The sequence below is a fragment of the Geodermatophilus siccatus genome, assembly GCF_900103785.1.
Classification (GTDB): domain Bacteria; phylum Actinomycetota; class Actinomycetes; order Mycobacteriales; family Geodermatophilaceae; genus Geodermatophilus; species Geodermatophilus siccatus.
In genome coordinates, this window is the sequence record NZ_FNHE01000008.1 from 233,159 (window position 1) to 276,663 (window position 43,505).

The 43,505-nt window shown below is 74.4% G+C and carries 47 protein-coding genes (1 of these 47 cut by a window edge); 24 read left to right on the top strand and 23 right to left on the bottom strand.

The genetic code is table 11. From position 1 onward, the window contains the following. Positions 1 to 150: the 5' portion of a DUF1540 domain-containing protein gene (locus BLS21_RS16195; RefSeq protein WP_091220829.1), read on the bottom strand. Its footprint begins 141 nt before the window's first position; only the first 150 of its 291 coding nucleotides appear in the window; the start codon lies at positions 148 to 150; the stop codon falls past the left edge of the window. Between the two features lie 159 nt (positions 151 to 309). Here BLS21_RS16195 and BLS21_RS16200 point away from each other — a divergent pair, with 159 nt between their 5' ends. From BLS21_RS16200 to BLS21_RS16215, 4 genes are all read left to right on the top strand, one after another. Beyond that, positions 310 to 903, top strand: a complete 594-nt coding sequence (locus BLS21_RS16200) for an AAA family ATPase (protein ID WP_175479591.1) — start codon at positions 310 to 312, stop codon at positions 901 to 903. A gap of 70 nt (positions 904 to 973) precedes the next feature. Further along, positions 974 to 1,360 carry a DUF1622 domain-containing protein gene (locus BLS21_RS16205; RefSeq protein WP_091220654.1) on the top strand — a complete coding sequence of 129 codons (387 nt, stop codon included), beginning with the start codon at positions 974 to 976 and terminating at the stop codon, positions 1,358 to 1,360. Continuing rightward, on the top strand, positions 1,357 to 1,689 hold the full coding sequence (locus tag BLS21_RS16210) for a DUF1622 domain-containing protein (RefSeq protein ID WP_175479592.1): 333 nt from the start codon (positions 1,357 to 1,359) through the stop codon (positions 1,687 to 1,689). The genes BLS21_RS16205 and BLS21_RS16210 overlap by 4 nt, the downstream gene beginning before the upstream one ends. Positions 1,690 to 1,823: 134 nt before the next feature. Continuing rightward, on the top strand, positions 1,824 to 2,051 hold the full coding sequence (locus tag BLS21_RS16215) for a hypothetical protein (RefSeq protein WP_091220658.1): 228 nt from the start codon (positions 1,824 to 1,826) through the stop codon (positions 2,049 to 2,051). Between the two features lie 9 nt (positions 2,052 to 2,060). Here BLS21_RS16215 and BLS21_RS16220 read toward each other — a convergent pair whose 3' ends face one another. From BLS21_RS16220 to BLS21_RS16230, 3 genes are read right to left on the bottom strand one after another with little or no spacing between them, the layout of a single operon-like run. Beyond that, on the bottom strand, positions 2,061 to 2,717 hold the full coding sequence (locus tag BLS21_RS16220) for a VTT domain-containing protein (protein ID WP_091220661.1): 657 nt from the start codon (positions 2,715 to 2,717) through the stop codon (positions 2,061 to 2,063). Next, entirely contained in the window at positions 2,714 to 3,271 is a 558-nt protein-coding gene (locus BLS21_RS16225; protein WP_091220663.1) for a hypothetical protein, read from the bottom strand. The genes BLS21_RS16220 and BLS21_RS16225 overlap by 4 nt, the downstream gene beginning before the upstream one ends. Further along, the gene (locus BLS21_RS16230) at positions 3,268 to 4,719 is read right to left on the bottom strand and encodes a PQQ-dependent sugar dehydrogenase (RefSeq protein WP_091220666.1); all 1,452 of its coding nucleotides are present in this window, start codon (positions 4,717 to 4,719) and stop codon (positions 3,268 to 3,270) included. The genes BLS21_RS16225 and BLS21_RS16230 overlap by 4 nt, the downstream gene beginning before the upstream one ends. A gap of 190 nt (positions 4,720 to 4,909) precedes the next feature. Between BLS21_RS16230 and BLS21_RS16235 the strand changes: the two genes are divergently transcribed. After that, complete coding sequence (locus BLS21_RS16235) at positions 4,910 to 5,731, top strand: sulfurtransferase (protein WP_175479593.1); 822 nt, start codon at positions 4,910 to 4,912, stop codon at positions 5,729 to 5,731. A gap of 10 nt (positions 5,732 to 5,741) precedes the next feature. On the opposite strand, the gene BLS21_RS16240 is transcribed toward BLS21_RS16235, so the two are convergent. Beyond that, the gene (locus BLS21_RS16240) at positions 5,742 to 6,164 is read right to left on the bottom strand and encodes a hypothetical protein (protein ID WP_091220669.1); all 423 of its coding nucleotides are present in this window, start codon (positions 6,162 to 6,164) and stop codon (positions 5,742 to 5,744) included. Between the two features lie 277 nt (positions 6,165 to 6,441). Between BLS21_RS16240 and BLS21_RS16245 the strand changes: the two genes are divergently transcribed. The 8 genes from BLS21_RS16245 to BLS21_RS16275 all read left to right on the top strand — a co-directional run bounded on the left by BLS21_RS16245 (position 6,442) and on the right by BLS21_RS16275 (position 14,071). Next, positions 6,442 to 7,590 (top strand): zinc-dependent alcohol dehydrogenase, encoded by a 1,149-nt coding sequence (locus tag BLS21_RS16245; protein WP_091220671.1) that lies wholly within the window; start codon positions 6,442 to 6,444, stop codon positions 7,588 to 7,590. A 13-nt stretch (positions 7,591 to 7,603) separates the two neighbouring features. Continuing rightward, positions 7,604 to 8,194 carry a hypothetical protein gene (locus BLS21_RS16250; protein ID WP_091220674.1) on the top strand — a complete coding sequence of 197 codons (591 nt, stop codon included), beginning with the start codon at positions 7,604 to 7,606 and terminating at the stop codon, positions 8,192 to 8,194. 167 nt (positions 8,195 to 8,361) lie between these two features. Then, complete coding sequence (locus BLS21_RS16255) at positions 8,362 to 9,195, top strand: glycerophosphodiester phosphodiesterase (protein ID WP_175479594.1); 834 nt, start codon at positions 8,362 to 8,364, stop codon at positions 9,193 to 9,195. Positions 9,196 to 9,274: 79 nt separating this feature from the next. Continuing rightward, complete coding sequence (locus BLS21_RS25605; RefSeq protein WP_217636163.1) at positions 9,275 to 9,709, top strand: dioxygenase family protein; 435 nt, start codon at positions 9,275 to 9,277, stop codon at positions 9,707 to 9,709. Next, positions 9,706 to 10,002: a hypothetical protein gene (locus BLS21_RS25610; RefSeq protein WP_217636164.1), complete on the top strand. Its 297-nt coding sequence runs from the start codon at positions 9,706 to 9,708 to the stop codon at positions 10,000 to 10,002. Before BLS21_RS25605 ends, BLS21_RS25610 begins: the two co-directional genes overlap by 4 nt. A gap of 329 nt (positions 10,003 to 10,331) precedes the next feature. After that, positions 10,332 to 10,760: a hypothetical protein gene (locus BLS21_RS16265; protein ID WP_245700480.1), complete on the top strand. Its 429-nt coding sequence runs from the start codon at positions 10,332 to 10,334 to the stop codon at positions 10,758 to 10,760. A 103-nt stretch (positions 10,761 to 10,863) separates the two neighbouring features. Continuing rightward, complete coding sequence (locus BLS21_RS16270) at positions 10,864 to 11,799, top strand: patatin-like phospholipase family protein (RefSeq protein ID WP_091220679.1); 936 nt, start codon at positions 10,864 to 10,866, stop codon at positions 11,797 to 11,799. A 442-nt stretch (positions 11,800 to 12,241) separates the two neighbouring features. Then, complete coding sequence (locus BLS21_RS16275) at positions 12,242 to 14,071, top strand: serine hydrolase domain-containing protein (RefSeq protein WP_175479595.1); 1,830 nt, start codon at positions 12,242 to 12,244, stop codon at positions 14,069 to 14,071. A 276-nt stretch (positions 14,072 to 14,347) separates the two neighbouring features. Here BLS21_RS16275 and BLS21_RS16280 read toward each other — a convergent pair whose 3' ends face one another. The 4 genes from BLS21_RS16280 to BLS21_RS16295 all read right to left on the bottom strand — a co-directional run bounded on the left by BLS21_RS16280 (position 14,348) and on the right by BLS21_RS16295 (position 19,833). Further along, the gene (locus BLS21_RS16280; protein WP_091220684.1) at positions 14,348 to 15,169 is read right to left on the bottom strand and encodes a class I SAM-dependent methyltransferase; all 822 of its coding nucleotides are present in this window, start codon (positions 15,167 to 15,169) and stop codon (positions 14,348 to 14,350) included. 224 nt (positions 15,170 to 15,393) lie between these two features. Then, positions 15,394 to 15,651 (bottom strand): hypothetical protein, encoded by a 258-nt coding sequence (locus BLS21_RS16285; RefSeq protein ID WP_091220686.1) that lies wholly within the window; start codon positions 15,649 to 15,651, stop codon positions 15,394 to 15,396. 185 nt (positions 15,652 to 15,836) lie between these two features. Continuing rightward, positions 15,837 to 16,997, bottom strand: a complete 1,161-nt coding sequence (locus BLS21_RS16290; RefSeq protein ID WP_091220688.1) for a MalY/PatB family protein — start codon at positions 16,995 to 16,997, stop codon at positions 15,837 to 15,839. After that, positions 16,990 to 19,833 carry an FAD-binding and (Fe-S)-binding domain-containing protein gene (locus tag BLS21_RS16295; protein WP_091220837.1) on the bottom strand — a complete coding sequence of 948 codons (2,844 nt, stop codon included), beginning with the start codon at positions 19,831 to 19,833 and terminating at the stop codon, positions 16,990 to 16,992. The genes BLS21_RS16290 and BLS21_RS16295 overlap by 8 nt, the downstream gene beginning before the upstream one ends. 108 nt (positions 19,834 to 19,941) lie before the next feature. Here BLS21_RS16295 and BLS21_RS16300 point away from each other — a divergent pair, with 108 nt between their 5' ends. After that, on the top strand, positions 19,942 to 20,391 hold the full coding sequence (locus tag BLS21_RS16300; protein WP_091220691.1) for a nuclear transport factor 2 family protein: 450 nt from the start codon (positions 19,942 to 19,944) through the stop codon (positions 20,389 to 20,391). A 148-nt stretch (positions 20,392 to 20,539) separates the two neighbouring features. Beyond that, positions 20,540 to 21,049 carry an inorganic diphosphatase gene (locus tag BLS21_RS16305; protein ID WP_091220694.1) on the top strand — a complete coding sequence of 170 codons (510 nt, stop codon included), beginning with the start codon at positions 20,540 to 20,542 and terminating at the stop codon, positions 21,047 to 21,049. 6 nt (positions 21,050 to 21,055) lie between these two features. On the opposite strand, the gene BLS21_RS16310 is transcribed toward BLS21_RS16305, so the two are convergent. Further along, entirely contained in the window at positions 21,056 to 21,964 is a 909-nt protein-coding gene (locus BLS21_RS16310) for an SDR family oxidoreductase (protein ID WP_175479596.1), read from the bottom strand. A 250-nt stretch (positions 21,965 to 22,214) separates the two neighbouring features. Between BLS21_RS16310 and BLS21_RS16315 the strand changes: the two genes are divergently transcribed. Then, positions 22,215 to 22,694, top strand: coding sequence for a hypothetical protein (locus tag BLS21_RS16315; RefSeq protein WP_091220699.1), 480 nt, complete (start codon positions 22,215 to 22,217; stop codon positions 22,692 to 22,694). 58 nt (positions 22,695 to 22,752) lie between these two features. On the opposite strand, the gene BLS21_RS16320 is transcribed toward BLS21_RS16315, so the two are convergent. Beyond that, positions 22,753 to 24,384, bottom strand: a complete 1,632-nt coding sequence (locus tag BLS21_RS16320; protein WP_091220702.1) for a glycoside hydrolase family 13 protein — start codon at positions 24,382 to 24,384, stop codon at positions 22,753 to 22,755. Positions 24,385 to 24,589: 205 nt separating this feature from the next. On the opposite strand from BLS21_RS16320, the gene BLS21_RS24705 reads away from it, so the two are divergent. Next, on the top strand, positions 24,590 to 25,111 hold the full coding sequence (locus BLS21_RS24705) for an anthrone oxygenase family protein (RefSeq protein WP_217636165.1): 522 nt from the start codon (positions 24,590 to 24,592) through the stop codon (positions 25,109 to 25,111). Between the two features lie 63 nt (positions 25,112 to 25,174). After that, a complete protein-coding gene (locus tag BLS21_RS24710; RefSeq protein WP_217636166.1) occupies positions 25,175 to 25,396 on the top strand; it encodes a hypothetical protein in 222 nt (73 codons plus the stop codon). Between the two features lie 13 nt (positions 25,397 to 25,409). Here the strand turns inward: BLS21_RS24710 and BLS21_RS16330 are convergent, their stop codons facing one another. The 4 genes from BLS21_RS16330 to BLS21_RS16345 all read right to left on the bottom strand — a co-directional run bounded on the left by BLS21_RS16330 (position 25,410) and on the right by BLS21_RS16345 (position 29,250). After that, positions 25,410 to 26,222: a succinate dehydrogenase/fumarate reductase iron-sulfur subunit gene (locus BLS21_RS16330; protein ID WP_245700481.1), complete on the bottom strand. Its 813-nt coding sequence runs from the start codon at positions 26,220 to 26,222 to the stop codon at positions 25,410 to 25,412. A gap of 150 nt (positions 26,223 to 26,372) precedes the next feature. Next, entirely contained in the window at positions 26,373 to 28,169 is a 1,797-nt protein-coding gene (locus tag BLS21_RS16335; protein WP_175479597.1) for a fumarate reductase/succinate dehydrogenase flavoprotein subunit, read from the bottom strand. Next, the gene (locus BLS21_RS16340) at positions 28,169 to 28,996 is read right to left on the bottom strand and encodes a hypothetical protein (RefSeq protein WP_091220705.1); all 828 of its coding nucleotides are present in this window, start codon (positions 28,994 to 28,996) and stop codon (positions 28,169 to 28,171) included. Before BLS21_RS16340 ends, BLS21_RS16335 begins: the two co-directional genes overlap by 1 nt. Further along, positions 28,993 to 29,250, bottom strand: a complete 258-nt coding sequence (locus tag BLS21_RS16345; RefSeq protein WP_091220708.1) for a hypothetical protein — start codon at positions 29,248 to 29,250, stop codon at positions 28,993 to 28,995. Before BLS21_RS16345 ends, BLS21_RS16340 begins: the two co-directional genes overlap by 4 nt. A 189-nt stretch (positions 29,251 to 29,439) precedes the next feature. On the opposite strand from BLS21_RS16345, the gene BLS21_RS16350 reads away from it, so the two are divergent. The 4 genes from BLS21_RS16350 (at position 29,440) to BLS21_RS16365 (ending at position 35,384) form a co-directional block, all read left to right on the top strand. Then, positions 29,440 to 30,168, top strand: coding sequence for a glutamine amidotransferase (locus tag BLS21_RS16350; protein ID WP_091220710.1), 729 nt, complete (start codon positions 29,440 to 29,442; stop codon positions 30,166 to 30,168). A 101-nt stretch (positions 30,169 to 30,269) separates the two neighbouring features. Then, positions 30,270 to 31,793, top strand: a complete 1,524-nt coding sequence (locus tag BLS21_RS16355; RefSeq protein WP_091220712.1) for an MFS transporter — start codon at positions 30,270 to 30,272, stop codon at positions 31,791 to 31,793. Continuing rightward, complete coding sequence (gene nhaA / locus BLS21_RS16360) at positions 31,790 to 34,420, top strand: Na+/H+ antiporter NhaA (protein ID WP_139177164.1); 2,631 nt, start codon at positions 31,790 to 31,792, stop codon at positions 34,418 to 34,420. Before BLS21_RS16355 ends, nhaA begins: the two co-directional genes overlap by 4 nt. Positions 34,421 to 34,466: 46 nt before the next feature. Beyond that, complete coding sequence (locus BLS21_RS16365; RefSeq protein WP_091220714.1) at positions 34,467 to 35,384, top strand: glycerophosphodiester phosphodiesterase; 918 nt, start codon at positions 34,467 to 34,469, stop codon at positions 35,382 to 35,384. Here the strand turns inward: BLS21_RS16365 and BLS21_RS25210 are convergent. The 4 genes from BLS21_RS25210 to BLS21_RS16385 all read right to left on the bottom strand — a co-directional run bounded on the left by BLS21_RS25210 (position 35,351) and on the right by BLS21_RS16385 (position 39,473). Continuing rightward, positions 35,351 to 35,695, bottom strand: coding sequence for an STAS domain-containing protein (locus BLS21_RS25210; RefSeq protein ID WP_175479598.1), 345 nt, complete (start codon positions 35,693 to 35,695; stop codon positions 35,351 to 35,353). The genes BLS21_RS16365 and BLS21_RS25210 overlap by 34 nt on opposite strands. 176 nt (positions 35,696 to 35,871) lie before the next feature. Continuing rightward, positions 35,872 to 36,909: an acetamidase/formamidase family protein gene (locus BLS21_RS16375; RefSeq protein WP_091220717.1), complete on the bottom strand. Its 1,038-nt coding sequence runs from the start codon at positions 36,907 to 36,909 to the stop codon at positions 35,872 to 35,874. Beyond that, the gene (locus BLS21_RS16380) at positions 36,906 to 38,345 is read right to left on the bottom strand and encodes an APC family permease (protein WP_091220848.1); all 1,440 of its coding nucleotides are present in this window, start codon (positions 38,343 to 38,345) and stop codon (positions 36,906 to 36,908) included. The genes BLS21_RS16375 and BLS21_RS16380 overlap by 4 nt, the downstream gene beginning before the upstream one ends. Before the next feature lie 78 nt (positions 38,346 to 38,423). Next, positions 38,424 to 39,473 (bottom strand): ABC transporter substrate-binding protein, encoded by a 1,050-nt coding sequence (locus tag BLS21_RS16385; RefSeq protein WP_091220719.1) that lies wholly within the window; start codon positions 39,471 to 39,473, stop codon positions 38,424 to 38,426. 21 nt (positions 39,474 to 39,494) lie between these two features. On the opposite strand from BLS21_RS16385, the gene BLS21_RS16390 reads away from it, so the two are divergent. Next, complete coding sequence (locus BLS21_RS16390; RefSeq protein WP_091220851.1) at positions 39,495 to 39,947, top strand: MarR family winged helix-turn-helix transcriptional regulator; 453 nt, start codon at positions 39,495 to 39,497, stop codon at positions 39,945 to 39,947. Position 39,948: 1 nt separating this feature from the next. Here BLS21_RS16390 and BLS21_RS16395 read toward each other — a convergent pair whose 3' ends face one another. Then, positions 39,949 to 40,257, bottom strand: a complete 309-nt coding sequence (locus tag BLS21_RS16395; protein ID WP_091159491.1) for a hypothetical protein — start codon at positions 40,255 to 40,257, stop codon at positions 39,949 to 39,951. A 74-nt stretch (positions 40,258 to 40,331) separates the two neighbouring features. Further along, positions 40,332 to 40,916 (bottom strand): hemerythrin domain-containing protein, encoded by a 585-nt coding sequence (locus BLS21_RS16400; RefSeq protein ID WP_175479599.1) that lies wholly within the window; start codon positions 40,914 to 40,916, stop codon positions 40,332 to 40,334. Positions 40,917 to 40,963: 47 nt separating this feature from the next. Between BLS21_RS16400 and BLS21_RS16405 the strand changes: the two genes are divergently transcribed. Next, complete coding sequence (locus BLS21_RS16405) at positions 40,964 to 41,305, top strand: hypothetical protein (RefSeq protein ID WP_245700482.1); 342 nt, start codon at positions 40,964 to 40,966, stop codon at positions 41,303 to 41,305. A gap of 27 nt (positions 41,306 to 41,332) precedes the next feature. Here BLS21_RS16405 and BLS21_RS16410 read toward each other — a convergent pair whose 3' ends face one another. Together BLS21_RS16410 and BLS21_RS16415 are read right to left on the bottom strand one after the other, a co-directional pair. Further along, the gene (locus BLS21_RS16410; protein ID WP_091220726.1) at positions 41,333 to 42,520 is read right to left on the bottom strand and encodes an acyl-CoA dehydrogenase family protein; all 1,188 of its coding nucleotides are present in this window, start codon (positions 42,518 to 42,520) and stop codon (positions 41,333 to 41,335) included. A 118-nt stretch (positions 42,521 to 42,638) separates the two neighbouring features. Beyond that, a partial coding sequence (locus tag BLS21_RS16415; RefSeq protein WP_091220729.1) for an HNH endonuclease signature motif containing protein occupies positions 42,639 to 43,505 on the bottom strand: 867 nt, incomplete at its 5' end.

Below are 43,505 nucleotides of genomic sequence, written 5' to 3' on the forward strand. Positions count from 1 at the left end.
GCCGCGGAAGCTGATCTCCACGAAGGTGCCGCAGTGTGCGTGGTCACCCCCCACGGTGATCGCGCCCGCGTGGCAGCTGTGCTCGGAGTTGTACGAGCAGCTGTCGACGGTGCAGTTCTGGACCTGGGGCATGTCCTGGAGAGAGGTCATGGGCAAGGTTGGCACGTCCCCCGGGGGCCCGCCAGCAAACTGAGGCTTGCCTACGTGCAGGTCAGAGGCCCCGTCTCACAGCGGTCTCACAGCTGGTCCACCCCCCTCGTCGAGCTCCGGCGGGGACCATGGCGGGAGAACAGGAGGAGGTGGCCGCACGTGGTCGTGCAGACCGGAACGGCCCCCACCGCGGCCCTCGGGCGCGGGGGGCCGCACGGTGTCCTGGTGGTCGTCGGCGGGCTCCCGGGCAGCGGCAAGACGACCCTGCTGCGCCGGCTCCTCGCCGACGGTGCGCCCGGGGTCGTCGGCCTGGACTCCGAGGACGTCGCCGCGCGGGTGCAGGCCGTCGCCGTCCGGGTCCCGTACCGGGTGGTCCGGCCGCTGGTGCACGCCTGGCACCGGGTGCGGGTGCTGCGCGTCGTCGCCGGGCCCGCGCCGGTCGTCGTCCTCACCGACCCCTGGACCCGGCCGTGGTGGCGGGCCGCCGTCCTGCGGACCGCACGGCGGGCCGGACGCTCCGTGCGGCTGGTGCTGCTCGACGCGTCGCGGGAGCAGGCGGAGAGCGGGCAGGCCGCCCGCGGGCGCGGGATCCCAGCGCGGTCGATGCGCCGGCACGCCGCCCGGTGGGGTGCCCTGCTGCGGGACGTCGCCGGCCCGGACCGTGGCGCCGGGCTGGACGCGGTGACCGTCGTCGACCGGGTGCGGGCCGGCCGCCTGACGCTGGCCGACCTGCTGGGCCGGTCGGCGGCCTGAGGCGGCGGGGCCCGGCGGGGGACCGGCCCGGGTCGGGTGGTTCCGGAACCCGGCTGGGTAGGGCGCGGCGGTGGAAGAACTCCTGGTGGACGCGCTCGGCGTCCTGGTCCCCGTGGTGGAGGCGTGCGGCGCCGCTGTCATCGTCGTCGGGGCCCTCTGGGCCTTCGTCCGGTTCGTGGTCGTGGGCGTGCGCGACCGGGACGCCGGCGCCTTCGTGCCCGTCCGGCTGACCCTCGGCCGCTTCCTGGCGCTGGGCCTGGAGTTCCAGCTCGCCAGCGACGTGCTGCGGACGGCGGTCGCGCCCAGCTTCCGCGAGCTCGGCCAGCTGGCCGCGGTCGCCGCCATCCGGACGGCGCTGAACTACTTCCTGGCCAGGGAGATCGACGAGGAGCGCCGCCAGCTCGCCGAGGAGCGGGCGCAGGAGGGCACCACGACGCGGCCGGCGCGGCCGACGTGAGCGCGGCCGTCCAGAGCGCCGGCGCGACGATGGCACTGCTGGTGACCGCGGCGGCCCTGGTCGCCGGTGTCGTCGCACTGGTGGCGACCCGCTCTCCCGCCGCGGCGCTGCCGGTGTTCCTCGACCTGCTCGTCGCAGCCGGGCTGCTGCGGCTGGTCGGGCAGCCGAGCTGGCAGGCGCTGGCCACCGCAGCCACGATCCTCGTGCTGCGCCGGCTGATCGGGTTCGGCCTGCGCACCGGCGGACGCACCTGGGCCGCCACCCGGCCGGACCGCCCGACCCGCCTGCCGGACCTGCGCCGGCTGGTGCGCCCGGCCTGGCGAGCCTGAGCCCATTCCGTCCGGCGCGGTTCCCTCACGCACCGCCAGGACGCGCGCGCGGCCGTTGACGGCCGGGGGCAACCCCGAGTTGATTCCTGACACCGGGTGTCGCACAGACGCCCCCGGGCCAGGGGGAGCACGGTATGCCGGCGTGGACGGTGCAGGTCGCAGAGGACCACGACGAACGGGTGGAAGCCGAGATGCTGGCCACCGAGGCAGGAGCGCTCATCGCGTTCTCGGAGGAGGGGCTGGTGCTGCGCGCCTGGGCCCCCGGGCAGTGGCGGACGGTGCGTCACCTCGAGGCAGCGGAGGCGTTCCGGGGCGGGGCGGGCAGCAGGGGCGACGTGCTGCACTGGGTGCCTCGGGTCTGAGGCAGCCCGTCACGCGTGCGGGGACCGGGCACCGCGCGAGCGCAGGTGTCCCGCGAGCGCGAGCACCGCGGCCAGTGCCATGACCAGGCCGAAGACGAGCACGCCGTCGACCGCCTCCACCGCGGCCGCCCCCGCCGCGGCGTAGAGCACCGCAGGCGCCGCAGTTCCGACCGTGGCGGCGAGCAGAGCGGCCGGCCAGCGCAGCGGCGAGGTGCCGGCCAGGACGGCCACGGTCTCGGCGAGCACCGGGACCGGGCGGGTGACCACGATCGCCAGCGCGCCCCAGCGGGTCAGCAGCCGGTCGGCCCGCCGCCGCTGGGCCGGGGTGGTCACCCGGTCGACCAGCCCGCGTCCGCGCCGTCCCACGGCGAAGCCCACGGCGGTCGCGCCCACGCCGCCGAGCAGGGAGAGCGCGGCCCCGGGCAGCAGGCCGAAGAGCGCGCCGTGGGCCAGCATCACCAGACTCGCCGGGACCGGGACGGCGACGTCGGCCACCAGCAGGGCGACGCCGAGCACCGCGGCCAGCGCACCGGCGGCCCGCAGCGTGGGCAGCGGGTCGGTGAGCAGCGGGACGCCGGCGGCCTCCACCACGGCGAACAGCAGCAGCGAGGTGCCCGCCAGGGCGGCGACCACCAGTCCGTAGCCGCGGGGGAGCACGGGCGTCACACGTCGCGGCGGTGCAGCACGGCGTCCGCGGCGAACTCCAGGAAGACCTCGCGCAGCAGCAGCTGGTGCGCGCTCTTCTCCGACACGACCCGGAAGGCGACGTCCACCGCCCGCGGCCGGCCGAGGGCCAGGCCGAGCTGCTCGGCGACGGCGAAGGCGCTCATCGAGTCGAGGTTGGACAGGGTCAGCTGCCGCAGGTCCCGCCAGGCCGCGCCGCTGCCGCCGGCGAGCAGGCCCTGCACCTGACCGGCCAGCTCCCGGCCCAGGCCGAGCACGGCCCCGGTCAGGGCGGTGAGCCGGTGCGGCGCGGCGGGGCGGACGTCCAGGCCGGCAGCGATCTCGTCGACCGCGGCCTCGTGCCGGCGCGCCGCGTCGTGCAGCTCGGTCAGCCAGGTCCGCACCTGGGGGTCGCCGACCAGCGGCACGGTCCGGCCGAGCAGCTGCCGGTAGCCGGTCTGCAGCGAGGCGAGGGTGGCCAGCCAGGTCGCCGCGCGCTGCCGCTGGGCGGCGAGGGTGGCCTCGTCCAGCTCGACCAGCAGCGGCGTCCTCGTCACGACGCCTCCCCGGAGCCGTCGCGGACGACGCGCCACAGCACACCGGTGTGCCCGTAGGACAGGTGCTTGCTCGGGTCGACTGTGGAGACGCCGAAGTCGAGGACGTACAGGCTGCCGTCGGGCGCGGCCGTGACGTCGACCGGCCGCTCGATGCCGCCGCTGCGGTGCGCCGACGCCGGTCCGGGGTGCCGGTTGGTCATGAACGGCTCGGCCGACCCGGTGGTCGGGTCGACGGCGACCACCCGGAAGCCGTGGTCGAGGTCCTCCGCCCGCGGGGAGTTCATCGGCGCGAGGGTGCCCCACTCGGCGACGAACAGCAGGCCGCGCATGCCGAAGGCGTCCGAGCGGGAGACGTCGAGGCCGCACAGCGCCGAGTGCGGCTCCTCCAGCCACACCGCCGGCCCCGCCCACTCCGGCAGCGGGTCGGCGATCAGCTGCTCGGCCGGACGGCCGCGACTGGGCCGGTGCGACTCGTGCCAGACCGGCAACCCGTCGCCGCACAGGTCCGGGAAGCCGTACCAGGCCGGCGTCCCCACCTGGCCGTGCGGTGTCCGCGCGGCGTCGATGCGCCAGACCCGGTCGGGGTCGTTCGCGATCGCCCGGTCGCCGTTCTCCTCGTAGTCGTTGTCGGTGACGTACAGCTCGCCGTCCTCGGCGAAGACCATGCCGTACGGGTTGCGCACTCCCCAGGCGAGCAGCTCCATCCCGCTGCCGTCGGGGTGGGCGCGCCAGATGCCGCTGCTGCACTTGAGCCGGCCGCGCACGACCTCGCCGGGCTCGGCGGGGACGCCGAAGGGCTTGAAGGCGCCGGTGGTCGCGTAGAAGGGGTAGGGCGCCGTGGGGTCGTGGGTGACGACGTCGTTGCCGGTCAGCGTCACGTCCACGCCGGGGACGTCGTGGACGCGCTGGTGCCGGGCGAGGTCGACGACGTAGCCCTGCGGCAGGACGACGCCGTTCTGCGACACCGACCCCTGGCCGAAGTACATCAGCCCGTCGGGGCCGAAGACCGGGCCGCCGGGCTCGTGCCAGCCGCCGTCGGGCAGCCCGTCGACGATGGTGGTCCCGCGGCCGTCGGCCAGGTCGTACCGCACGATCCGCGACTGGTGGCCGCCCTTCGCGGAGACGTAGGCCGAGCCGTCGCGCAGCGCGATGTGCCGCGGACCGCCCAGCGGCTCCTCCCCGAGGGCGTCCAGGGTCCCGTCGGGGCGCAGCCGCAGGATGCGGCCGGGCAGGTGCGGGCGGGTGGGCCAGGTGCTCCCGCCCTCCAGGACGTAGACGGTGCCCTCGTCGTCCACGCCCATCCCGCAGGGCATCGACAGCCCGGCGAGCACCACCTCGGCGCGGTAGCCGGCGGGCAGCAGGACGTCGGCCGGGTCCAGCCGCGGGCGGGCGGGGGTGGGCAGCTGCTGCAGGGCCTCCGGGGAGGCGGCCACGGTCGGCAGCGTCACGGGCGCTCCTGGGGACGACGGCGCCGCGGCGTGCCTCTACGCGCGGGGTGGGTGCCGTGCCTCGGTCGCGGCCGGTGCAAACCCGCGGCGGGGACGGCGCCGGAGTGGCGCGGCACCGCGGCGGACCGCGGTCACCGATGGTGAGGCCCGCCGGCCGGTGGACGCCGACCCGGGCCGTAGGGTCGCCGCCGTGCTGCCTCCTGTCGTCGACGTCACCTGGGTGCGCGAGCACCGCGACGAGGTCGTCCTCGCCGACGTCCGCTGGTACCTCGACGGCCGGTCCGGCCGGGCCGCCTACGACGCCGGTCACCTGCCGGGCGCGGTCTTCGTCGACCTGGACCGCTGGCTGGCCGCGCACGCCGGGCCCGACGCGGGGCGGCACCCGCTGCCGGAGCCGGAGGTCTTCGCCGAGGGCATGGCCGCGCTCGGCATCGGGGACGACGACCCCGTGGTGGCCTACGACGACGCCGGCGGGGTGGTCGCCGCCCGGCTGGTCTGGATGCTGCGGGTGACCGGGCACGACGCGGCCCTGCTCGACGGGGGCACAGCGGCGTGGGACGGGCCGCTGGAGCAGGCCGTGCCGAATCGGGCCCCGGCGGTGTTCACCGCCCGCCCGTGGCCGGCGGAGCGGCTGGCCGGGGTCGACGACGCCCTCGACCCGGACGCGGTGGTGCTCGACGCACGCGATCCCGAGCGCTACCGCGGGGACCGGGAGCCGGTGGACCCGCGCGCCGGGCACGTGCCCGGCGCGGTCAACGTGCCCTGCCGGGCCAACCTCGACGCCGACGGCCGCTTCCTGCCGGTCGAGCAGCTGCGCGCGACCTTCGCCGCGGCCGGGGTCACCGCCGACAGCGACGTGGTGTCCTACTGCGGCTCCGGGGTGACGGCCTGCCACAACCTGCTGGCGCTGGAGCTGGCCGGCCTCCCGCAGGGGCGGCTCTACCCGGGTTCGTGGTCGCAGTACAGCGCCGACCCCGACCGGCCGGTCGCCGTGGGCGACCGGCCGGCCTGACCGGGGGCGGTCAGGACCGGACCGCGAGCAGCGCCTCCGCGGGGCAGCGGCACCTCCACGGAGGTGTTCGGGTCCTGTCGGCGTTGCGCAGCAGCGTGCCCGCGGAACGGTCCCGGGCCGGGGTGGAGTCGGCGACGCCGAGCCGGGCCACCTGGTCGGTCGAGCGCACGCAGCCCTGGATGCGCCGGCTGACCGTGTCAGCAGCCGGTCGCCGACGGCGTGCCCGCGGGCGTCGTCGACGTCCTCGACGTCGTCGAGGTCGAGGCACCCAGGTCTGGTACAGCGCCGCGAGCCCGACCATGACGACGACGTGGGAGTGCGCCTCGGTGAGGTCCTCCACCAGGTGGACCGGGGCCACCGAGGCGGCGAGCAGGGACGCCGTGGCCGCCGCCGAGCGCAGCCCGCGACCGGCTCCGGGCAGCACGGTGGACACCAGCGGGTAGGCGACCGCGAGACCGAGCAGCAGGGCGACCGGCCGAGCATCGCCATGGCGCCCAGGCCTCCCGCCCGCGCGGCGACCACCCGGAGGACGGCCCGGTGACGCCGGTCCCAGACCTCGGCCGGCCTCACCCGTCCGGGGGACCGGCGCCCGGGGGCTCCGACTGGCCGCCGGCCGGCGGGTCGGTCAGGGTGCGGAGGACGCCGGGGAGCCGTTCCCGGCGGACGGGGAGCGGTCCCTCCGCAACCCGCGAGCGCGAGGAGGTCCTGCGATGCGGGCCATGGTCTACCGGGGTCCCTACAAGGTGCGGGTCGAGGAGAAGGACGTCCCCGCCGTCGAGCACCCGAACGACGCGATCGTGCGGGTCACGCTGGCCGCGATCTGCGGCTCGGACCTGCACCTCTACCACGGCCTCATGCCGGACACGCGGGTCGGGCACACGTTCGGCCACGAGTTCATCGGCGTCGTGGAGCAGGTCGGGTCCTCGGTGCAGAACCTGCAGGTCGGCGACCGGGTGATGGTGCCCTTCAACATCTCCTGCGGGTCGTGCTGGTTCTGCGCCCGCGAGCTGTACTCCAACTGCCACAACGTCAACCCGAACGCCACGGCGGTCGGCGGCATCTACGGCTACTCGCACACCACCGGCGGCTACGACGGCGGCCAGGCGCAGTACGTGCGCGTCCCGTTCGCCGACGTCGGGCCGGTGCGGATCCCCGACTGGATGCACGACGAGGACGCCGTCCTGCTGACCGACGCCGCCGCGACCGGCTACTTCGGCGCGCAGCTCGGTGAGATCGCGGAGGGCGACACGGTCGTCGTCCTGGGTGCCGGGCCGGTCGGCCTGATCGCCGCCCAGTCCTCGTGGTTGATGGGCGCGGGCCGGGTGATCGTCGTCGACCACCTGCAGGAGCGGCTGGAGAAGGCGCGGACCATGGCCCACGCCGAGACCCTGGACTACGACGAGCACGACGACGTGGTGGTCGAGCTGAAGAGGCAGACCGACTTCCTCGGTGCCGACGTGGTGATCGAGGCGGCGGGCGCGGAGGCCGACGGCAACCTCCTGCAGCAGGTGACCGGGACCAAGCTCAAGCTGCAGGGCGGCTCCCCGGTCGCGCTGAACTGGGCGATCGACGGGGCGCGCAAGGGCGGCACCGTCTCCGTCGTCGGGGCCTACGGTCCGATCCCGAACGCGGTGAAGTTCGGCGACGCGCTCAACAAGGGGCTCACCCTGCGGATGAACCAGACACCGGTGAAGCGGCAGTGGCCGCGGATGTTCGAGCACGTGCGCAACGGCCACCTGACGCCGCGGGCGATGGTCACCCACCGGTTCCCGCTGGAGCACATCGCCGAGGCCTACCACGTGTTCTCCGCCAAGCTCGACGGCTGCATCAAGCCGCTGGTCCTGCCCGACGCGGCCTGAGCGAGGAGGAACGATGACCGACCCCGAGATCCCGAGCGCCTACGTCCGGGACAAGCGCCCGCCCCGCGAGACCCGCGAGCAGCTGCGGGCCCGGATCCCCGGCTGGGGGGCCGACCTCGACCCCGCCGACCGGCCGTCGCACCCCAGGCTGCACTACGCGCCGGGCACCACCGGCGCGCACTGGGACTTCCCGGAGCGGCAGCCCGAGCGGCAGCCGCGGGAGCGGTCGATCGAGCACGCCTTCGTCACCCCGGTCTTCGGCACCGCCCAGCCGCTGCGGGGAGTGTCCGGCGCCATCCGCAGGCTGGCCTACCGCCGCTTCAGCGAGGGCCGCCTGGCGCACTGGCTGCTGCTGATCGTCGGTGACCGGGTCGACGCCTGGAGCAGCCACCTGCGCTCGTTCGCCACGCTGCACCCGGACAACCCGGTGACCGAGACCGGCGTGAGGGCCGAGTTCACCCACGGCGGGCTGCGCTCGCGCCGCGGGCGTTCCGACGCCCGGCACCACGTCCTCGATCCGGTGATCGTGGCCGGGCCGTGGGTGGCCGGCGCCGCGGTGACGTACACCGGCGTCCGCCGGTTGGTGCGCGCACTCCGTCACTGACCGGGAGGGCGCGGACGGAGCGGTGCCGTTGCCCATCGACGTGCGTCGTCCGGGGCGGTGGAATGGGCGGGCACGGCCTGCGAGGCCTCGTCCCACACAGGGGGACACCGCTCATGACGCGCACCGGGGTGCCGAGTCCCCGCAGTGGGCACGAGACCGTGCGCACCGTGCCCCCGCGCCCGACGGGCCGCGTGTTCGGCGCCGGCCCGGCGGTCGTCGGGCACCGGGGCCTGGGCTGCGGGGCCGTCCGCGGCCACCGGGAGAACACCCTGGGGTCGTTCACGGCGGCGGCCGCGCTGGGGGCGACCTGGGTGGAGGCCGACGTCCGGCGGACGGCGGACGACGTCCTGGTGGTGGGCCACGACGAGGTGTACCCGGACGGCACCCGCGTGGCCGACGTTGGCGCGGCGGAGGCCGACCGGCGCGGCATGCTCCGGTTGCACACGCTGCTGGAGCAGCTGCCCCTCGAGGTCGGGGTGGACGTGGACCTCAAGCCCGCGATCGACGACAGCCTGCGACCGCCGTCGTGCACCACCGCGGCCCTGCTCGCGCCGGTCGTGGCCGCCGAGGCGCGTCGCCGCCCGCTGCTGGTCACGTCGTTCGACCCGGCGGCGCTGCAGCGGCTGCGCAGCCAGGAGCCCTCGCTGCCGCTGGGCTGGCTCACCTGGCACCGCTTCCCCCTGGACGTCGCGGTGGCCGCCTGCGCGCACATGGACGTCGACGTCCTCGGGCTGCACGTGGGTTCGCTCGCGGACCGGAGCTCGGACCGGGTCGAACCGGCAACCGTCGCCGAGGCGCTGCCGTTCGTCCACGGCGCCGGTCGGCAGCTCGTGGTGTGGTGCCCCGCACCGGCCTCGGCAGGTGCGCTGCTCGAGGCCGGCGCCGACGCCGTGGTGGTGGACGAGGTCCCGACGGTCCTGCGACTCCTCGGACCTCAGCACGCCCGGACGAGCGCCGGGGCGACGGTCGGCGCCGGCAGCCACCGGCTGCGGGTGCGCTGAGTCCGGCGAACTCCCAGGCGACGTCCAGTCCCTGCACGGAGGCGAGTCCTACCGTCGCTGTCCGTAGTACGGACCGGACGTGCTGGAGCAGAGCGGCATCGTGCGCAGCGACATCCGGTCCAGCTTCGGCGAGTACAGCGGCACCGCCCAGGGCGTGCCGATGACCCTGGAGCTGACCGTCTCCGACCTCGCCGACGGCGGGGTGCCGTTCGAGGGCGTCGCGGTCTACGTCTGGCACTGCACCCGCGAGGGCGGCTACTCGCTGTACTCCGCGGGCATCGAGGACCAGAACCACCTGCGCGGCGTGCAGGTCGCCGACGCCGACGGTCTGGTCCGCTTCACCAGCGTCGTCCCGGCCTGCTACGACGGCGCTGGCCGCACATTCACGTCGAGGTCTACCCGGACCAGGGCAGCACCACCGACTCGACCAACGCCATCGCCACCTCGCAGGTCGCGTTGCCGCAGGACGTCTGCGAGGCGGTCTACGCGACCGCCGGCTACGAGGCGTCGGTGAGCAACCTGTCGCGGGTCAGCCTCAGCAGCGACACCGTCTTCGGGGACGACGGCGGCGCGAGCCAGCTGGCCACCGTGACCCGGAACGTCACCGGCGGCTACACCCTGCGCCTCGCGGTCGGCGTCGACACCGCCACGATCCCGACCGGCGGTGGGACGAGCGGCGGTGGCGCACCCTCCGGTGCTCCGGGTGGCCCGCCGCCCGGTGGTGGCCCCGGCGGCACCCCGCCGACCGGCGCCCCGCCGGCCGGTGCCTCGCCGGCCGGTGCCTCGCCGGCCCTGCCGAGCAACTGAGGGCCGGGAACCGGTGCGGGTTCCTCCGGTCGCACGCGAGCCCGCTGGTCCGGTCGGTCCAGGGCGGCCGGCACGGGAGCGGCGCACCCCGGCAGGCCCTTGTCCTCTGGACCCGCGCTCGACGCCCGGCTGAGCATGGTGGCCTGCGATGACCTGGCCGGACGAGGGCGTTCCATGACCACAACGACGCTGCGACCCGAGCTGGACGATCTCCGCACACGCGTGGCGGGTACCGTGACCGGACGCGACGACCCGGGCTGCGACGAGGCCCGGGCCGTGTGGAACGGGATGGTGGACGCCGTCCCCGGGCCGTGGTGCGCGCGGCGGACGTGCGCGACTCCGCACCGATCATCGCGTACGTCCGGGAGCACGAACGGACGGCCCAGCAGGGTGCCCGAGGTCAGCAGCGGGTGACCGGCTGCCGAGTCCTCGTGCTGCGGTCGACCGTCGAGGTTGTAGGGGAGGGCGAGGTGCACGCGGTCATCCGGCACTACAGGGGCGGGTCGCAGCTCTTCGACGAGCTGGAGCGGCGGACCGATGACGTCGAGCGGGTGATCCGGGGTGTGCCCGGGTTCATCAGCTACCACCTGGTGAGGACGGCGGACGGCGGCTTCAGCGTCGGCGTCTTCGAGGACGAGTCCGGGGCGACCGAGTCCACGCGCGTGGCGGCGGACTGGGTCAGGCAGAACCTGCCCCAGTTGACGGTGAGCCCGCCCGAGGTCATCGAGGGTGGGGTGATCCTGCACCTGGGCAGGTGACCCGGCGGACGGGGCGGCGCACCTCCGGCGGTACGTGCCGATGCTGCGGCAACCGCCCGGCTGGGAGAGGGTGGACACCGTGGTCCGAGGGGGAGGGGCACGGATGAGGACGGTCGCGATTGCCTGTCAGGGCGGCGGCAGCCACACGGCGTTCACCGGCGGTGTGCTGCACCGCCTGCTGGCCGACGAGGACCACAGGGTCGTGGGGCTGTCCGGCACCTCGGGTGGCGCGGTCTGCGCCCTGCTGGCCTGGTACGGCCTGCTGACCGGCGGCGCGGCCGAGGCCGGCCGGCTGCTGGAGCGATTCTGGGAGGACAACGCGGCCAGCACGCTGGGCGACAAGGCGGCGAACGCCTGGCTGGTCGGTCTCGCCCGGCTCGAGGGACGGGTGGCGCTCCCGACGGTGAGCCCCTACGCCTACCCGGGGTTCGCCGGCACCGCCTTCACCGACCTGCTGACCCGTCACGTGGACGTGGATCGGCTGGCCCGGCTGCAGGAGTCCCCGCCGGAGGACCAGCCACTGCTCCTCGTCGGCGCCGTCGACGTCCTCAGCGGCGACTCCACGGCCTTCTCCAGCCGGCGCGGGGAGATCACCGTGAACGCCGTGCTGGCCTCGGCCGCCGTCCCGCTGCTCTTCCGCGCCGTCGAGGAGAGGGGCCGGTACTACTGGGACGGGCTGTTCAGCCAGAACCCGCCGGTGCGCCAGCTGCCCGACGCCGGCCCCGAGGAGATCTGGGTGGTCCGGATCAACCCGCGCTCCCGGGCCACCGAGCCGAAGACGGTGGGCGACATCGCGGACCGGCGCAACGAGCTGGCCGGCAACCTGTCGCTGGAGCAGGAACTGTTCTTCATCCGCAAGGTCAACGAGTGGGTGGACCGCCTCGGCGACCCGTACCGGCGCATCGAGATCCGCGAGATCACCCTCGACCTCGACCTCGACCTGCCCAGCAAGCTGGACCGCCGGCCCGCGTTCCTCCGCCGGCTGTTCGACGCCGGTCGGGAGCAGGCGGACGCCTTCCTGGCCGGGCTGCCCGGCTGACGGCGGGCCGGCGCCCGGTCACGGCCGCACGGAGTTCGTGACGATCCCCTCTCGGCGTTGCCGAGCCGTCGGGGAGCCCCTCTGTCGTCGACCATTCGAGAGGAGGGCGCTCCCGTCCCCCGGTACATGAACGGTGACGATGCCGTGACAGGCCGCGGTTAACGTGCAGGTGGCTCTCGCGAACGATTCGTCGTTCGTCCACGACTCCCATGTCGCAGCGACATCCGTATCACACGTCGGGCTGGACCGCGGACAGCCACAGGGCGGATGCCACGACTGCGGACGGCACCACGGTGACGCTCGGCCACGCTGACCGAGAGGAGACCTCGTCAGGGCAGTCCTGCTCCCGTCCTGAGCAGCGCATTGCCGTGAGGATCGAGACGTTGCGCGGGGGGCTCAGTGATCAGCTTCGAAGCGAGCGTCAGATCGGATGGAGCGGGCGATGACCGGATACAACAACCACAACATCCCGGAAGCGGCGCACACCTTCATAGACCGCAACATCAGCGCCGGGATCCTGACGGTCGCCTTCGGCCCCCGCGGCAGTTGGGTCTGCGTTGCTGCGAATGGTGCATGTGACTCTCATGGTATTCCGCGGGGATGCAAGGACGCGTTGAGGGACTTCCTGCGGCGCGGCTTTCGGATTCGCTCGATCGCATTCCCTCCGCAAGGAGGTGATCGGTGGGTCGTCGTGGCGGACCAGGACTACTCTGCTCAGGGCATTCCCGACGAGTGCATCCAGGTCATGGACACGTTCCGACGGAACAAGTGGCCGATGCGCCACATCGCGTTCCCTCCGTCGGGCGGCAACAGTTGGGTGATCGTGGGAACTGATCGCGTCTTCGCTCGGTCGATCGATGACGAGTGCTACCAGATCCTGAACAACCACATGCAGGGCCAACGGCCAGCCAGCGGCGTGTCGTTCACGCCCGATGGTGGATGGACCATCTTCGGCAGCGACGAGCCTTTCGCCCGTCGGATACATGATGATTGTTACCGACACTTGCGGGCCATCGCAGCGCAAGGCGACATGATCGATCACGTCTCGTTCGTTCCGGACGGTGACGGATACTCGATCATCGCCAACCAGGCGTCACCGTTCACCTCCCCCAATCTCATCCGCGTGTTCGAGAACAACTTCTTCCGGGATTCATCGGGCAAGGGCCACTCAGTGTGGGCCCGCATGGCTGCTCACGGCGTCCCCGGCGTCAGCGTCGCAATGGTGCTCGGTGGCGCCTTCGCGTGGCAGACCTCTTACGGAGTACTGGAGGCAGGGGGCCAGCAGTACGTCTACAATGACACGCCGTTTCAAGTAGCGTCGATCAGTAAACCGACTACCGCTGTCGGGGTCCTGCGGTCAGCGCAGGGTGCGGGCGCCAACATCGGACTCGACGACCCGGTGCAACAACACACGACGTGGACGATCCCGGTGCAGGCTGGCGGTTCCGCCAGTTGGGTCAACGAGGCGACGGTCGCGCTGACACTCGCCCACGAGGGCGGATTCAACGTGCCCGGATTCGGCGGATATCCCGACACGGGCACACAATTGCCGACACTCGACCAGATCCTTGCTGGTACACCCCCGGTGAACTCGCCCAAGATCGAGATCATGACGCGGCCCGGTCCTCGGTTGTACTCGGGAGGGGGCTATGTTGCACTGCAGCGCATGATGCAGGACGTCACCGCGACCAACTTCGTCGACTGGATGCAGTCCAACGTCCTCACCCCGCTCGGGATGAGTGGGTCGACCTTCGCGGTGACTCTGCCCCCGCAATTGTCCCGCGCCGCGACCGGGCACGTCGCGGGACCAGTCGCTATCAATGGAAAGCGGAATCGCTACCCCGAGTCGGCCGCCGCGGGTCTGTACTCGAACGTCGGTGACCTCTGCAGGATCATCCTCATGCTGAACTCGGGGGGCAGTCTCGACGGCGTTCCCATCCTCACCAGGGCGATGCGCGATCGCATGTTGCTCGATGAGCTCGGCATCTCCCGTAGCGGTGCACTTGCCGCCCTGGACTGCATGTACGCACACGACGGGGTGAATGCTGGGTTCTACGCGCTCATGCGAGGGTACCCCAACTTGGGTTCAGGATTCGCGATCACGACGAACGCCGATCATTCGGCGGGTGGTAGCGCCTTCGTCGCCGAAGTGGTTGCCGCGCTGGAGTACCTCTATCCGCGCGATCTGCTCCCTTCCGGCCACTCCGTCATCGGCCTCGACTCGGACCAGGTCTCTGCAGCAGCTCTCGACCTTGGCGTCGGAGGACGATGACCCGTACCACGCGGTCGTGCCGGAGAGCCCCGGAGACCTCGCCGCTCCCGCTCCAGCCTCGTGCCTGGGGGGAAGCCCGCTGGAACCGTGTCCCTGAGGCCGCCCTCAGGGACGATGACGAGCTCTGGAGGCCCGAGGGGCGGACACCGCGTGACCCACGGGAGCCCAGGCAGTGTCCGGGCCGTCATCGAGGCCGGTTCACCTGTGCGTCGAGGTGCCCGGCGTGACCTGTCCATGACCGACGTGGCAGCAGACAGGGGGCCGGTGGGGTACCGCTCAGAAGCGGTAGTGCAGCACGACGGTCCCCTTGCGGGACCAGGACGTGCTGTGCGCGGCCAGCCGGTAGTACGTGCGGAGGGCTGCGGGGAACTGGGCGACCTCGGGTTCCCGAGGGATCAAGATCTCCCTGACCAGGGTCAGCGCCGGGTTCCAGCGTTCCGGGTCGTGCGGGTCGTCGGAGCCGGGGAACCTGATCAGGTCGGCGACGGACCGGGTGCCGCGGGTGTGCTTGATGGCCCAGATTGCGAACCGGGGATAGCTGTTGAAGGCGATCTCCCCGCTGGGGAAGTGGCTCGTGAGCCGGTTCAGCAGGGCCACGACCTGGTCCAGGGTGAGGAACCCCAGCAGGCCGTCGGCGACGATCACCGCCGGCCGGTTCGAGGGGACGGCGGTCAGCCAGTCCGGATCCGTCACGTCCGCGCCGATCCCGTGAGCGTGCGCGCGATCCGGTACCAGGCCCGCTCGGGCGGCGATGACCGCGGGAGTGTCGACGTCGTACCAGTCGACGGTGGACGGCGGATCGATGCGCAGGACCCGGGTGTCCAGCCCTGCTCCCAGGTCCAGCCCGACGCCGTCCGGATGGCGAGCCAGGAACCGGGTCGCGATCTCGTCGAGCTTCTTGGCCCGCAGCGCGGCGTTCAGCATGAGGTTCGTGTCGATGTGCAGTCGGCGGTGGTCGTAGTCGAGCGTGCGGACGATCTCGTCGGCCATCGCATCACCGAGGACGGGATGCGGCGACCGGTTGTCCAGCGCCCTGCAGCAGAGCGTCAGGAACAGGCTGTCCTCGGTCGGCGTCAGGGCCGGCAGGGTGGTCGCCATCGGTTCGGCCTCTCGTGCGTGCCGGCGTGCTCGTTGCTCGGCCCGTCTGCGGGTCCCCGTTGACCCCCCACGTACCCAAGCCCTCGGCCGCGGCCTGTCCCAGGGGCCTAGGGCACATCGGCGCCGCGTCCGATCGGGTGGACGTCTCGTCCTCCGCCCTGGTGCCGGAGCGACCGGCACCGGAGCGGACGGGTCCTCCGGCGGGGCCTCCCGCTGCGGAGCCCCTACTGGACCAGGCGCAGTGCGGGCGCTGCGGGAGCGCTGCCGGTGGCCGCGGCCGACCCTCCGGGGAGGACGGCGAGCGCCGGACGGAGGCTCACCAGGTGCCGTCCACCGAGCCTGGCCCGGAGGGATGCGTTCGCGTAGCCGGCGGGCAGCCGGTGGCACTCGTCGTGGGCGTGCGGCGACGTCGCAGCAGCAGCAGCGGGGCGCGGCGCCAGGTGGACGTAGGTGATGCTGTCCGCGGGGTCGTACGTCCTCACCTCGTCCTCGCCTCCTCCCGGACCCGCCGGTGCGGCGGCCGCGGTCTGCGGTGGCGACACCGGCGGTGCGAGCCGGACAGGAACAGCGTGGCAGTGGGGTACGACAGGAACCCGGCCCGATGCGAGCCGCCGGTGGGCCCGATGGGGCCGCGGAGCCGGGTGCCGTCACGACCCGTCGGTCGGGCTCAGCGAGCGGTCAGCGCGGCGCCCATCTGCTCGACGGCCTGCACCAGCACCGGCCGCGGGGTCGCGACGTTGAGCCGGGCGAAGCCCGTGCCCGCCACCCCGCACAGGGCGCCGTCGGTCAAGGCCACCCCGGCCCGCTCGAGGAAGAACGCGCCCGGCTCGGGCAGCTCCAGCTCCCGGCAGTCCAACCAGGCCAGGTAGGTGCCCTCGGGTGGGGTGTACCGGACGCCGGGCAGGTGCTCGGCGACGAGGTCGGCGAGCAGCCGGCGGTTGCCGTCCAGGTACGCCAGGACGTCGTCCAGCCAGCCGGCGCCGCCGGTGTAGGCGGCGGTGTTCGCCAGGACGCCGAGGGTCGAGGCGCCGTGCTCGGCGTGCGGGCCCACCCGCGCCCACAGGTCGGCGTCGGCGTCGTTGGAGAGCACCAGCTGGGCGCACTTCAGACCGGGCAGGTTCCACGCCTTGGACGCCGAGGTCGCGCTGACCGCGTGCCCGGCCGGGACCTCGCCGAGCGAGGCGTAGGGCACGTGCCGGTGTCCCTCGTACACCAGCGGCGCGTGGATCTCGTCGGAGAACACCCTGCCGCCGTGCCGCTCGACCACCTCGGCGACCGCCGTCATCTCCGCGGGCTCCAGCACCCGCCCGATCGGGTTGTGCGGGTTGCAGAGCACCAGCAGGTGGCCGCCGGCCCGGAACGCGGCGTCGAGCGCGTCGAGGTCGTAGACGTACCGGTCGCCGTCCCGCGCCATCGGCACCTGGACGACCTCGCGGCCCAACGCCGGTGGCAGCGTGAGGAAGGGCATGTAGGCCGGCGTCGGCAGGACGACCGGGCTGCCCGGTCGGGAGAAGTGCTCGATCGCCGCGGCCAGCCCGGCGAGGACGTCTGCCACCGGGCGCACCCGCTCCGACGGCACCGTCCAGCCGTACCGGTCGGCCGACCACGCCGCGTACGCCTCCGACATGCCCTGCAGCAGCGCCGGCGACAGGTAGCCGAAGGCCGCGCCGTCCACGGCCGCGTGCAGCGCCTCGGTGACCGCCGGCGCGGTGCCGAAGTCCATCTCCGCCACGAACGCCCCGATCGCCTCGGGGAACAGCGACCACTTGAGGCCGCCGCGGCGCCGCAGCTCCCCGACGGTCAGCTCGTCGAACCCGGCGTCAGCCACGGGGAGCCCGGGCGAGCAGCTGGGCCAGGTGCAGGCCGTCGCGGCCGGCGAGCTGGTCGAGCTGGGTGCGGCAGGAGAACCCGTCGGCGAGGACGACGGCGTCCGGCCCCGCGGCCCGGACGGCGGGCAGCAGCTGGTGCTCGGCGATCGCCACCGACACCTCGTGGTGGCCGCGTTCGACGCCCCAGTTGCCGGCCAGCCCGCAGCACCCGCCGACCCGGGTCACCGTGGCGCCGGCCTCGCGCAGCAGCCGCTCGTCGGTGGCCCACCCGAGGACGGCGTGGTGGTGGCAGTGCGGCTGGGCGACGACCTCCACCCCGGCCAGGGACGGCGGCGTCCAGCCCGGGGTCCCGCGCAGCAGCTCGGCCAGCGTGCGGGTGCCCGCGGCGACCCGCTCCGCAGCCGATCCGCCGACCAGCTCCAGGGCCTCGTGCCGCAGCACCGCGGTGCACGAGGGCTCCACGCCGACCACCGGGATGCCGTCGTCCACCAGCGGGGCGAGCAGCTCGACGGTGCGGCCCAGGGTGCGGCGCGCGGCGTCCAGCTGGCCGGTGGTGATCCAGGTCAGCCCGCAGCACGCCTCGGCCGGCGGCACCTGCACCCGGTAGCCGGCGTCCTCCAGCACGGCTGCCGTGGCGAGGGCGACCTCGGGATCGAAGTGGTCGGTGAACGAGTCGACCCAGAGGGCGACCGGCGGCCCGTCCCCGGCCGTCGCGGGCCGCTCCGCCCACGTCTCCCGGAAGGTGCGTGTGGCGAACGCCGGCAGCGAGCGGCGCTGGTCGACGCCGGCGCCCCACCTGGCCAGCCGGCCGCCGAGGCGCGACCTGGTGACCGCGTTGGCCAGCCGGGGCGCGCGGGCGGCGACGTCGGCCCAGCGCGGCAGCCAGCCCAGCGTGTAGTGCGAGCGGGGGCGCAGCCGGCGGCGGTAGCTCTGGTGCAGCACCTCGGCCTTGTAGGAGGCCATGTCCACACCGGTCGGGCAGTCCCGTGAGCAGCCCTTGCACGACAGGCACAGGTCGAGGGCCTCGTGCACCTCCGGCGAGCGCCAGTCCCGCACCGGCCCGCCCGGGGCGAGCATCTCCTGCAGCACGCGCGCCCGGCCGCGGGTGGTGTCCTTCTCCTCGCGGGTCGCCGGCCACGACGGGCACATCACCCCGCCGCCGGCCTGCAGGTCGGCCCGGCACTTGCCGACGCCGGTGCAGCGGTGCACCGCGGCGGAGAAGTCGCCGCCGTCGTGCCGGTAGGCCAGCGCGAGGCCGGTGTTCCGGCGCGGCGCGGCGGCCACCCGGATGTCGTCCTCGACCCGCGCCGGGCGCACCAGCACGCCGGGGTTGAGCACGTCGTCGGGGTCGAACAGGCCCTTCACCCGCTCGAACAGGCCGAGCACGTGCGGCGAGTACATGGACGACAGCAGCTCGCTGCGCGCCCGGCCGTCACCGTGCTCGCCGGACACCGAGCCGCCGTAGCGGGCCACCAGCGTCGCGGCGTCGGTCACGAAGGCCCGGTAGGCCTCGCGGCCGCGGTCGGGGTGGGCGGGGGAGCGAGCCCCGAGCGGGAAGTCGATCCGCACGTGCACGCAGCCGTCGCCGAAGTGGCCGTACGGGACGCCCTGCAGCCCGTGCCGGTCCAGCAGCGCCTCGAACTCGCGCAGGTAGGCGCCCAGCTGCTCGACCGGCACGGCGGCGTCCTCCCAGCCGGCGTGCGCGGGCCGGCCGTCGGAGGTGCGGGCGGCCAGGCCGGCGCCGTCCTCGCGGATCCGCCAGATCGCCGCGGCTTCCGCGACGTCGGTGACCACCATCGCGTCCACCGCGCCGGCGTCGCCCAGCACGCCCTTCGCCTTGGCCTCGACCTCGGCGACGCTGTCGCCGGTCAGCTCGACGATCAGCCAGCCGTCGCCGCGGGGCAGGTCCGGGACGACGGCCGCGGGGACGTCGCGCAGCCGCTGCACGATCCGCTGGTCGAGGCCCTCCACGGCGGTCGGCTCGTGCGGCAGCAGCCCGGGGGTGGCGTCGGCGGCCTCGGCCATCGACGGGTAGCCGAGGACCACCAGGCCGCGGAAGGGGGCGTCGGTGACCAGCCGGACCGTGGCGCCGAGCACCACCGCGAGGGTCCCCTCGCTGCCGACCAGCGCGCGGGCGACGTCGAAGCCGCGCTCGGGCAGCAGGTGCTCCAGCGAGTAGCCCGAGACCTGCCGGCCGAAGCGGCCGAGCTCCGTGCGGATCGCCGCCAGCTCCCCGTCCACGAGCGAGCGCAGCTCGTCGAGCACCGCGCCGCTCACCGCGCCGTCCGGCCCGAGCCGCAGCCGCCGGCCGGCGCCGGTGACGACGTCGAGGCCGACCACGTTGTCCGACGTCCGGCCGTAGCCCAGGGCCCGCGACCCGCAGGCGTTGTTGCCGATCATCCCGCCGATCGTGCAGCGGTTGTGCGTGCTCGGGTCGGGGCCGAACCGCAGCCCGTGCGGCCGGGCCGCGGTCTGCAGCGCCGCCTGCACCACGCCGGGGTCGACGGTCGCCGTCCGGCCCTCGGGGTCGATGCCGTGGACGCGGGACAGGTACCGGCTGGTGTCGAGGACGACGCCCGGGCCGACCGCGTTGCCGGCGATCGAGGTGCCCGCGCCCCGGGCGGTGAGGGGCACGCCGAGGTCGCGGCAGACGGCGAGGGTCGCCTCGATCTCGTCGGGGTGCCGCGGGCGCACCACCGCGCGGGGCAGCACCCGGTACAGCGAGCCGTCGGAGGAGTACAGCGCCCGGGCCAGGCCGGAGTCGTCGACGTCGCCGACCCCCGCGCGGCGCAGCGCCTCGGTCAGGTCGGTCGCCACGTCCGGTGCCAGCGTCATCAGCGCTCCCTCGTCGGCGTCGGTGCCTCCCTCCTTGTACACCGCACCGGCCCGTCGGCGGGACGTCGGCCCCTGGTCCGCCCGGCCGGTGCCCACCAGCCTGGACGGGTGGCCTTCGACGTCGAGCGGCTGCTGCGGCTGTGGTCGGACCCCCTGCCGGGGGACGACGCCGCCGCGGCCGACGCCTTCCGCGAGCTGTACGCCGACCCGGTGACGGTCAACGGCGCGCCGATCGGCGCGGTCGACCTGGTGGCCCGGGCCAGGGCGGTGCAGCACACGTTCGAGCCGGTGCGGCGCGAGGTGCTGTCGGTCGTCGAGGAGGGGGACCGGGTCGCCGTCGCCTTCCGGATGGGCGGCCGTCAGGTCGGCACCTGGACGACGTCCGCCGGTCCGCTACCGGCCACCGGGCGGGAGTTCTGGCTGCGGGTGGTCGACGTCCTCACCCTCGCCGACGGGCGGATCACCGACATCGTCATGGTCGCCGACGAGCTGGGGGTCCTGGTCGCCCTGGACGCCGTCCGGCTGCGCACCCCCGCCGACGCGGTGACCGGCGACTGAGTCCGCCCGTGTCCGGCGCGCGGCGTCCGGGTTGACGCGCGACCGGCGCCGCGCCAGGGTCGCCTGGCCAGACGGACCCAGCTGGGGACGACAGACCGTCGCTGCTCGGCCGCTCCAGGCGCTGGGGTCCCACCGAGGGAGGGCGTCCGTGGAAGTCGACGTGATCGTCGAGATCCCCAAGGGATCCCGGAACAAGTACGAGTACGACCAGCAGCTCGGCCGGATCCGGCTCGACCGGATGCTGTTCACCGCGACCGGCTATCCGGGCGACTACGGGTTCGTCCCCGACACGCTGGCCGAGGACGGCGACCCCATCGACGCCCTCCTGCTCCTCAACGAGCCCACCTTCCCCGGCTGCCTGGTCCGCGCCCGGGTCATCGCCGTGTTCTGGGTGCACGACAAACGGGGCCCGGACGCCAAGCTGCTGTGCGTTCCCGCGACCGACCCGCGGCACCTGCACCTGCAGGAGCTGGAGGACGTGCCGATGCACCAGATCGCCGAGATCTGGCACTTCTTCGAGATCTACGAGGCCCTCGCACCCGACAAGTCGGCCGAGACCCGCGGGTGGGAGCGCCGGGCGAAGGCGATCGAGGCGCTGGAGGACGCGCAGCGCAGGTTCGCCGACGGGCTCCCCGCGGCGACCGGCACGGAGGGCTGAGCGAGGTCAGGTCCGGGCGACCGCCTGTGCCAGGGCGGCGATGTGGGCCGATGCGGGTCGCGGCTCGATGCCGAGGGCCCGCATCCCCTCGACGCCGCCCTCCTCGTCCACGTCCCTGTACAGCGCGATGCCCAGGGCCGAGGCGAGCTCCGGTCGGCGTCCGCGCAGGGCCCGGGCGCCGAACGCGAGCACCCGGCGGGGGACGACGACGCGGCGCATGCGCACGCCGAGCACGCGTTCGAAGGCGTCGACGACCTCGTGCCGGGTCAGCGCCTCCGGCCCACCGAGGTCCAGCGCCTCGGGCGGGTCGGCCATCGTCGCCAGCCGCACGCAGGCCTCGGCGACGTCGTCCTCGGCGACGTACGGCACCGGCGTGCGGCCGCGGCCGTGGATGACGGCCAGCCGCTTGTCCGGCCGGATGCCGGACTGCGGGGCGAGCCACGTCTCCTGGAACGCGGCCGGCCGCACGAGCACCGACCGCAGGGACGAGGCCTGCAGCAACCGTTCGGTGGCCCGCTTCGCGGCGAAGAGGGGCACCAGGTCCACCATCGCGTCGGTCAGGCCCTGCGCGGAGACGAACACGAACCGTTCGACGCCGGCCGCCTCGGCCGCCCGGACCAGTGCCGCGTTGCCCTCGCGGTCGACCCGGTCGATGGAGACGTCCCTGGCCCCGGCCAGGTTGCGTCCCATGCCGTTGGCGGTGGTGACGACCGTCCGCACCCCGGCCAGTGCCCGGTCGAGACCGGCCGGGTCGGTGAGGTCGCCGACGCTGAGCTCGACGCCGGACGACCGCAGGGCGGCGGTGTCGCTGCGCGGCCGGACCAGCGCGCGGAACGGGATGCCGCGCTCGGTCAGCCGGGCGGCGATCCGGCCGCCCAGGTCGCCGGTGGCGCCGCAGAGCAGGAGCTCGCCCATGGTCCCTCCCGGGTGGGGTGGATGACCCAGGCAGGCACGGTCCCAGCTCCCCGTCAACGCCCCGTCACGTCCGCCGGTGGCCGGATCGCCGAACGCGCCCGCAGTCCCGGAGCGCTGGGCCCCGCCGTCCTCCCTGCTCGGTGACCGTCCCTGTGGCGAGCGTGATGCCCGGGCGCGTGTCCGCACCGCCCCCGGCGACACGCGGGGAGGCGAGGGGTCCCGGCGTCCGGGTCGTCGATCCTCGGTCGCCATGACGGGCTGGCATGGACTCCTCGGGGCCGAGATCCCGATCGTCACGGCGGTGACCCGGCTGGACTTCCTGAGCCGGCGGGACAGCGCGGCCGGGGTGGAGCGCCCCGCCGCCGGGCCCTCGTACTCCTGGACCGACCACCTGCGCGGGCAGGTCGAACCGCTGGACCTGGAGGAGTCCCTGGAGCTGCTGGGCCTGGGCGTCGGTGTCGCCCGGCGGGCCTACGACGCACAGCACCGGGGCATCCACGCCGCCCTGCGCGCCGGCGCCTCGTGGGAGCGGATCGGTGCCGTGCTCGGGACCACCGCGCTGACCGCCTGGAACGGCCACCAGCGGTGGATCGAGGAGCAGGTCGAGCTCTTCGAGTCGACCGGACGGTACGGGCTCGACGACGTCGGTGCGGTGGAAGCGCTGCACCTCGCCGGCGAGCGCCCGGCGGGCCTCGGCTACGTCACGCGGACCGCTCACCCGGAGGGCTGACGGCCCCGGCAGGGTCCCGCCGCGAGCCTGCGAGCGGTGGGGGGCAGGGGGTCCTCCTTCAGTCCTCGAGCACCCAGACGGCGCTGTTCGGCGGGAGGGCGACCGTGCCGCCGGAGCGCCGGACCGCCGCTGTGGAGGCGAGCAGCACCTGCCCGGGGCAGCCGGCGAGCACCGTCTCGTCGCCCATGTTGACCACGCAGCGCACCGTCTCGCCACTGCCGACCGACCGGACGGTCAGCACGTTCCCGCGGGTGGTCACCGTCGCCGAGCCCGTGGCGAACGCCGGGTGGGCCCTGCGCAACGCCAGCGCGCGCCGGTGCAGGGTCAGCGTCGAGGCGCCCTGGCCGGTCTGCACCGAGACGGCGTAGCGGCCCCAGTCGGCGGGGATCGGCAGCCACGGCTCGGTCGCGCCCTCGGGGGAGAAGCCGACGCCCTCGGTCGGATTCCACGGCATGGGCACGCGGCAGCCGTCGCGACCGGCGCGGGCGCCGCCGCTGCGGTGGAAGATCGGGTCCTGCTTGGCCTCGTCGGGCACGTGCGCCTGCGGCAGGCCCAGCTCGTCACCGGCGTAGAGGTAGGCCGAGCCCGGGAGCGCCAGCGTCAGCAGCGCCGCGGCACGGGCCCGGGCGGTGCCGACCTCGCCGCCGCCGAAGCGGGTGACCTGCCGCTCCTTGTCGTGGTTGCCCAGCACCCACGACACCGGCGCGCCGACCTGCCCGTAGGCGTCCAGGGCGCTGGCGATCGCCTCGGCGAACGGCGCGACGGCCCACGGCGACTTCAGCAGCCGGAACGACAGCGACTGGTGCAGCTCGTCGGCCCGGGAGTACAGCGCGACCTGCTCGAGGTCGGCCAGGCAGACCTCGCCGACCAGCATGGTGTCGGGGTACTCGTCGCAGACGGACCGCCAGCGGCGCCACACGTCGTGCACCTCGGGCTGGTTCCAGGTCATCGCCTGCTCGGGGCCGTGGCCGAACAGCGTGGGGGAGTAGGCGCCCGGGTTGTCCCGCAGGCCGGCGTCCTTGTACAGGCCGTAGGCCACGTCGACGCGGAAGCCGCTCACGCCGCGGTCCAGCCAGAAGCGCAGCGTGCGCTCGAAGTCCTCGGCCACGGCCGGGTCGCGCCAGTTGAGGTCCGGCTGCTCGGGGGCGAACAGGTGCAGGTACCAGCGGCCGTCCGGGGTGCGCGACCAGGCCGGCCCGCCGAACAGCGACTGCCAGTTGTTCGGCGGCTCCTCCGACGGCGGCGCGAAGTGGTAGCGCGCGGCCTCGGGGGAGTCCGGGTCGGCCAGCGCCGCCTGGAACCACGGGTGCTGGTCGGAGGTGTGGTTGGGGACGACGTCGAGGACGACCTTCAGGCCGAGCCGGCGGGCGTCGTCCACGAGGGCCTCGAGGTCGGACACGTCGCCGTAGTCGGGGTCCACCGCCCGGTAGTCGACGACGTCGTAGCCGCCGTCCGCGCCGCCCGAGGGGTAGTGCGGGTTGATCCACACCGCGTCGACGCCCAGCCAGGAGAGGTAGGGCAGCCGCTGCCGCAGGCCGCGCAGGTCGCCGATGCCGTCGCCGTCGCTGTCGGCGAAGGAGCGCAGGTAGACCTGGTAGACGACCGCGTCCCGCCACCAGGGGGCAGGCGCGGCAGCGGGGGCGACCCGGCGCTGGGTCTGGGTCCTCGCGAGGGAGAGGCGGCGTGCCATGCCGCCACCATCGGCGGGATCCGGCCCGGGGTTGTGCGGCACATCCCACGAACTGGTGAGGCGGAGCTGGCAGATCCCGCCAACCACCCAGCTCGGCTGTGACGCCCGGGACGCGTGTGTCGCGGCGGTGTCGGCGGACGCGCCGGGAGGCACCACGTGCGCATCGGTCTGGTCCGACGGGCCACGGTCCGCCACAGTCGACCCCGTGCTCTCGCGACCCCTCGCGCTCGTGTCCACGGTGCTCACCGGTGTGCTGACCGGCGGGATGGTCCTCATCGACGTGGTGCTGGTCCCCTTCTGGCGCGGCTCGTCCCCAGCGGGGTTCCGGGCCTGGTTCGCGGCCCACTCCGGGCGCCTCCGCGCGCTCCTGGTGCCCCTGGGCGCCGCCACCGGGATCGCCTGCACCGCGTCGGCGGCGGTCCGGGTGACCGGTGGAGGGCGAGGTGCCCCCGCTGCGGTGGCGGCAGCGGCAGCCGCCGGGGGTGTGATCGCCGTGACCGTCACGGTGAACGAGCCGGCCAACCACCGGTTCACCTCGGCCACGCTGACCGACCGAGAGACGACCGAGCTCCTCCGCCGGTGGGCGCGCTGGCACCACCTCCGCGTCGTCCTCGGGCTCGTGGCCACCGTGGCGGCGGGGCGGGCGCTCGCCGACGCCGGGGACCGAGCTGTCTCCCGGGTCCCGTCGCGTTTGCGCGGCGTCCGGGCCGGGGACGACCTTGCCTGAGGCCGGGGCGCACCGACCTCGAGCACTCCGCCGATCCACGACCCGCGACGAGCGAGGCTGGCCATGGACCCCGATCCCCGGCCCGGTGAGGACGACGTCGACCGCGACGACGCGCAGGCGCTGAGCCGCGCGACCGGCGGCCGCGGGAGCGACGAGCCCGACGCGTCGAGCACCACGGGCACCGGCGAGTCCGCCGGGTTCGTCGGGCGGGTGGCCGGTCAGGACGTCGGGTACGCGGGCGAGACCGGGGCCGAGCGCCGGGCCGCGGCCGAGCAGGAGGACTGAGCAGGGGCCTCCCTCAGTCCCGGCGTCGCCGGATCTTCGACCCGAGCCAGGTGAGCGGGTCGTACCTGCGGTCCACGACCCGCTCCTTGAGCGGGATGATCCCGTTGTCGGTGAGGTGGATGCCCTCGGGGCAGACCTCGCTGCAGCACTTGGTGATGTTGCAGTAGCCGAGGCCGAACTGCTCCTGGGCGGCGTCCCGCCGGTCGACGACGTCGAGCGGGTGCATGTCGAGCTCGGCCAGCCGGATGAGGAACCGCGGCCCGGCGAAGGCGGCCTTGTTCTCCTCGTGGTCCCGGATGACGTGGCAGGTGTCCTGGCAGAGCCAGCACTCGATGCACTTGCGGAACTCCTGCGGCCGGTCGACGTCGACCTGCTGCATCCGGTGGTTGCCGTCGGGGTCCCGGGGCCGGGGGGTGAACGCCGGGATCTGCGCGGCCTTCTCGTAGTTGTAGGAGACGTCGGTGACCAGGTCGCGGATGACCGGGAAGGTCCGCAGCGGGGTCACCGTCACCGTCTCGTCCTCGGCGAAGGTGCTCATCCGGGTCAGGCACATGAGCCGCGGCCGGCCGTTGACCTCCGCGCTGCAGGACCCGCACTTGCCGGCCTTGCAGTTCCACCGGACGGCGAGGTCGCCGGCCTGGGTGGCCTGCAGGCGGTGGATGACGTCGAGGACGACCTCGCCCTCGTTGACCGGGACGGTGAAGGTCTGCAGTTCCCCGCCCGAGGCGTCGCCGCGCCAGACGCGGAACGTGGCGTCGTAGCCGCCGTGGGTCCTGGCCGGGCCCTCGTCGACCGCGCGGGTGCTCGGTTCCCCCACCTCGGTCACGTGCCCTCCTCGCTGGCACTCGTCGTGCTCGTGCCCGGCGGTGCTGCGTCCCTGCGTGACCTCGCGAGCTCGGTCACGTGCCCTCCTCGCTGGCGCTCGTCGTGCTCGTGCCCGGCGGTGCTGCGTCCCTGCGTGACCTCGCGAGCTCGGTCACGTCTGCTCCTCGAAGACCTCGGCCAGCTCCGGTGGCATCTCCGGCAGCGGTTGCCGGGTCACGGTCAACTCACCGTCCGGCGTCCGGGTGCAGACCAGGTTGGTGCGCCCCCACTCGGGATCGGTGGCGGGGAAGTCGTCGCGGGTGTGCCCGCCGCGGCTCTCCTCGCGGGCCAGCGCCGCGCGGGCGATGCACTCGCTGACCGCCAGCAGGTGCGGCAGGTCCAGCGCCAGGTGCCAGCCGGGGTTGTACTGCCGGTGCCCCTCCACCGACAGCGCCGCCACCCGCTCGCGCAGGACGGCGATCCGCTCGAGCGCCCGCTCCATCTCCGGTGCGGTGCGGATGATGCCGACCAGGTCGTGCATCGTCTGCTGCAGCTCGGACTGCACGGCGTAGGGGTTCTCCCCGCCTTCCCGCTCGAACGGCGCCAGCGCCGCCCGCGCGGCCTCGACCAGCGCCTCCTCGCGCAGCGCCACCACGCCGGCCCGTTTGCTCGCGTGCTCGGCGGCGGCGACACCGGCGCGCCGACCGAAGACGAGCAGGTCCGACAGCGAGTTGCCGCCCAGCCGGTTGGAGCCGTGCATGCCGCCGGCGACCTCGCCCGCCGCGAACAGCCCCGGCACGGACGCCGCGGCGGTGTCCGGGTCGACCTCGACGCCGCCCATCACGTAGTGGCAGGTGGGCCCGACCTCCATCGGCTCGGCCGTGATGTCGACGTCCGCCAGCTCCTTGAACTGGTGGTACATCGAGGGCAGCCTCCGGCGGACGTACTCGGCCGGCCGGCGCGAGGCGATGTCGAGGAACACCCCGCCGTGTGGCGAGCCCCGGCCGGCCTTGACCTCGCTGTTGATGGCCCGGGCGACCTCGTCGCGGGGCAGCAGCTCGGGCGGGCGCCGGTTGTTCTTCTTGTCGTCGTACCAGCGGTCGGCCTCGTCCTCGGTCTCCGCCGTCTCCTTGCGGAAGAAGTCGGGGATGTAGTCGAACATGAACCGGTTGCCGGCGGAGTTCCGCAGGACGCCGCCGTCGCCACGCACGCTCTCGGTCACCAGGATCCCGCGCACCGACGGCGGCCACACCATGCCGGTGGGGTGGAACTGGACGAACTCCATGTTGACCAGCCCCGCGCCGGCCGCCAGCGCCAGCGAGTGCCCGTCGCCGGTGTACTCCCACGAGTTCGAGGTGACCTTGTAGGCCTTGCCGATCCCGCCGGTGGCCAGCACGACCGACGGGGCCTCCCAGGCGAGGAAACGCCCCGACTCCCGCCAGTAGCCGAACGCGCCGGTGACGCCGTCGGCGTCGGTGAGCAGCCTGGTGACCGTGCACTCCATGTAGACGTCCACGCCGAGCGCGACGGTGCGCTGCTGCAGGGTGCGGATCAGCTCCAGGCCGGTGCGGTCACCGACGTGCGCGAGGCGGGCGTAGCGGTGGCCGCCGAAGTCGCGCTGGCTGATCAGCCCGTCGGGGGTGCGGTCGAACAGCGCCCCCCAGTCCTCGAGCTCGCGCACCCGGTCGGGCGCCTCCTGCGCGTGCAGCTGGGCCATCCGCCAGTGGTTGAGCATCTTCCCGCCGCGCATGGTGTCCCGGAAGTGCACCCGCCAGCCGTCCTCGGGATAGGCGTTGCCCATCGCCGCGGCGATCCCGCCCTCGGCCATGACGGTGTGCGCCTTGCCGAGCAGGGACTTGCAGACGACGGCCGTGCGCGCCCCCGCCTCGTGCGCGGCGATCGCGGCCCGCAGACCGGCGCCGCCGGCTCCGACGACCACGACGTCGTAGGCGTGCCGTTCCAGCTCCATCAGAAGAACCTCGGGTCGGAGATCGTGCCGGTGGCCAGCAGGAACACGTAGAGGTCGGCGAACGCGACACCGAACAACGAGATCCAGGCGTACTGCATGTGCCGGGCGTTCAGCCGGGAGACCAGCGTCCAGGCGCGGTAGCGCAGCGGGTGCCGGGAGAAGGAGTTGATCCGGCCGCCCACGGCGTGCCGGCAGGAGTGGCAGGACAGCGAGTACAGCCACAGCAGGGCGGCGTTGGCGAGGAGCACCAGGGTGCCCAGGCCCATGTGCCCCCACGCGCCGGTCTCGTCGCGGAAGGCGAGGACGGCGTCGTAGGTGAGGACGACGTTGAACAGCAGCCCCAGGTAGAAGAAGTACCGGTGCAGGTTCTGGCCCAGCAGCGGCAGCCGCGTCTCGCCGGTGTAGCGCCGGTGCGGCTCGGCCACCGCGCAGGCCGGCGGGGACAGCCAGAACGACCGGTAGTAGGCCTTCCGGTAGTAGTAGCAGGTCAGCCGGAAACCCAGCGGCACGACGAGGATGTAGATCGCTGGTGAGATCCAGGCCGGCCCGGTGAAGAGCTCCGGGAACGTGTCGCCCTCGCAGCCGGTGGTGATGCAGGGCGAGTAGAACGGCGAGATGTAGGGCTCGGAGAAGTAGTACGCGTTCTGGAAGGCGCGGAACGTCGAGTAGACGACGAAGGCGACCAGCGCCAGCACGGTGAGCAGCGGCTGCAGCCACCACCGGTCGGTGCGCAGGGTGCGCGCCGCGATGGCCGCGCGCCGCGGGGCCGGTCCTCCGCCGCGTCCCGGGGAGGCCGCCCCGGCCCCGCGCGGCGCGGTAGTCGTCACCGGAGGCTGCGGCCGGATCCGGCGACGCCGTCGTCGTAGCCGTCGTCCCACATGACGGCCGACGAGCCCGGGACGTCCGGGGCCGAGCGCGACGCACCGCACAGGAGGGCGAGGTCGTCGCGCAGCCGGGCGACGTCGATCCTCAGCCGGCGCGCGTCCACCGTGTCCCCGAAGTACCGGGTGAGCGGGCTGCACGCCGCCTCGAGTTCGTCGACGGCCCGGCGGGCCGCCGCCACGTCCTGCTCCAGGGACATCGCTGCCTCCAGGTGCTGGTCACACCCCCGCCGGGGACGGTGCAGCGAAGTCGACCACGGACGCGCGGCCGGCGGAAGGACTTCCGCGGCGGGCCTCCCGGGCCCAGGGCGTGTCCGACGGACCTCCAGCCTCGGTGGCACCGCTCCCGTCGGCATGGGTCCGTCGGACACGCCCTAGCATCGGCGCTCGTGCGGCCCTTCCTCCTGCTGGCCTCGCGGCCCGAGGACGAGGCCGCGGACGACGAGTACGCCGCCTTCCTCCGCGCCACCGGCCTGGAGGAGCACCAGCTGCGGCGGATCCGGCTGGAGGCCGGGCCGCTGCCGCCGCTGGACCTCGACGACTACGCCGGGGTGTTCCTCGGCGGCGGGCCGTTCAACTCCAGCGACCCCGCCGAGGACAAGTCCGCCGTCCAGCAGCGGGTCGAGGCGGAGCTGTCGGGGCTGCTCGACGAGGTCGTCGCCCGCGACCTGCCCTTCCTCGGCGCCTGCTACGGCGTCGGCACCCTCGGCGTCCACCAGGGCGGGGTGGTCGACCGCACCCACGGCGAGCCGGTCTCCTGCGTGCCGGTGACGCTGACCGACGCCGGCCGGGCCGATCCGCTGCTCGCCGGGGTGCCGGACGTCTTCGACGCGCTGGTGGGGCACAAGGAGGCCTGCCGCGTGCTGCCGCCCTCTGCGGTGCTCCTGGCGACCTCGGCCGGCTGCCCGGTGCAGATGTTCCGGGTTGGCCGCAACGTCTACGCCACCCAGTTCCACCCCGAGCTCGACGTCGCCGGCGTCGTCACCCGGGTGCGGGTCTACCAGCACGCCGGCTACTTCCCGCCCGCGGAGATGGAGGAGCTCATCACCCGGGTCAGCCGGGCGGTGGTCACCGAGCCCAGCCGCCTGCTGGCCAACTTCGTCGCCCGGTACGCCTGAGCGGCCCGGCTCTTCTGCGGACCGTCGACCGCGGGGGAGACTGCGCGAGCGCACAGGCCGCCCGAGCCCGGAGCCTGGTGCACGGGGCGGTGGGAGGTGCCATGGGTCGAGCGGCGGTGGCCCCGGACGGCGGCCTGCGCATGGGCACGCCCCGGGCCCGGTGGGTGCTGCTCACCACGGTGCTGGGCTCGGGCCTGGCATTCCTCGACGCGACCGTCGTCAACGTGGCGCTCGAGCGGATCGGCACCGACCTCGACGCCGGCTTCTCCGGCCTGCAGTGGACGGTCAACGCCTACACCCTCACCCTGGCCTCGCTGATCCTCATGGGCGGCTCGCTCGGCGACCGGTTCGGCCGTCGGCGGGTGTTCGTCGTCGGGGTGGTCTGGTTCGCGGGCGCCTCCTTGCTCTGCGGCCTGGCCCCCGACGTGCGGACCCTCATCGCGGCACGGGCCCTGCAGGGTGTGGGCGGAGCGCTCCTGACCCCCGGCAGCCTGGCGATCATCTCGGCGTCCTTCCACGGCAGCGACCGCGCCGCGGCGGTCGGTGCGTGGTCGGGGCTGGGCGGGGTCGCGGGAGCGATCGGGCCGTTCCTCGGCGGCTGGCTGGTGGAGTGGAGCTGGCGGGCGGTCTTCCTCGTCAACCTGCCGCTGGCCGTGGTGATCGTCGCCGTCGCCGCCCGGCACGTGCCCGAGTCGCGGGACCCGGAGGCCACGCAGCGGCTGGACTGGGCCGGGACGGGGCTGGTCGCAGCGGGCCTGGGCTGCCTCACCTACGGGCTGACCGCGGCAGGGGAGCCCGGGGGTGGCGCGGCGTACCTGGCCTGGGGCGCGGCGGGGGTGGTCGCCCTCGTCGCCTTCGCGCTCGCGCAGCGCCGCTCCACCAACCCGCTGGTGCCGCCGGCGCTCTTCCGGGACCCCCAGTTCAGTGCGGCCAACGCCGTGACGCTGCTGGTCTACGCGGCCCTGGGGGCGTTGTTCGTCCTGCTCGTGCTCCAGCTGCAGGTCGTCTCCGGCTTCTCACCGCTGCTCGCCGGCACCGCCCTGCTGCCGGTCACCGTGCTCATGCTGGTGTTCTCGGCCCGCGTCGGGGCCATGGCCCAACGGATCGGTCCGCGCCCGCTGCTGACCGCCGGTCCGCTCGTCGCCGCCGCGGGGGTGCTGCTCATGCTGCGCATCGGACCGGATGCCTCCTACGTTCCCGACGTGCTGCCTGCGGCGGTCCTCTTCGGCGCCGGGTTGACCCTGCTCGTGGCGCCCCTGACCGCGACGGTGCTGGACTCCGCGGCCGACCGCTACGCCGGCGTCGCCTCGGGCGTGAACAACGCCGTCGCCCGGGCCGCTGGGCTGCTCGCGGTCGCCGTGGTGCCCGTCGCGGCAGGGATCACCGGCGACGCGTACACCGACCCCACGGCTCTCGGCGCCGGCTTCCGGACGGCGATGCTGATCTGCGCCGGGCTGCTGGTCGCCGGATCGCTCACGGCCGCCGTCCTCGTCCGCCGTCCGCTGGGCGCCGGGCGACCTGAGCCGGCCCGCATCCCCCTGGAGGAGTGCGTGCACTGCGGCGTCACCGGGCCCCAGCTGTACCCGCAGGAGCCGGCCACGACGGCGGGGGAGGCGCCGAGGTGAGCACGAGCGCCGTCCAGCAGTCCACGTCCGGCGGTCGCGGCCTGCTCGCCCGGGTCGCCCCGCTGCGGCAGCGGCTGCGCACCGAGGCCGGGGGCGCCGGGCTGCTGCTGGCCGCCACCGTGGTGGCGCTGCTGTGGGCCAACTCGCCGTGGGGCGGGAGCTACGACGCCTTCTGGCACACCGAGGTCGCCGTCCGGTTCGCCGGTGCCGAGCTGGCCCTGGACCTGCAGCACTGGGTCAACGACGGCCTGATGGTGTTCTTCTTCTTCGTCGTCGGGCTGGAGATTAAGCGCGAGCTGGTCATGGGCGAGCTCACCGACCGGCGCCGGGCCGCGGTGCCCGCCCTGGCCGCGGTCACCGGCCTGGCGGTGCCGGCACTCGTCTACGTGGCGTTCACCCGCGGCGGCGAGGCGGCGTCCGCGTGGGGGGTGGTGATCTCCACCGACACCGCGTTCCTGCTCGGCGTGCTGGCGCTGGTCGGCCCGGCCTGCCCCGCGCAGCTGCGGCTCTTCCTGCTGACCCTGGCCATCGCCGACGACGTCGGTGCTCTGACCGTGATCGCGCTCTTCTACACCGAGGACCTCGCCGTCGGCCCGCTCGTCCTGGCGCTGCTCGGGCTGGCGCTCATGGTCGGCCTGCGCTACCTGAACGTCTGGCGCGGGCCGGCCTACCTGGTGCTCGGCGTCGCGGTGTGGGTCGCCATGTACCTCTCCGGCGTGCACCCCACCCTCGCCGGGGTGGTGATCGCGCTGTTCACGCCGGCCTACCCGGCGCGCCGGGAGGAGGTGGAGGACGCCGCCCGGCGGGCACGGGCCTACCAGCAGTCGCCCAACCCGGAGTTCGCCCGCGCCGCCCGGCTCTCGATCGACCGGTCGGTGTCGGCCAGCGAGCGGCTGCAGCAGCTCTGGCAGCCGTGGACCAGCTTCGTCATCGTCCCGGTGTTCGCCCTGGCCAACGCGGGCGTCCCGCTGACCGGGGAGACGCTGCGCACCGCGGCCACCTCGCCGGTCACCCTGGGCGTGGTCGCCGGGCTGGTGCTGGGCAAGCTCGTCGGCATCCTGCTCGGCACCGGCCTGGCGGTCCGGCTGCGTCTGGGCGAGCTGGCCCCGGGGCTGACCTGGCTGCAGCTGGCCGGCGGTGCCGCGCTGTCGGGCATCGGCTTCACCATCTCGCTGTTCATCGTCGACCTCGCCTTCGACGACGAGGCGCTGGCCGACCAGGCGCGGGTCGGCGTCCTGGTCGCCTCGGTGCTGGCCGCGCTGCTCGGCTGGGCGTTGTTCCGGGTCGCCGACCGCCGCCGTACCCCCGGTGCCGGCAGCCGCCCGGTGCTGCTCGACCCGCCGGTGGACCTCGCCCGGGACCACGTCCGCGGCCCGGTCGACGCGCCGCTCACCCTGGTCGAGTACGGCGACTTCGAGTGCCCGTTCTGCGGCCGCGCCACCGGGACGGTCGAGGAGCTGCGCGAGCGCTTCGGCGACCGGCTGCGCTACGTCTTCCGGCACGTGCCGCTGGTCGACGTCCACCCGCACGCCCGGCTGGCCGCCGAGGCCGCCGAGGCCGCGGGCGCGCAGGGGCGGTTCTGGGAGATGCACGACCGGCTGTTCGCCGGCCAGGACCGGCTCACCGCGGCCGACCTGCTCGAGCACGCCGCGGCCGCCGGGCTGGACGTGCCGCGCTTCGCCCGCGACCTGGGGTCGAGCCGGTTCGCCCGCCGGGTCGAGGAGGACGTCGAGTCGGCCGAGGTCAGCGGCGTCGGCGGCACCCCGACGTTCTTCGTCAACGGCCGCCGGCACACCGGGCCGTTCGACACCGACTCCCTGACCGCCGCGCTGCTCGCCGCCGCGGGGGAGGAGGAGCTGCCGCCGGCCGGCGACGACGGACTGACCGGGTTGGTGCTGCCGGCGCTCGGCCAGCGGCGCGGCGAGCCGCGCCCGGCGGCGGACGAGGCGCCCGCGGACGTGCCGGCCGACCTGCCCGAGACGCCCGACCGGGACGGCGCCTACGCGCGGCTGACCGACGAGCAGGTCGCGCTGGTCGAGCGCTCCGCCACCCGGCTGCACTGCGCGCCGGGGGACACCCTCTTCCGGGAGGGCGACGCCGGGTACGCCTTCCACGTCGTCGTCTCGGGGACCGTCGCCATCGTGGAGGACCTCGGCCGGGCGCACCAGCGGGTCATCTCGGTGCACGGGCCGCACCGCTTCCTCGGCGAGCTCGACCTGTTCAGCGGCCAGCCGGTGTCGTTGACCGCGCTGGTGCTGCAGCCGGCGGAGGTGCTGCGCGTCGAGCGCGAGCAGCTGCGGGCCGTCTTCACCGCCGACCCGGCGCTCAAGGAGATGGTGCTGCGGGCCTTCCTGCTCCGCCGCTCCATGCTGCTCGAGCTCGCCGCCGACCTGCGCATCGTCGGCCGGGGCGGGTCACCGGACAGCCGGCGGCTGCAGGAACTGGCGCGCAGCCACCGGCTGGCGGCCGGCTTCGTCGACCTGGACGCCGGCGGCGACGGCGCGGCGGTGCTCGCCGAGCTGGGGGTCACCGAGGACGACCTGCCGGTGGTGGTGTGGCGGCACGGTGGCGTGCTGCGCAACCCGAGCGACGACGAGGTCCTCGCCGCGGTCGAGTCGAGGGCCTGAGCGGCGTCCCTCCCAGGTCTTCACGGGTGGGTCACCGACACGGCAGGTGGCCGTCGTCCTCCGGTCGCGGGCGACGGCGAGCGTCCGCGCCATGCGCGTCATCGGCCATCGCGGCACACCCACCGGCCCCCGGCACACCGAGAACACCCTCCCCGCGGTGGTGGCCGCCCTGGAGGCCGGCGCCGACGGGGTGGAGGTCGACGTGCGCACGACCGCCGACGGGGTCCTCGTCCTCGCCCACGACCCCGACCTCGGCCGGGTGCTGGGCACCGGCGTCGGCACCGGTCCGGTCGTCGCGGAGACCCCCTCCGCCGCGCTGCGCGCCCTCCGGTTGCCCGGCGGCGCCCACGTCTCGACCCTCGACGAGGTCCTCGACCTCGCCGCCGACTCCCGCGCGCTCGTCGTCGCCGAGGTCAAGGCCGGCCTCGGCGCCCGGCGCGCCCGGACCGCCGTGCTGCTCGCGGACCACCTCCACGGGCGGAGGCGGCGGCGACCGGGGGCCGACCGGGTCGTTCCGTCCTCCTTCGACACGGTCAGCGCCCGGGCCCTCGCCGGATGCGGCACCGTCGGCGGGGCGGTCATCCTCGAACCGTGGCAGGAGCCCCGCCGGATGGCCGGGTGGGCGCGGCGCTGCGGGCTCACCGAGCTGCACCTGTCCGTCGAGCACGTCCGCCGCGACCCGGGACTGGTCGCCGACCTGCACGCGACGGGCATGGCGGTCGCCGCGGGCATCGTGGACGACCCCGAGGAGTCCGCCCGGCTGGCCCGGCTGGGCGTGGACCTGCTGTGCACCGACGCCGTCGCCCGGGTCGGTCGCCGGCGCGGAGCCGTCGTCCCCGCCGGGACCGCGTCGGGTCGGCCGGCCGGTGCGGCGCGAGGCGGCCGGCGACGAGGTCCTCGCCGCGGTCGAGGCGAGGGCCTGAGCGCCGCTCAGGCGGGGACGCGCCCGTCCTCCAGCAGGTGACGGTCGAGACGCAGCCGGACCAGCACCCGCTGCAGCTCCGGCGAGGCGCCGCACAGCGTCAGCCGCCGGTCGTGCCGCAGCAGGCGGCGGTAGGCCGCGCCGATGGCGCGCAGCCCGGTGTGGTCGGCCACGGTGACCGCGGCGACGTCGAGCACCCACCGCCGCTGCTCGGTCAGCAGCAGTCCGGACACCGCCGTGTGCAGCGCGCGGACGGTCCGGGAGTCCAGCCGGCCGGTCACCGTCAGGCGACCGGCGGCGACGTCGACGTCGACGAGGAGGGCTCCGGGCGGGGGGAGCGGCGGGAGGGACAAGCGACCACCTCGGGAGGCGCACACGAGGCGACGGGGACCGGCGACCGCGCTGCGGGACGAGCCACGGGCCGGCGTCTGGACCCGCGACCAGCGTATCGGAACGACGCCGTCTCGACAACCGACCGCCGACCCGCTGCACCTGCGGGGAGACCGGGCCCGGGCTCCCCGCAGGTGCGTCAGCGCTGCGCCAGATAGGCCGCGGCGGTCTCCCGCAGGCGGTCGTGCACGCCGTCGACCGCGACGGCACCGGGCAGGAACCGCTTGGGCAGCTTCGCCACCATCGTGTAGTTGGTGTCGACGACGTTGCCCGCGGGCGCGAGGCCGGCCTGGCTGACCAGCTGCAGGGCGTCGAGGGTGTCCCAGCCGGTGAGCTCGGCCGCCCAGGTCACCAGGTCGTGCTGGCTGATCCGGAAGGCGTCCTCGAGCGGCCGGACCGAGCCGGTCGACATGAGGTGCTCGTCGGTCTCCAGCCGCGGCCACGCCGGCGGTGCCCCGCCCGGCGTCCCGCCCTTGACCAGGTCGACGACGACGACCGTGCGCATCGCCGCCTCGACGGCGGTGCCGCACACCTCGCCCTCGCCCTGCCGGCAGTGCCCGTCGCCGATGGAGAGCAGCCCGCCGGGGGCGTTGACGCCGAAGTACAGCGTCGTCCCCGCCCGGGCCTCGGGGGTGTCCATGTTCCCGCCGTGCGCGCCCGGGGTGATGCTGGCGAAGACCTCGCCGCCCGCGGGGGCGACCCCGATCGTGCCGTGCATCGGGTCCAGCGGGAGCTCGACCTCCGGGCCGCCGCGGTGCGGCCGGAACAGGCACGTGCCCCGCTCCCGGTCGACCTCGTAGACCCAGACCCGCTCCTCCAGCGCCTCGTGCAGCATCGCCGTCGAGTGGGTGGTGGTCAGCGCGCCGAAGTGCGGGAACGTCGATGACACCGCCCAGTCGCGGGCGGGGGCGATCTCCACCAGGTGCACCGCGAGGGTGTCCCCGGGCTCGGCGCCCTCGACCGCGATCGGCCCGGTGACCGGGTTGAGGTAGGGGAACTCGCACACCTGGCTGGGCAGGTCGCCTACCCCGCGCACCCGCCCGCCGAAGCAGTCCTCGGTGGTCAGCTCGACGACGCTGCCCGGGGGGACCGTGACCAGCGGCTCGCCGCCCCCGAAGGTGTAGCGCAGCTGGTCGGCCGCCGGCGCGACGGTCACGACCTCCAGTGAGGCCGTCACAGGCCCTGCTCCGCCCGGATCTCCGGCTTGCGGCCGGTGGCCAGGAGCACGCCCATCAGGACCAGGCCGACCACCAGCCACACGAAGCCGAGCTCCTGCGCGGCGACCTGCGCGTTGTAGACGACGTAGGCGAGGATCGCGAACCCGATGACCGGGACCGCGAGGTGCAACCACCAGTTCCGGCTCTTCTGCCGGACCACGAAGTGGACGACGACCGAGACGTGCAGCAGCAGGAACGCCGACAGCGCGCCGAAGTTGACCAGCGTCGAGAGCAGGGTGATGCCGTCCTCGCGCGACTCCATGTAGAGGCCGAGCACCAGGGAGACGGCTGCCACGAGGAACGTGGCGTTGACCGGGACCCGGCGGGTCGGGTGCACCTTGCGCAGGAAGCCGGGCAGCTGGCGGTCGCGGGCCATGGCGAACAGCAGGCGGGAGGTGGCCGCCTGGGCGACCAGCGAGTTGGCGAAGCCCCAGGCGACCGCCGTGGCGACCGCGGTGAGCGTCGACAGCCAGGCCCCGCCGGCCACCGCGGCGGCGTCGTAGAACGCCGTCCCGGCGGCGTCGCCCTCCGCGATGAGGGTGTCGGGGTCGGGCACCAGGAGCGCGGCGATCCAGGTCTGGACGATGAACAGCGTCCCGGCCAGGGCCAGCGCGGCGATCATCGCCTTGCCGATCGAGCGCGCGGAGTCGCGGTTCTCCTCGGCCAGCGTGGAGATGCCGTCGAAGCCGAGGAAGCTCAGCACCGCGATCGACACCGCGCCGAAGACCAGCTCCAGCGAGAAGGTGTCGCTGTTGTAGACGGGTGAGAAGTCGAAGCCGCGGCCCTCGCCGGAGGCCAGCGCGACGACCCCGATGACCAGGAAGATCGCCAGCACGACCAGCTCGGCGACGAGCATGACCTTGTTGACCCGCGCGGTGAACTCGATGCCGAAGTAGTTGACGACGGTGTTGAGGACGACGAAGCCGACCAGCCACACCCACACCGGGACGGTCGTCAGGATCGAGTTCATCGCGATCGCGGCGATGAGGTAGAGCAGCGCGGGGACCAGCACGTAGTCGAGCAGGATCATCCAGCCGGCGATGAAGCCGACCGGCTGGGCGATGCCGCGACCGGCGTAGGTGTAGACCGAGCCGGCCATCGGGAAGGCCCGCGACATCTGCGAGTAGGACGCCGCGGTGAACGCCATGGCGAGCCCGCCGATGGCGTAGGCCAGGGCGACCATGCCGCCCGAGCCCTGGAAGACGCTGCCGAAGATGCCGAACGGCGCGATCGGCACCATGAAGATCAAGCCGTAGACCAGCAGGTCGGTGAAGCTCAGCGAGCGCTTGAGCTCCTGGCGGTAGCCGAAGGCCTCGACGCTCCGGTCGCCGGTCGCGCCGGTCGCGCCGGCCGGGCCGCCTGTCGTGTTCGTCGTGGTGGTGCTGGGGTCGCTCACGCCCACTCCTCTCCTCCGGCTCCGGGCCGGGCGGGGAGAGAGTAGGCGGGGTTGCTTCCAGATGGAAGCAGTGCCCCGTCAGCCGGGGCGCACCGCGCGGAAGGCCAGCCCGTCGGCGAGCGCCAGGCGGGGGACGGCGGGGGCCGGGCGCGGCGCCGCGCCGTCCTCCGCGAGCGCGACGGCCAGGCGGACCCCGTCGTAGACGCCGCGGGCGTAGGCGCAGACCACCGGCGCGGTCGGCCCGGCCCGCCGCGCGTGCCGCTCCTGCAGCGCGAGCTGCCCCTCGTCGTCCGCCGCGTCGACCGTGCCGTCGGCCGCGGCGAAGGAGGGCATGCAGGCGTACAGCTCGCCGGTGGAGTCGCCGCCGGCGGCGTAGAGGCCGTTCTCCTCCAGCGCGCCGGACAGCCGGACCACCCGGCGGTCGAGGCCCGCGCGGGCGAACTCGCGGTTGAAGGTGACCAGGTCGCGACCGACGAGGCTGAGCAGGACGGCGTCGGCGCGGGTGCGGCGCACCAGGTCCAGCAGCGCACCGGGGTCGTCGACGCCCAGGGGGACCAGCGCCTGGCCCACGACCTCGGCGCCGAGGCCGCCCAGCACCCCGGTCGCGGCGCGGTGCACGGCCTTCGGCCAGACGTAGTCGTTGCCGACGAGCGCCCACCGCCGGGCCCGGCGGTGCCGGACCAGCCAGCCGAGTGCGGCGGTGTGCTGCGCGCGCGGGGAGGAACCGATGCGCACCACGCCGGGCCGGCGCCGTCCGCCCTCGTGGGGTGGCGTGAATACGTAGCGGACCCGGCCGGCGAGCGCCGCCTCGACCGCGCGGTGCACGGCGCTGGTGTGGAAGCCGACGAGCACGTCGAAGGCGTCCGCGTCGTGCAGCGCAGCGGCCTCCGCCGCCACCGCCTGCGGCGGCCGCCCGGAGTCGACGGTGACCAGCTCCACGGCGCGGCCGCGCACGCCGCCGGCCGCGTTGGTCTCGTCCGCCGCCAGGCCGGCGAGGTCCAGCGCGGAGGGGGCGGTGAGGGCGAGGGGACCGGTCAGCGGCACGGCCAGCCCGACGCGCACGACGTCCGGACGGCGGGGGAGGAGGGCGGCCTCCCAGGCGTCCAGCAGGACCGTCTGCTCGTGCACCGTCTGAGTATGGTGCGGCCCATGGGTGTCGAGCCGCCGGCCACCTCCCCGGTGACGGCGCCGCCCGGTGCCTCCCTCGTGGAGCTGCTGACGGTCACCCAGCGGCGGGTGGCCCGCGGCGTCTCCGCGGTGCTCGCCGAGGACGGCGCCACGCTCGACACCTACCGGGTGCTGCGGTGCCTCGCCGCCGGGCCGGGCCGGTCGATGACCGAGCTGGGCGCCGCGCTCTCGCTGCCCGCTCCGACGCTGACCCGGCTGGTCGACGGGCTGGTCGACGCCGCCGAGGCCTATCGGCTGCCCGACCCCTGCGACGGTCGTCGGGTCCGGGTCCACCTGTCCGCGCGCGGACGCACCCGGCTGGTCCGCCTGGAGGGCCTGGTGCAGGCGCACGAGGCCGCGCTGTCGAGCGCCTGGGGCCCGGAGCGGGTCGATGCGCTGACGCGTGCGCTGGCCGCCCTCGAGGACGGCGACTGACTCAGTCGGTGGCCGGCGGCAGCAGCCGCGGCATGAACACCTCGTCGATCGGGCGCGGACCGACGTACTGGCGGCAGGTGCACGGCACCCACTGGTGCCCGGACCAGCGGCCCCGCTTGTCGTAGGTGTCGCGCCGCAGCTCGGCGTAGCAGGTGTTGGTCTCGGTGTCGTGCTGGCTGAGCGTGTGGCCGCACCCGCACAGCGGCGCGGGCGGCGCCGGCGGGGGAGTGGGCCGCCGGCGGCTCAGCCGGCCGCCGAGGAAACCGGCCGCGAGCAGCGCCGCACCGACCAGCAGGCTGACAGGTTCCACCGACGTGCTCCTCTGCGCTCGCGACCCCTCGACGGTAGCGCGCGAGGAGCCGCCGGTGGCCTCGGCCGGTGGGCTCAGCTCTCGCGCTTGCCCCGGCCGCTGACCGCGTCGCGCAGGTGGTCGAGGAGGCTGGCCAGCGGCCCGGCGACCGTGCGGACGGCGCCCTCGTTCGGCGTCATCGGGTGCGGCCGGGTGGGCGCCATGGCCTTGACCCGCTCGACGTCCTGCGCCATCTCCACCAGCTGCTCGCGGGTGAACGCCGCCCGCAGCTCGGTGAACATCCGGCCCTCCTCGTGCTCGACGTGGTGCCGGATCTCGCGGATGAGCGTGGCCACCTCGGTGTCGAACTGCGGGTCGCCGGGGTCCATCCGCTCGAGCCGCTTCATGGTCTCCTCGGCCTCGGCGTGCTCGTGCTTGGAGTGCTCGGCCTCCTCGCGGTCGACCTGCTGCTCGACCTTCGGGTAGACGCGGGTCTCCTCGGCGACGGAGTGCTTGACGAGGCCGATGGTCACCTCGTCGACCAGTTCGCGCTTGCGGCGCAGGACGTCGGGGTCGCTCTGCCCGAACAGGCCCTCGAGCTCGGTGAAGATGCGGTCGAACTCGCGGTGGTCGGCGCTGAGCAGGTCCACCACGTCGCGCTGGCTGTCGGTCTGGGTCACGGCTCGCTCCTGGGGGCTGGGGGATCCCTGCTGGGTTCCCCGCGGTCGTGACGGACACACTCCCGGCCGCCGTCCGGCGTGACCTGTTCGTGTTGTTTTGCCAGTGTGAGGCAGGGCACAACTCGGTCGTGCAGTCCTATGCAGTGGGGTTCGCCCGGCCGGACCGCTGGTCCCCGGGGCGGCCGACCGAGCAGAGCAGACCGTGGCACGCCGTCGAGGCCCACCGGCCGCCGACCGAGCTGGACGGCGAGGTGGAACTCGCCGTCTGCGGGGCGATCGTGCAGGTGTGGGGTGCGCAGGACTGGCGGCGCGTCGGCGTCGGCCGGACGGCGTGCCTGGAGTGCCGTGAGCTGACGTCGGTGGTGCGGCCGCTCAGCCGGGCCGGCTGAGGGGGTCGGCACCTCCCGCCGTCCCGGTCAGCGGCGCTCGGGCCGCCGTCCGCTGATCGCCGAGAGCCCGGTGATCTCCCGGCCCACGATGAGCGCCTGCACCGAGTCGGTGCCCTCGAACGTGAAGACGGCCTCCATGTCGGCGTGGTGGCGGGCCACGTGGTGGTCGATGAGGATCCCGTCGCCGCCGAGGATGTCGCGGGCGTCGGCGACGATGGCCCGGGCCTTGGCGGCGTGGTTCATCTTGGCGAGCGACGCCATGGCCGCGGTCATCCGGCCGGCGTCGGCCAGCTTGGACAGCCGCCAGCACATCAGCTGCATCGCGGTGATCTCGGCGAGCATCCGGGCCAGCTTGTCCTGCACCAGCTGGTAGCCGGCGATCGGCTGGCCGAACTGCTCCCGGCGCAGCGCGTGCGCGAGCGCCAGCTCGTAGGAGGCGGTGGCCAGCCCGAGCGCCCGCCAGGCGACGGTGTAGCGGGTGCGGTCGAGCACCTTCGAGACGTCCTTGAAGCTGTGGCAGTTGGCCAGCCTGTTCTCCGCGGGCACCCGGACGTCGGTCAGCGTGATCTCGGCCTGCCAGACCGCGCGCAGCGCCGTCTTGCCGGTCATCACCCGGGCCTCGTAGCCCGGCGTCCCCTTGTCGACGACGTAGCCGCCGACCGCGCCGTCCTCACCGCGCGCCCAGATGAGCACGTGGTCGGCGATGCTGCCGTTGCCGATCCACTTCTTCTGCCCGTTGAGCACGTAGGAGTCGCCGTCCCGGCGGGCGGAGGTCTCCAGGCCGACGGCGTCCGACCCGTGCGCGGGCTCGGTGAGACCGAAGGCGCCGATCTTCTCCAGCCGGGCCATCGGTGGGAGGAAGCGCTCCCGCTGCTCCTCGTCGCCGAGCATGGCGATCGACTGCATGGCCAGGAAGCTGTGCACGCCGTTGAAGGTGCCGATGCTGCCGTCGGCCCGGGCGAGCTCCGCGGCCACCAGCCCGGCCGAGACGTTGCTCATCCCGGGGCAGCCGTAGCCCTCGATGGTGCCGCCGGCGATGCCGAGCTCGGCGAGCTTGGGCACCAGTTCGAAGGGGAAGTCGGCGCGCTCCCAGTACTCGTTGATCCGCGGGATGACCTCCTTCTCGCCGAAGGCGCGCACGCGGTCGCGGATCTCGATCTCCTCCGGCTCGAGGAGCTCCTCCAGGTCGTAGAAGTCCGGGCTCGACTCGCTCATGGAACCGACGCTACGACCGGCCCGGCTCGTCCGCCCGGTCGCGGTGCACGCCGGTGGTCCACGCAGGCCGGGCCGCACGACCTCGAGGTCGTGCGGCCCGGCGTGCGTCGTCTGTCGGTCAGGCGGCGGCGGGGAGGGGTGGTCCGGTGCGCTGGGGGCCGGTGCGTTGGGGTCCGGTGCGGATCTCGGTGCCGTCGGGTCGCCAGGTGCGCCATCGGCCGTCGGGTCGTCGCTCGACCCGGAAGCCGTGGTGGACCTTGGTGTGGTGCCGCTCGCACAGCAGCGCGGCGTTCCCCAGATCGGTCGCTCCGCCGTCGACCCAGGCCAGCAGGTGGTGGACGTCGCACCACCAGGTGGGCGCCGAACAGCCGGCGAACACGCACCCGCCGTCGCGCACCTCGGCGGCGCGGCGCACGTGGGCGGGGAACAGCCGCAGCGTGCGGCCGTGCTCCAGCGGCACCCCGTCCGGGCCCAGCACGATGCGGGTCACCTGTCCGTCGCAGGCCAGCCAGCGGGCGCGGGTGGCCGAGATCTGCGCGCCGAAGCCCATCTCCACCGCGCCGCGGCCGATCGCGGGGTCGACCAGGTCCTCGATGCCGAGCGTGACGACGACCTGCGGCTTGTGCCCGCGCAGCGTCGGCAGGCTGCCGGCGGCCAGCTGGTTGGCGCACAGCTGCACCAGCGCATCGGCCAGCCGCTGCGCGCGGGTCCGCTCGTCGGCGGCGGCCCGGCCGGCCTGCACCAGGGCCTCCAGCGCCGCCTGCAGCCTCTCCCCGCCCACCGCGTCCAGGTCGAACCGGCCGGTGAGACTCCCATCCGCCTGCTTGGCCAGCACCAGCCGGCGGCCCTCGGTCGGATCGGGCTCGGGACCATCAGCATCGAGCCGGTCCAGGTAGTGGGCCACCGCCTTGGCCACGTCGGCGTGTGGCCGCTCGCGGGCCACCCCGGTGAGCAGTCGGTCGACCACGGCCAGGTCGACGTCCTG

Excerpts from the sequence above, each read along its gene's own strand:
- BLS21_RS16280 (WP_091220684.1), bottom strand. The coding sequence starts at position 15,169 with ATGGCGACCACCCTGCCGGCCCTGACGCCGACCGAGGACAGCCTGTTC.
- BLS21_RS16335 (WP_175479597.1), bottom strand. The coding sequence starts at position 28,169 with ATGGAGCTGGAACGGCACGCCTACGACGTCGTGGTCGTCGGAGCCGGC.
- BLS21_RS16310 (WP_175479596.1), bottom strand. The coding sequence starts at position 21,964 with ATGGGCGAGCTCCTGCTCTGCGGCGCCACCGGCGACCTGGGCGGCCGG.
- BLS21_RS16315 (WP_091220699.1), top strand. The coding sequence starts at position 22,215 with ATGACGGGCTGGCATGGACTCCTCGGGGCCGAGATCCCGATCGTCACG.
- BLS21_RS16270 (WP_091220679.1), top strand. The coding sequence starts at position 10,864 with ATGAGGACGGTCGCGATTGCCTGTCAGGGCGGCGGCAGCCACACGGCG.
- BLS21_RS16245 (WP_091220671.1), top strand. The coding sequence starts at position 6,442 with ATGCGGGCCATGGTCTACCGGGGTCCCTACAAGGTGCGGGTCGAGGAG.
- BLS21_RS16345 (WP_091220708.1), bottom strand. The coding sequence starts at position 29,250 with ATGTCCCTGGAGCAGGACGTGGCGGCGGCCCGCCGGGCCGTCGACGAA.
- BLS21_RS16275 (WP_175479595.1), top strand. The coding sequence starts at position 12,242 with ATGACCGGATACAACAACCACAACATCCCGGAAGCGGCGCACACCTTC.
- BLS21_RS16215 (WP_091220658.1), top strand. The coding sequence starts at position 1,824 with ATGCCGGCGTGGACGGTGCAGGTCGCAGAGGACCACGACGAACGGGTG.
- BLS21_RS16355 (WP_091220712.1), top strand. The coding sequence starts at position 30,270 with ATGGGTCGAGCGGCGGTGGCCCCGGACGGCGGCCTGCGCATGGGCACG.
- BLS21_RS24710 (WP_217636166.1), top strand. The coding sequence starts at position 25,175 with ATGGACCCCGATCCCCGGCCCGGTGAGGACGACGTCGACCGCGACGAC.
- BLS21_RS16250 (WP_091220674.1), top strand. The coding sequence starts at position 7,604 with ATGACCGACCCCGAGATCCCGAGCGCCTACGTCCGGGACAAGCGCCCG.
- BLS21_RS16390 (WP_091220851.1), top strand. The coding sequence starts at position 39,495 with ATGGGTGTCGAGCCGCCGGCCACCTCCCCGGTGACGGCGCCGCCCGGT.
- BLS21_RS16295 (WP_091220837.1), bottom strand. The coding sequence starts at position 19,833 with ATGACGCTGGCACCGGACGTGGCGACCGACCTGACCGAGGCGCTGCGC.
- BLS21_RS16410 (WP_091220726.1), bottom strand. The coding sequence starts at position 42,520 with ATGAGCGAGTCGAGCCCGGACTTCTACGACCTGGAGGAGCTCCTCGAG.
- BLS21_RS16320 (WP_091220702.1), bottom strand. The coding sequence starts at position 24,384 with ATGGCACGCCGCCTCTCCCTCGCGAGGACCCAGACCCAGCGCCGGGTC.